49 protein-coding genes, 2 tRNA genes and 4 pseudogenes are annotated in these 53,139 nt (G+C 74.0%); 32 read left to right on the plus strand and 23 right to left on the minus strand.

Annotated elements, in window-relative coordinates; genetic code table 11:
• Positions 1-570, minus strand: a pseudogene (locus ABQ292_RS10435) (PucR family transcriptional regulator); the annotation flags it as partial.
• Positions 571-700: 130 nt separating this feature from the next.
• Between ABQ292_RS10435 and ABQ292_RS10440 the strand changes: the two are divergent.
• From ABQ292_RS10440 to ABQ292_RS10450, 3 genes are all read left to right on the plus strand, one after another.
• Positions 701-1,633: a proline dehydrogenase family protein gene (locus tag ABQ292_RS10440; RefSeq protein ID WP_369205970.1), complete on the plus strand. Its 933-nt coding sequence runs from the start codon at positions 701-703 to the stop codon at positions 1,631-1,633.
• A gap of 31 nt (positions 1,634-1,664) precedes the next feature.
• Entirely contained in the window at positions 1,665-3,290 is a 1,626-nt protein-coding gene (gene pruA / locus ABQ292_RS10445) for an L-glutamate gamma-semialdehyde dehydrogenase (RefSeq protein WP_369205972.1), read from the plus strand.
• 396 nt (positions 3,291-3,686) lie between these two features.
• Positions 3,687-5,999: an FHA domain-containing protein gene (locus ABQ292_RS10450; protein WP_369205974.1), complete on the plus strand. Its 2,313-nt coding sequence runs from the start codon at positions 3,687-3,689 to the stop codon at positions 5,997-5,999.
• A 60-nt stretch (positions 6,000-6,059) separates the two neighbouring features.
• On the opposite strand, the pseudogene ABQ292_RS10455 reads toward ABQ292_RS10450, so the two are convergent.
• A pseudogene (locus ABQ292_RS10455) lies at positions 6,060-6,236 on the minus strand (DUF488 family protein); the annotation flags it as partial.
• 106 nt (positions 6,237-6,342) lie between these two features.
• Positions 6,343-6,558: pseudogene (locus tag ABQ292_RS10460) on the minus strand (DUF488 family protein); the annotation flags it as partial.
• An 88-nt stretch (positions 6,559-6,646) separates the two neighbouring features.
• Here ABQ292_RS10460 and ABQ292_RS10465 point away from each other — a divergent pair.
• Positions 6,647-7,816: an MFS transporter gene (locus ABQ292_RS10465; protein WP_369205976.1), complete on the plus strand. Its 1,170-nt coding sequence runs from the start codon at positions 6,647-6,649 to the stop codon at positions 7,814-7,816.
• 129 nt (positions 7,817-7,945) lie between these two features.
• Here ABQ292_RS10465 and ABQ292_RS10470 read toward each other — a convergent pair whose 3' ends face one another.
• Entirely contained in the window at positions 7,946-8,377 is a 432-nt protein-coding gene (locus ABQ292_RS10470; protein WP_369205978.1) for an Lrp/AsnC family transcriptional regulator, read from the minus strand.
• 124 nt (positions 8,378-8,501) lie between these two features.
• Here ABQ292_RS10470 and ocd point away from each other — a divergent pair, with 124 nt between their 5' ends.
• Positions 8,502-9,539: an ornithine cyclodeaminase gene (gene ocd / locus ABQ292_RS10475; RefSeq protein ID WP_369205980.1), complete on the plus strand. Its 1,038-nt coding sequence runs from the start codon at positions 8,502-8,504 to the stop codon at positions 9,537-9,539.
• 70 nt (positions 9,540-9,609) lie between these two features.
• On the opposite strand, the gene ABQ292_RS10480 is transcribed toward ocd, so the two are convergent.
• The 6 genes from ABQ292_RS10480 to ABQ292_RS10505 all read right to left on the minus strand — a co-directional run bounded on the left by ABQ292_RS10480 (position 9,610) and on the right by ABQ292_RS10505 (position 13,664).
• Positions 9,610-9,957 (minus strand): hypothetical protein, encoded by a 348-nt coding sequence (locus ABQ292_RS10480; RefSeq protein ID WP_369205982.1) that lies wholly within the window; start codon positions 9,955-9,957, stop codon positions 9,610-9,612.
• Positions 9,958-10,088: 131 nt separating this feature from the next.
• Positions 10,089-10,907: an ABC-2 transporter permease gene (locus ABQ292_RS10485; RefSeq protein WP_369205984.1), complete on the minus strand. Its 819-nt coding sequence runs from the start codon at positions 10,905-10,907 to the stop codon at positions 10,089-10,091.
• The gene (locus ABQ292_RS10490; RefSeq protein WP_369205986.1) at positions 10,904-11,824 is read right to left on the minus strand and encodes an ABC transporter ATP-binding protein; all 921 of its coding nucleotides are present in this window, start codon (positions 11,822-11,824) and stop codon (positions 10,904-10,906) included. Before ABQ292_RS10490 ends, ABQ292_RS10485 begins: the two co-directional genes overlap by 4 nt.
• A gap of 140 nt (positions 11,825-11,964) precedes the next feature.
• Positions 11,965-13,047: an FAD-dependent oxidoreductase gene (locus tag ABQ292_RS10495; protein ID WP_369205988.1), complete on the minus strand. Its 1,083-nt coding sequence runs from the start codon at positions 13,045-13,047 to the stop codon at positions 11,965-11,967.
• A 40-nt stretch (positions 13,048-13,087) separates the two neighbouring features.
• Entirely contained in the window at positions 13,088-13,438 is a 351-nt protein-coding gene (locus tag ABQ292_RS10500; protein ID WP_369205990.1) for a hypothetical protein, read from the minus strand.
• 40 nt (positions 13,439-13,478) lie between these two features.
• Positions 13,479-13,664, minus strand: coding sequence for a hypothetical protein (locus tag ABQ292_RS10505; protein WP_204693421.1), 186 nt, complete (start codon positions 13,662-13,664; stop codon positions 13,479-13,481).
• 200 nt (positions 13,665-13,864) lie between these two features.
• Between ABQ292_RS10505 and ABQ292_RS10510 the strand changes: the two genes are divergently transcribed.
• Both ABQ292_RS10510 and ABQ292_RS10515 read left to right on the plus strand, forming a co-directional pair.
• Positions 13,865-15,013, plus strand: coding sequence for a zinc-dependent alcohol dehydrogenase (locus ABQ292_RS10510; protein WP_369205993.1), 1,149 nt, complete (start codon positions 13,865-13,867; stop codon positions 15,011-15,013).
• 13 nt (positions 15,014-15,026) lie between these two features.
• Complete coding sequence (locus ABQ292_RS10515) at positions 15,027-15,617, plus strand: hypothetical protein (protein WP_369205995.1); 591 nt, start codon at positions 15,027-15,029, stop codon at positions 15,615-15,617.
• Between the two features lie 78 nt (positions 15,618-15,695).
• Here ABQ292_RS10515 and ABQ292_RS10520 read toward each other — a convergent pair whose 3' ends face one another.
• Both ABQ292_RS10520 and ABQ292_RS10525 read right to left on the minus strand, forming a co-directional pair.
• The gene (locus tag ABQ292_RS10520) at positions 15,696-16,358 is read right to left on the minus strand and encodes an ATP-binding protein (RefSeq protein WP_369205997.1); all 663 of its coding nucleotides are present in this window, start codon (positions 16,356-16,358) and stop codon (positions 15,696-15,698) included.
• Between the two features lie 382 nt (positions 16,359-16,740).
• Positions 16,741-17,325 carry a hypothetical protein gene (locus tag ABQ292_RS10525; protein WP_369205999.1) on the minus strand — a complete coding sequence of 195 codons (585 nt, stop codon included), beginning with the start codon at positions 17,323-17,325 and terminating at the stop codon, positions 16,741-16,743.
• 289 nt (positions 17,326-17,614) lie between these two features.
• Here ABQ292_RS10525 and ABQ292_RS10530 point away from each other — a divergent pair, with 289 nt between their 5' ends.
• From ABQ292_RS10530 to ABQ292_RS10550, 5 genes are all read left to right on the plus strand, one after another.
• Positions 17,615-18,193 (plus strand): dihydrofolate reductase family protein, encoded by a 579-nt coding sequence (locus tag ABQ292_RS10530; RefSeq protein ID WP_369206000.1) that lies wholly within the window; start codon positions 17,615-17,617, stop codon positions 18,191-18,193.
• A 247-nt stretch (positions 18,194-18,440) separates the two neighbouring features.
• The gene (locus ABQ292_RS10535; RefSeq protein WP_369206002.1) at positions 18,441-19,943 is read left to right on the plus strand and encodes an MFS transporter; all 1,503 of its coding nucleotides are present in this window, start codon (positions 18,441-18,443) and stop codon (positions 19,941-19,943) included.
• Between the two features lie 46 nt (positions 19,944-19,989).
• On the plus strand, positions 19,990-21,264 hold the full coding sequence (locus tag ABQ292_RS10540; RefSeq protein WP_369206004.1) for an aromatic ring-hydroxylating oxygenase subunit alpha: 1,275 nt from the start codon (positions 19,990-19,992) through the stop codon (positions 21,262-21,264).
• A 14-nt stretch (positions 21,265-21,278) separates the two neighbouring features.
• A complete protein-coding gene (locus tag ABQ292_RS10545; protein WP_369206006.1) occupies positions 21,279-22,289 on the plus strand; it encodes a PDR/VanB family oxidoreductase in 1,011 nt (336 codons plus the stop codon).
• A complete protein-coding gene (locus ABQ292_RS10550) occupies positions 22,286-23,059 on the plus strand; it encodes an IclR family transcriptional regulator (RefSeq protein WP_369206008.1) in 774 nt (257 codons plus the stop codon). The genes ABQ292_RS10545 and ABQ292_RS10550 overlap by 4 nt, the downstream gene beginning before the upstream one ends.
• A 713-nt stretch (positions 23,060-23,772) precedes the next feature.
• On the opposite strand, the gene ABQ292_RS10555 is transcribed toward ABQ292_RS10550, so the two are convergent.
• Positions 23,773-24,645: an amidohydrolase family protein gene (locus tag ABQ292_RS10555; protein WP_369206010.1), complete on the minus strand. Its 873-nt coding sequence runs from the start codon at positions 24,643-24,645 to the stop codon at positions 23,773-23,775.
• A 352-nt stretch (positions 24,646-24,997) separates the two neighbouring features.
• Between ABQ292_RS10555 and ABQ292_RS10560 the strand changes: the two genes are divergently transcribed.
• The 10 genes from ABQ292_RS10560 (at position 24,998) to ABQ292_RS10605 (ending at position 36,317) form a co-directional block, all read left to right on the plus strand.
• A complete protein-coding gene (locus ABQ292_RS10560) occupies positions 24,998-25,783 on the plus strand; it encodes an IclR family transcriptional regulator (RefSeq protein ID WP_369206012.1) in 786 nt (261 codons plus the stop codon).
• A gap of 208 nt (positions 25,784-25,991) precedes the next feature.
• The gene (locus tag ABQ292_RS10565; RefSeq protein ID WP_369206014.1) at positions 25,992-27,812 is read left to right on the plus strand and encodes a PEP-utilizing enzyme; all 1,821 of its coding nucleotides are present in this window, start codon (positions 25,992-25,994) and stop codon (positions 27,810-27,812) included.
• 11 nt (positions 27,813-27,823) lie between these two features.
• Positions 27,824-28,903, plus strand: coding sequence for a PEP/pyruvate-binding domain-containing protein (locus ABQ292_RS10570; RefSeq protein WP_369206016.1), 1,080 nt, complete (start codon positions 27,824-27,826; stop codon positions 28,901-28,903).
• A gap of 1 nt (position 28,904) precedes the next feature.
• Positions 28,905-29,405 (plus strand): biotin/lipoyl-containing protein, encoded by a 501-nt coding sequence (locus tag ABQ292_RS10575; protein ID WP_369206018.1) that lies wholly within the window; start codon positions 28,905-28,907, stop codon positions 29,403-29,405.
• A complete protein-coding gene (locus ABQ292_RS10580) occupies positions 29,402-30,769 on the plus strand; it encodes an acetyl-CoA carboxylase biotin carboxylase subunit (RefSeq protein WP_369206020.1) in 1,368 nt (455 codons plus the stop codon). Before ABQ292_RS10575 ends, ABQ292_RS10580 begins: the two co-directional genes overlap by 4 nt.
• Complete coding sequence (locus ABQ292_RS10585; RefSeq protein WP_369206022.1) at positions 30,769-32,250, plus strand: biotin carboxyl carrier protein; 1,482 nt, start codon at positions 30,769-30,771, stop codon at positions 32,248-32,250. The genes ABQ292_RS10580 and ABQ292_RS10585 overlap by 1 nt, the downstream gene beginning before the upstream one ends.
• The gene (locus tag ABQ292_RS10590) at positions 32,243-33,094 is read left to right on the plus strand and encodes an HAD-IIA family hydrolase (protein WP_369206024.1); all 852 of its coding nucleotides are present in this window, start codon (positions 32,243-32,245) and stop codon (positions 33,092-33,094) included. The genes ABQ292_RS10585 and ABQ292_RS10590 overlap by 8 nt, the downstream gene beginning before the upstream one ends.
• Positions 33,095-33,207: 113 nt before the next feature.
• Positions 33,208-35,178 carry an acetoacetate--CoA ligase gene (locus tag ABQ292_RS10595; RefSeq protein WP_369206026.1) on the plus strand — a complete coding sequence of 657 codons (1,971 nt, stop codon included), beginning with the start codon at positions 33,208-33,210 and terminating at the stop codon, positions 35,176-35,178.
• 435 nt (positions 35,179-35,613) lie between these two features.
• Positions 35,614-35,913 (plus strand): hypothetical protein, encoded by a 300-nt coding sequence (locus tag ABQ292_RS10600; RefSeq protein ID WP_369206028.1) that lies wholly within the window; start codon positions 35,614-35,616, stop codon positions 35,911-35,913.
• Positions 35,910-36,317, plus strand: a complete 408-nt coding sequence (locus ABQ292_RS10605) for a type II toxin-antitoxin system VapC family toxin (protein WP_369206030.1) — start codon at positions 35,910-35,912, stop codon at positions 36,315-36,317. Before ABQ292_RS10600 ends, ABQ292_RS10605 begins: the two co-directional genes overlap by 4 nt.
• A 515-nt stretch (positions 36,318-36,832) precedes the next feature.
• On the opposite strand, the gene ABQ292_RS10610 is transcribed toward ABQ292_RS10605, so the two are convergent.
• Positions 36,833-36,905: transfer RNA gene (locus ABQ292_RS10610), tRNA-Lys, on the minus strand.
• A 173-nt stretch (positions 36,906-37,078) separates the two neighbouring features.
• Here ABQ292_RS10610 and ABQ292_RS10615 point away from each other — a divergent pair.
• The 4 genes from ABQ292_RS10615 (at position 37,079) to ABQ292_RS10630 (ending at position 40,237) form a co-directional block, all read left to right on the plus strand.
• On the plus strand, positions 37,079-38,248 hold the full coding sequence (locus tag ABQ292_RS10615; RefSeq protein ID WP_369206031.1) for a L,D-transpeptidase: 1,170 nt from the start codon (positions 37,079-37,081) through the stop codon (positions 38,246-38,248).
• A gap of 65 nt (positions 38,249-38,313) precedes the next feature.
• Complete coding sequence (locus ABQ292_RS10620) at positions 38,314-38,745, plus strand: hypothetical protein (RefSeq protein WP_369206032.1); 432 nt, start codon at positions 38,314-38,316, stop codon at positions 38,743-38,745.
• A 125-nt stretch (positions 38,746-38,870) separates the two neighbouring features.
• Positions 38,871-39,953 carry a WD40/YVTN/BNR-like repeat-containing protein gene (locus ABQ292_RS10625; protein WP_369206034.1) on the plus strand — a complete coding sequence of 361 codons (1,083 nt, stop codon included), beginning with the start codon at positions 38,871-38,873 and terminating at the stop codon, positions 39,951-39,953.
• Positions 39,950-40,237 carry a MoaD/ThiS family protein gene (locus ABQ292_RS10630; RefSeq protein WP_369206036.1) on the plus strand — a complete coding sequence of 96 codons (288 nt, stop codon included), beginning with the start codon at positions 39,950-39,952 and terminating at the stop codon, positions 40,235-40,237. The genes ABQ292_RS10625 and ABQ292_RS10630 overlap by 4 nt, the downstream gene beginning before the upstream one ends.
• A gap of 13 nt (positions 40,238-40,250) precedes the next feature.
• On the opposite strand, the gene ABQ292_RS10635 is transcribed toward ABQ292_RS10630, so the two are convergent.
• From ABQ292_RS10635 to ABQ292_RS10645, 3 genes are all read right to left on the minus strand, one after another.
• Positions 40,251-40,496, minus strand: coding sequence for a hypothetical protein (locus ABQ292_RS10635; RefSeq protein ID WP_369206038.1), 246 nt, complete (start codon positions 40,494-40,496; stop codon positions 40,251-40,253).
• 251 nt (positions 40,497-40,747) lie between these two features.
• Positions 40,748-41,422: a response regulator transcription factor gene (locus ABQ292_RS10640; protein WP_369206040.1), complete on the minus strand. Its 675-nt coding sequence runs from the start codon at positions 41,420-41,422 to the stop codon at positions 40,748-40,750.
• On the minus strand, positions 41,419-42,561 hold the full coding sequence (locus ABQ292_RS10645; RefSeq protein WP_369206042.1) for a sensor histidine kinase: 1,143 nt from the start codon (positions 42,559-42,561) through the stop codon (positions 41,419-41,421). The genes ABQ292_RS10640 and ABQ292_RS10645 overlap by 4 nt, the downstream gene beginning before the upstream one ends.
• Positions 42,562-42,669: 108 nt before the next feature.
• On the opposite strand from ABQ292_RS10645, the gene ABQ292_RS10650 reads away from it, so the two are divergent.
• From ABQ292_RS10650 to ABQ292_RS10665, 4 genes are all read left to right on the plus strand, one after another.
• Positions 42,670-43,584, plus strand: a complete 915-nt coding sequence (locus ABQ292_RS10650) for an ABC transporter ATP-binding protein (RefSeq protein WP_369206044.1) — start codon at positions 42,670-42,672, stop codon at positions 43,582-43,584.
• Entirely contained in the window at positions 43,581-44,333 is a 753-nt protein-coding gene (locus tag ABQ292_RS10655; RefSeq protein ID WP_369206046.1) for an ABC transporter permease, read from the plus strand. The genes ABQ292_RS10650 and ABQ292_RS10655 overlap by 4 nt, the downstream gene beginning before the upstream one ends.
• A gap of 103 nt (positions 44,334-44,436) precedes the next feature.
• Complete coding sequence (locus tag ABQ292_RS10660) at positions 44,437-44,637, plus strand: DUF1918 domain-containing protein (protein ID WP_369206048.1); 201 nt, start codon at positions 44,437-44,439, stop codon at positions 44,635-44,637.
• 76 nt (positions 44,638-44,713) lie between these two features.
• Positions 44,714-45,292 (plus strand): GNAT family N-acetyltransferase, encoded by a 579-nt coding sequence (locus ABQ292_RS10665; RefSeq protein ID WP_369206050.1) that lies wholly within the window; start codon positions 44,714-44,716, stop codon positions 45,290-45,292.
• Between the two features lie 24 nt (positions 45,293-45,316).
• On the opposite strand, the gene ABQ292_RS10670 is transcribed toward ABQ292_RS10665, so the two are convergent.
• The 6 genes from ABQ292_RS10670 to orn all read right to left on the minus strand — a co-directional run bounded on the left by ABQ292_RS10670 (position 45,317) and on the right by orn (position 50,891).
• Positions 45,317-46,540, minus strand: a complete 1,224-nt coding sequence (locus tag ABQ292_RS10670; RefSeq protein WP_369206052.1) for a CaiB/BaiF CoA transferase family protein — start codon at positions 46,538-46,540, stop codon at positions 45,317-45,319.
• A 52-nt stretch (positions 46,541-46,592) separates the two neighbouring features.
• Positions 46,593-47,330, minus strand: coding sequence for an acetoacetate decarboxylase (locus ABQ292_RS10675; RefSeq protein WP_369206053.1), 738 nt, complete (start codon positions 47,328-47,330; stop codon positions 46,593-46,595).
• On the minus strand, positions 47,330-48,271 hold the full coding sequence (locus ABQ292_RS10680; protein ID WP_369206056.1) for a 3-hydroxyacyl-CoA dehydrogenase NAD-binding domain-containing protein: 942 nt from the start codon (positions 48,269-48,271) through the stop codon (positions 47,330-47,332). Before ABQ292_RS10680 ends, ABQ292_RS10675 begins: the two co-directional genes overlap by 1 nt.
• 97 nt (positions 48,272-48,368) lie before the next feature.
• A complete protein-coding gene (locus ABQ292_RS10685; RefSeq protein ID WP_369206058.1) occupies positions 48,369-49,994 on the minus strand; it encodes a peptide chain release factor 3 in 1,626 nt (541 codons plus the stop codon).
• Positions 49,995-50,066: 72 nt separating this feature from the next.
• A tRNA-His gene (locus ABQ292_RS10690) sits at positions 50,067-50,142 on the minus strand.
• Positions 50,143-50,201: 59 nt separating this feature from the next.
• On the minus strand, positions 50,202-50,891 hold the full coding sequence (gene orn / locus ABQ292_RS10695) for an oligoribonuclease (RefSeq protein ID WP_369206060.1): 690 nt from the start codon (positions 50,889-50,891) through the stop codon (positions 50,202-50,204).
• 166 nt (positions 50,892-51,057) lie between these two features.
• Here orn and ABQ292_RS10700 point away from each other — a divergent pair, with 166 nt between their 5' ends.
• On the plus strand, positions 51,058-52,284 hold the full coding sequence (locus ABQ292_RS10700) for a hypothetical protein (protein WP_369206061.1): 1,227 nt from the start codon (positions 51,058-51,060) through the stop codon (positions 52,282-52,284).
• 130 nt (positions 52,285-52,414) lie between these two features.
• Positions 52,415-53,139, plus strand: a pseudogene (locus ABQ292_RS10705) (hypothetical protein); the annotation flags it as partial.

Below are 53,139 nucleotides of genomic sequence, written 5' to 3' on the forward strand. Positions count from 1 at the left end.
GGGCGCGCCGCCGGGCGGGTGCAGGGCGACCAGCGCCAGCGGCGCGCCGTCCCCGAGCCGGTCGGACAGCGCGCGCACGGCCCGGTCGCGGGCCGGACCGGGCGAGGTCAGGACGGCGGCCAGGGCCGCACCGAGGTCGCGGTCGTCGTGCCGGTCGGCCAGCAGCCGCCCCGCCCGTCCCGCGAGGGCGACCGCCGCGGCCAGCGCCGGGTCCGACGCGTCGCCCGGGTCGGTGCGGCCGCCGTCGAGCAGCCACAGGTAGCCGCGGGTGCGGCCGTCGGCGCGCACGGGCAGCAGCAGCCGGGTGAGGACGCCGGCCGCCGGGTCCGCCGGGGTGCGCAGCGGTCCCTCGGCGCGGGCGATGCCGAGGCCCTCGAACCAGCGGCGGGTGGCCGGCGTCGAGCCGCGGCCGAGGATCGAGCGGGCGCGGACGGCGTCCATGGCGGTGGTGTCGTCGTCGGTGGGGTGGGCACAGAAGGCCAGCAGGGTGAAGTCGACGTCCTCCAGCGTCGCCGGGGCCCCCAGCAGCCGGGAGACCTCGTCGACCACGTCCTGCAGGTCGTCGCGCACTCGTACGACTGTATGAGACCGGACGGGTGGAGTCCGTACGTCTGTCCCTGGTGGCCGGGGTGCGGCGGACCTAGCGTTCCTCGTGACCGTGCACCTCCGCGGAGGGGCACGACGACACACGGAGGTGCCCGTGCTCTCGCAGAAGGCCCTGCTCCTCGGCGCGTCCCGGCGGCCGGCGCTGCGCCGCGTGCTGGTCGGGACGCCGATCACCCGGCAGGTCGTCGACCGGTTCGTCGCCGGCGAGACGCTGCCCGAGGCGCTCGACGTCGTCCGCCGGCTGACCGGGGAGGGCCTCGCGGTCACCCTCGACCACCTCGGCGAGGACGTCACCGACCGCGCCGAGGCCTGCCGCTCCCGCGACGCCTACCTGGCCGCCCTCGACGGGCTGGCCCCGCTCGGCCTCGGCCGGGCCGCCGAGGTGTCGGTCAAGCTCTCGGCCTTCGGGCAGGCGCTGCCCGGCGGCGAGGACCTGGCGCCGGAGCTGGTCCGGCCGGTGGTCGAGGCGGCCGCGGCGATCGGCACGACGGTCACCCTCGACATGGAGGACTCCTCGACCGTCGACGCCACCCTCGGCACCCTCGCCGAGCTGCGCCGCACCCACCCCGAGACCGGCGCCGTGCTGCAGGCCGCGCTGCACCGCACCGAGGACGACGCCCGGGCGCTGGCGGTGGCCGGCTCGCGGGTGCGGCTGGTCAAGGGCGCCTACGACGAGCCGCCGTCGGTCGCCCACCAGGGCCGCGACGACGTCGACGCCGCCTACGCCCGCTGCCTCGGCGTGCTCATGCGCGGGCCGGGGTACCCCATGGTCGGCAGTCACGACCCGCGGCTGGTCTCGCTGGCCCAGCGGCTGGCGGCCGAGTACGACCGCGCGGCGGACTCGTGGGAGGTGCAGATGCTCTACGGCATCCGCCCGGCCGAGCAGCACCGGCTGGCCGCCGAGGGCGTGACCGTGCGCGCCTACGTCCCCTACGGCGTCGACTGGTACGGCTACTTCGTCCGCCGGCTGGCCGAGCGCCCCGCGAACCTGCGCTTCTTCCTGCGCTCCCTCGTCACCACCGGCTGAGCCGGCCACCCACCCCACACAGGAGAGCCCCATGGACGCCGTCACCAACGTCCCCCCGCCGACCAACGAGCCGGTGTTCACCTACGCCCCCGGCTCGCCGGAGCGCGCGGCGCTGCAGCAGCGGCTGACCGAGCTCGCCGCCGAGCCGCTCGAGCTGACGATGACCCTCGGGGACAAGCAGCGGATGGGCGGCGGCGAGCGCTTCGACGTCGTCCAGCCGCACCGGCACGCCGCCGTCCTCGGCACGGCCGCGCACGCCACGCACACCGACGCCGAGGACGCCGTCCGCTGGGCGAAGGACGCCGCGCCGGGCTGGCAGGAGCTGTCCTTCGACGACCGCGCCGCGGTGTTCCTCAAGGCCGCCGACCTGCTGGCCGGGCCGTGGCGGCAGACGCTCAACGCCGCGACGATGCTCGGGCAGTCCAAGACCGCCCACCAGGCCGAGATCGACAGCGCCTGCGAGCTCGTCGACTTCTGGCGCTGGAACGTGCACTTCGCCCGCGAGATCGTGTCCGCGCAGCCGGTGTCCTCGCCGGGCGTGTGGAACCGCAGCGACCACCGGCCGCTCGAGGGGTTCGTCTACGCCGTCACGCCGTTCAACTTCACCGCGATCGCCGGCAACCTGCCCACGGCCCCGGCGCTCATGGGCAACACCGTCGTCTGGAAGCCCGCGCCCACCCAGCAGTTCGCCGCGCACTTCCTCATGCGGCTGCTGGAGGAGGCCGGGCTGCCGCCGGGTGTGATCACGATGGTCACCGGCGACGGGGTCGCGGTCTCCGACGTCGTGCTGGCCGACCGGGACCTCGCCGGCATCCACTTCACCGGGTCGACGCCGGTGTTCCAGCACCTGTGGCGGACGGTGGGGGAGAACATCGCCTCCTACCGCGGCTACCCGCGCATCGTCGGCGAGACCGGCGGCAAGGACTTCGTCGTCGCCCACCCCTCGGCCGACGTCGACGTGCTGCGGACCGCACTGGTGCGCGGCGCGTTCGAGTTCCAGGGGCAGAAGTGCTCGGCGGCCAGCCGCGCCTACGTGCCGCGGTCGGTGTGGGGGCGGCTGCGCGACGACCTGGTCGGTGTCACCGAGTCGCTGGAGATGGGCGACGTCACCGACTTCGCCAACTTCATGGGCGCGGTCATCGACCGGAAGTCCTTCTCCAAGCTGTCCGGCGTCATCGACCGGGTCGACGACGACCCCGCGCTGTCGATCGTGGCCGGCGGTCAGGCCGACGACAGCGAGGGCTTCTTCGTCCGCCCGACGATCATCGAGGGCACCGACCCGGGGCACGAGGTCTTCACCACGGAGTACTTCGGTCCGATCCTCGCGGTGCACGTCTACGACGACGCCGACTACGACACGGTGCTCACCCAGATGGAGGCGGCGGCGCCGTACGCGCTGACCGGGGCGGTCATCGCGCAGGACCGGGCGGCCATCGCGCACGCGCAGCGCGTCCTGCGGTTCGCCGCCGGCAACTTCTACGCCAACGACAAGCCCACCGGCGCCGTCGTCGGCCAGCAGCCCTTCGGCGGCGGGCGGGCCTCGGGCACCAACGACAAGGCCGGCGCCGCGCAGAACCTGCAGCGCTGGACGTCGACCCGGTCGATCAAGGAGACCTTCGTCCCGCCGACCGACCACCGCTACCCGCACATGGGCTGAGGACCCCCTGCTCCCCACCCTCGCAGGCTCGGGGCGGGGCCCGGCAGGGGGCCGGGGGCCGTCCAGCTCTCGGACGCCCTGGAGGGGGCCGTGGGCGCAGCGTGACGACGTGCACGGCGAGGACCCGGTCGGCCGGGTCCGGGGTCCCCGGCGATCGGAAGGCGGTTGACGGGAGCGGGGCCGGCCGAGACGGTGCCGGGCGGTCCCGTCCGCACGGACGGCCCCGGGCTGCACGAGGCAGGAAGGCTCCGTCATGGCCTGTCGACGTCATGACCCCCCGCCACCGTTCCGGCGTCGCACCCCGGGGCGGGACTCCCCACGGCCTCGGCGCTGCCTCCGCGCCCGGGTCGCCCGGTCGTGGACGGCACCGGTCGACGACGGCGAGGAGCGCCGGTCGTGACGGCCGGACCGCGGGACGGCACGCTCCTCCGGCTGACGACCGATGGTCGCGTGTGGACCTTCGACGGTTCCCGGCCGGTCGTGGTGGGCCGGGATCCGCGGTGTGACGTGCAGCTGCCGGACCAGCAGGTGAGCCGCGTGCACCTGTCCCTGCAGCACGAGGAGCGGGGGTGGGTGCTGCGGGACCTCGGCAGTCGCAACGGCACCGCCGTCGACGGAACGGTGCTGCCGGCCGGCACGGTGGAGGGCCCGCCCGGTGCGGGCAGGCTGCTCGAGCCCGGCTCCGAGCACCGGGTGCAGCTGGGCGGGCGCGACGGCCCGGAACTGGTGATCCGGTCCGGAACGCACCCCCCGGAGGGGCGCGCCGGTCCGGCCGCGCAGCGTGTCGTCGTCATCGGCCGCGACCCCGCCTGCGACGTCGTCGTGGCCGACGACCCGCTGGTGTCGCGCCGCCACGCCGCGATCGACGTCGTCGGGCCGGACACCGCCGTGGTCCGGGACCTGGGCAGCTCCAACGGGACACACCTCAACGGCACCCGGCTGGTCGGACCGGCCGCCCTCACCGCCGGGGACACCATCGGGATCGGCGGCACGACGATCACCTGGGACGGCCGGGCGGCCGTCCTGCCCCACCGCCACCCGGCGACCCTCAGCGCCCGGCACCTCGGTGTGGCCACCCGCAGCGGCAAGCGCCTGCTGGACGACGTCTCGCTCACGGTCCGGGCGGGTCAGCTCGTGGCGGTCATCGGTCCCTCCGGCGCCGGCAAGTCGACCCTGCTCGGCGCGCTCACCGGCCTGCGCCCGGCCGGCATGGGACGGGTGACGTGGGACGGGAGGGACCTGTACGAGCAGTACGACCACCTGCGCCACCTGATCGGACTCGTGCCCCAGGACGACGTGCTGCACCGCCAGCTCACCGTCCGGCGGGCGCTCGGCTTCGCCGCCCGCCTGCGGCTGCCCCGGGACACCACCGCCGCGGAACGGGACGAGCGGGTGCGCCGGGTCCTCGCGGAGGTGGGGCTGTCCGAGCAGATCGACCAGCGGATCGACTCCCTCTCCGGCGGCCAGCGCAAGCGCACGTCCATCGCCCTGGAACTGCTCACCGCGCCGCAGCTGCTCTTCCTCGACGAGCCCACCTCCGGCCTGGACCCGGGACTCGACCGGCAGGTCATGGAGGGCCTGCGCGTGCTCGCCGACGCCGGCCGGGTGGTCCTCGTCGTCACGCACAGCGTGCTCGCCCTGGACCGGTGCGACCGCGTGCTGCTGCTCGCGACCGGTGGCCGGGTCGCCTTCTTCGGCCCACCCGAGCAGCTGCTGTCGTTCTTCGGGGTGCCCGACCACCCGGCGGTCTTCCGGGCGCTCGACGACCCCGTGTGGGTCAGCCGGTTCGCCGAGTCGCCGGTCCGCCGGGCCTACGTCGGATCGACGTCCGTGGTGGTGCCGGCCCCGCCGCCGGCCGGCGAGGCCCCCGCGCCCGCGCGGCCGGCGCCGGTCCGCCAGCTGGTCACACTCGTCCGGCGCAACCTCGCCGTCGTGGCCGCCGACCGGCTGTTCCTGGGGCTGCTGGTCGGGATGCCGGTGGTGCTCGCGGTCATGGCCCACGCCTTCCCGGGTGAGGCAGGTCTGTCGGTGCGTGCGGCCGGCGGGGATCCTGCCGAGGCCCAGCAGCGGATCATCGTGCTGGTGGTGGGTGCGGCGCTGATGGGGGCGGCGCTCGCGGTCCGGGAGTTCGTCGCCGAACGCCCGATCTACCGCCGCGAGCACGCCGTGGGTCTCTCGCCGACCGCCTATCTGGCCAGCAAGGTCGTCGTCGTGGGCGGGGCCGTCGCGGCCCAGTCGGTGGCCTTCACCCTCCTGGCGCTCATCGGCTTGCCGGGCCCGGACGATCCGCGGGTGCTGCCCTGGGGTGAGTGGGAGATCGCGGCCGCGGCGGCGGCGGTCGGCGTGACGATGAGCATCGCCGCGTTGGCCGTCTCGGCGCTGGCGCGGTCCACCGACCAGACCATGCCGGCTCTGGTCGCGCTGGTGATGGGGCAGCTGGTGCTGTGCGGCGGCCTGTTCCCGCTGGCCGACCGGGCCGGCCTGGAGCAGTTCTCCTGGCTGCTGCCGGCCCGTGCCGGCTACGCGGCGATGGCCTCCACGGCCGAGCTGCAGCCGCTGTCCGGTCCCCAGCTGGACCCCCTGTTCACGCCCACCGCATCGCGCTGGGCGCTGGACATGGGGGTGCTGGCCGCTCAGGCGGCGGTCTTCCTGGTCCTGACCGCGTGGGCGCTGGCGCGATCGGTGGCGCGCTCGGGCACACCGCGCTGACCCGGCCACCTGCCGGTGGTCACGGCGGTCCCGGCCAGTGGACCCGGCCGTCGGCGCCGATCACGGCGCCCTCCGAGGGGTGGTGCTCGGACAGCCGGCCGTCGGGCATGACGTGCTGCACCGGCACGCCCCGGCCAGGACGGCGACGTCGGCGACCAGCCGCCGGTGGCAGCGCCACCACACGCTCTCGCTGCACATCACCGCCACGGCCGCCGTCGCCGCCTCGGTGAGCACCCCGTCGAGCGCCGCGGCGAACTCCGCCGTCCGGGTGTGCGCGGCGTAGGCGGCGAACTGGGCGACCGTCCACCAGCCGTCGGCGACGGGCCCGGCTCGGCGGCAGCCGGCGGCGGCCGCCGAGCCGGGCCTCCCAGCGGTAGCCGACCCCGGCGGCCGGCAGCCACTGCTCCAGCGCCTCCCGCCGGACGTCGGGGTTGCTGCGGCTGCCCGGGAAGCGCCGGACGTCGACGACCAGCCCGATCCCCGCCCCGGTGAGCCGGGCGCCCAGGCGGGCGCGGTCGTCGGGCCCGTGGCCGACGGTCAGCAGCGCCACGAGGACCACCCTCCCCCCACGCCTCGCACGCCCGGCGCGGGACCCTGGACGGTGGCCGGTCCGGACACGCGACCAGGAGGCCCACTAGCGTCGGGGAGTGAGCGCGGAGGCCGGGGTCGGGGTCGGGGCGTCGCTGTGGCGGCTGCCGGCGATGCGCGCCCTGGTCGGGGCGACGACGCTCGGCTTCGTCAGCTACTGCCTGACGCTGGCCTCGCTGCCGGCCTACGCGGTCGCCGGCGGCGCGTCGCCCGACACCGCCGGGGTCGTCACCGCGGTGTTCCTGCTGGTCACGGTGGCCGTGCAGTCGTCCGTGCCGGCGCTCACCGCGCGGTTCGGCCTCGGCCCGGTGCTCGCGGCCGGCCTGCTCGCCCTGGGCGCGCCCGCCCCGCTCTACGTGCTCGGCGACGGGGTGCTCTGGCTCTCGGCCGTCTCGGCGGTCCGCGGGGCCGGGTTCGCCGTGCTCACCGTGCTCGGGGCGACGCTGGCCGCGCAGGTCGCCCCGCTCGAGCGCCGCGGCGAGTCGATCGGCCTCTACGGGCTGGCCATCGCGGTGCCCAACCTGGTCGCCGTCCCCACCGGCGTGGCGCTGGTGCTCGACGGGCACGCAGCAGTGCTGTCCTGGCTGGCCGCCGTCCCGGTGCTCGCCCTGCCGCTGCTGCCCGTGCTGACCCGGACGGTGCGCTGGGAGCCGGGTGCGCGGACGTCGTCGCGCGCCGCGGTGCGGGCCGCGCTGGCGCCGTCGGCGGTGCTGTTCGTCGTCACCCTGGCCGGCGGCGGGCTGGTGACGTTCCTGCCGATCGAGCGGCCCGACGGCCTGCTGGCGACGGCGGCGCTGCTCGTCTTCGGCGTCACCGGCGCGCTCACCCGCTGGCGGGCGGGGCTGCTGGCCGACCGGCTCGGCACCGGCCGGCTGCTGCCGGTCACGCTGCTCGTCGGCGCGGCGGGGCTGGCCGTCGTCGCGCTGGGACTGTCCACCGGGGACGCCGTCGTGCTGCTCGGGGCGGCGCTGTTCGGCGCCGGCTACGGCGCGGTGCAGAACCTGACGCTCGTCACCGCCTTCGCCCGGGCCGGCGAGGGCGGGGCGACCACGGCCAGCGCCCTGTGGAACGCCTCCTTCGACGCGGGCACCGCGATCGGCGCCCTGGCCCTGGGCCTGGTCGCGGCCGGGGTGGGCCTGTCGTGGACCTACCTGCTCGTGGCCGCCGTGCTGGTGGCGGCCCTGCCGGTGGCACGGGCGGCGACCAGCACGGCGACCCGGCCGGCCTGAAGAAGGACCCCGTCCTCCCCACCCTTCGCAGGCTCAGGGCGGGACCCGGGACGGGGCCGCCCTGCCCCCCACCGCTCGCAGGCTCGCAGCGGGCCCCTGCGAGGGGGCCGGCCACCGGGCCAGGTCACCTCAGCGCAGCACGGAGGTCAGCAGCAGGCTGGTCTGGCTGTTGATCACACCGGGCACGGCCCGGATCCGGTTGAGCAGCCGGTCGAACTCGGCGAGGTCGGCGGTGCGGGTCTCGGCGACGAGGTCCCAGGCGCCGTTCGTCGAGTGCATCGACTCGATCTCGGGGAACCCGCGCAGCCGCCGGATGACGTCGTCGGTGGAGCGTCCCTCGACCTCGATGAGCGAGACCGCGCGCACGCCGCCGGCCAGGGTCTCGTCCCGCACCCGGACGGTGAACCCGACGATCACGTCCTCGGCGACCAGCCGGTCGAGGTGGCTGGTGACGGTCGCCCGCGTGACCCCCAGCCGGCGGGCCAGCTCCGCCACCGGCGCCCGGCCGTCCTCGCGCAGGGCCGCCAGCAGCCGCCGGTCGAGGTCGCTGAGTTCCGCCATGCGCAGACCGTACAGACCAGCGCAGCGATGTGGCCGGCCTCTGCGCACGATGCGTGCGCTCTGTTCATTGACCGTGCAGATCGTCCATCCCTAGCGTTTCCCCCATCGAGAGGAGGCGGCCGTCATGACGCTGTTCGTCGACGTGCGCAACATGGTCCGCTGGGTGGCCGAGACCGGGCCGGAGCGGATCATCGCGGGGATGTCCCGCTACGTGGAGGACGACTTCCGCCGGTGGGAGTCCTTCGACAAGGTCGCCCGCGTCGGCAGCCACACGCCCTGGGGTGTCATCGAGCTGATGCCCACGAGCGACGGGGAGACCTACGCCTTCAAGTACGTCAACGGGCACCCGAGCAACCCCGCGCGCGGCTTCCAGACGGTGTCCGCCTTCGGCGCGCTGGCCGACGTCTCCAACGGCTACCCCGTCTTCCTCGCCGAGATGACCCTCCTGACCGCGCTGCGGACGGCGGCGACGTCGGCCATGGTCGCCCGTCACCTGGCCCGGCCCGACTCCCGCCGGCTGGCGCTCATCGGCGCCGGCAGCCAGTCGGAGTTCCAGGCGCTCGGGATGCGCGGGGCCCTCGGGATCAGCGAGCTCGCGGTGTGGGACACCGACCCGGCCGCCATGGCCAAGCTGGCCCGCAACCTCGAGCCGCTCGGCTTCGACGTCACCATGGCGTCGTCCGGCCGGGAGGCGGTGCGCGGTGCCGACGTCGTCACCACGTGCACGGCGGACAAGGCCCGCGCGGTCGTGCTGCCCCCGGAGTGGATCGAGCCCGGTGTGCACGTCAACGCGATCGGCGGCGACTGCCCCGGCAAGACCGAGCTCGACCCGGCCATCCTGCTGCGCGACGACGTGGAGGTCTTCGTCGAGTTCCCGCCGCAGACGCGGATCGAGGGCGAGATCCAGGCGATGCCGGCTGACTTCCCGGTGACCGAGCTCTGGCAGGTCGTCACCGGGCGGGTCCCGGGCCGCACCTCGGCCGCCCAGGTGACCGTCTTCGACTCGGTCGGCTTCGCCGTCGAGGACCTCTCGGCGCTGCGCTACGTGCGCGACGAGGTCCGCGGCACGCCGTGGGTCGACGACATCGACCTGGTCGCCGAGCCCGAGGACCCCAAGGACCTCTTCGGGATGGTCAGCGCGCTCACGCCCATCGGCTCCTGAGCGCCCGGCCGGGACCGGTGCCACCTCCCGGTCCCGGCCGGCCCGGGTGCGCCGGCACCAGCCGGCGGGCTCAGCCGGCGATGGCGTCGGCGGCGGCCCGCTGCGAGCGGAGCAGCAGCAGCTCCTCGGCCGACCGGCGCAGCCACAGCCGCAGGCCGGCGGGGTCGGTGCGGGCGGCGTCGCGGGCGGCGCCGAGGTTGCGCTGACGGGTGTTGGCCTGGGCGCGCTGGGCCGGCGGCAGTGCACGGGCCTCGGTGCGGGCCAGCGCGGTGAGCGCGGCGCCCACGTAGACGAGGTCGCGCACCTCGTCGGCGTCGGCGAGCACGGCGTCGGCGCCGTCGGGGTCGCCGGCCTCGAGCCGGCGCAGCAGCTCGCCGGCGCGCTCGCGGCCGAGGGCGGTGGGGTCGGGGGAGGTCACCCCTCCACTGTGCCTGCCCGCCGCCGCTCCCCGCCGAGGTGTCCCTCCCCCCTCGCACGGTCGTGCTCTGCCCGCGTGGACGGGGCAGAGCACGACCGCGCGGGGGGTGGCCCCTCGTCGGGGGTCCTTCCTCAGGCGTCGCGGCGGGAGAAGACGACCGCCGCGACGGCGAGCAGCACCGCGACCTCGGCGGCGAAGACGGCGAAGCCGGTCCACGGCTCGAGCAGCAGCGGGTTGAACGACTCCGGCGTGGCGATCCGGGACCCGGCGTTGCCCGGCATCAGCTTGGTCAGCCACTCGCCCAGCGCGCCGGGCAGCAGCACCACCAGGTTGCCGACGAGGAACACCAGCGCGAGCACGACCGACACCACCGCGGCGGTCGAGCGCAGCAGCAGTCCGGCGGCCATCGCGAACAGTCCGAGCCCGGCCATGTAGAGGCCGCTGCCGAACAGCGAGCGCAGCATCCCGTCGTCGCCGAGCGAGATGCCGATGCCCTCCGCGGACAGGAAGGCGTTGCCGCCCAGCCAGCCGAGCGTCGCCGTCACGACGCCGGCGACGAACAGCGTGCCGGTGAGCACCAGCGCCTTGGCCACCAGCACGGTGCCGCGGCGGGGGTTGGCCGCCAGGGTCGCGCGGATCATCCCGGTGCCGTACTCGCCGGTCACCGTCAGCGCGCCGAGCACGACCGCGGTGACCTGCGCGAACAGCAGACCCCAGGTGATGAACGCGCCGACCGGCTCGCCCTCCTGGCCGGCAGCGAGGTCCGGGGCGACCAGCGCGCACACCAGCGTGGTCAGGCCCGCGCCGAGCGCGACCATGGCGGCGACCGACCAGCCGGTCGAGCGCACCGACCACAACTTGATCCACTCGGCGTGCACGGCGCGGGGCAGCGTGGCGCCGCCCGCCGGGAGCGGTGCGGTGCCGGAGGCGGTCAGGGCGGGAGCGGTCACCGGGTCACCTCGGCAGGGCGGGCGGCGGCGAACTCGACGCTGCCGGCGGTCAGGGTCATGAACGCCTCCTCGAGCGAGGAGGTGACGAGGCCGAGCTCGTGCAGCACCAGGCCGGCGCCGGCGGCGAGCTCGCCGGTGGCGGCGGCGTCCACGCCGTGCACGTGCAGCTCGTCGCCGTCGCGCGTGACGTCGGCGCCGGAGCGGCGCAGCAGGTCGGCCAGCTGCCCGGGCTGCGGGGTGCGCACCTTGACGAAGGAGGCGGCGTGCTCGGCGATGAACTCGGCGGTCGAGCAGTCGGCCAGGATCCGGCCGCGGCCGATGACGACCAGGTGGTCGGCGGTCAGCGCCATCTCGGCCATGAGGTGGCTGGACACCAGCACGGTGCGGCCCTCGGTGGCGAGGTCACGGGCCAGGGTGCGCACCCAGCGGATGCCCTCGGGGTCCAGGCCGTTGACCGGCTCGTCGAGGACGACCACCGGTGGGTCGCCGAGCAGTGCGGCCGCGATGCCCAGCCGCTGGCCCATGCCGAGGGAGAACCGGCCGACCCGCTGGCCGGCCACCGCCTCCAGCCCGACCAGGTCCAGCACCTCCTCGACCCGGGCGGCCGGGATCCCGTTGCTGGCCGCCATCCAGCGCAGGTGTGCCCGGGCGGTGCGGCCGGGGTGCAGCGCCCGAGCCTCCAGCAGGGCGCCGACCGCGCGCAGCGGGGCGGGGGAGTCGGCATAGCGGGCGCCGTCGACGGTGACCGTGCCGGAGGTGGGCCGGTCCAGGCCGATGACCATCCGCATCGTCGTCGACTTGCCGGCGCCGTTGGGGCCGAGGAAGCCGGTCACGCGGCCGGGGCGGACGGTGAAGGAGACGCCGTCGACGGCGACCCGGTCGCCGAAGCGCTTGGTGAGACCGGACGCGACGATCACGGGGTCACCGCCGGGTGGGGGGAAGGCGAGGAGGACATGCGCGAGAGGCTGCCAGTGCGGCGGCGCCTGGCACATCCGGGCGATCCCCCTCCCGCACCCTGATCCGCCCGGACGACCGGGTCGGGGGCGACCCCGGGAGGTCAGGCCGTGCGGGCCAGCTCGGTGTCCTGGTCGAGCAGCCGGCGCAGCGTGCGGGCGGCCGCGCGGCCGGCCCGGTTCGCACCGATCGTGCTGGCGCTCGGCCCGTAGCCGACCAGCTGCAGGCGCGGCTCGTCGACGGCGGAGGTGCCGTCGAGCCGGATGACGCCGTCCCGGGTGCGCAGCCGCAGCGGCGCGAGGTGGCCGACGGCGGCGCGGAAGCCGGTGGCCCACAGGATCACGTCGGCCCGCACGGTCCGGCCGTCGTCCCAGGCGACGCCGTCGGGGGTGATGCGGTCGAACACCGGCAGGCGGGTGAGGACGCCGTCGTCCAGGGCGCGACGCACCCACGGCGTGACGACCAGCCCGGTGGCGCCGACGACGCTGCCGGGTGCGCGACCGGCCCGTACGGCCTCGGCGACCCGGGCCACCGCCTCGCGGCCCTGCTCCTCGCCGAAGGGACCTTCGCGCCAGACCGGCGGCCGGCGGGTGACCCACGTCGTCCGGGCGACGGCGGCCAGCTCGCCCAGCAGCTGCACCGCCGAGGCGCCCCCGCCGACGACGACCACCGACTGCCCGGTGAACTCCGCCGCTCCGCGGTACCCGACCGTGTGCAGCTGCCGGCCGCGGAAGGTCTCCCGCCCCGGGTAGTGCGGCACGAACGGGCGCGTCCAGGTGCCGGTGGCGTTGACCACGCCGCGGGCCCGCCACCCGCCCTCGGGCGCCGAGACGAGGAAGCGGCCGTCGCCGGTGCGGCGCACGGCGGTCACCTGCACCGGCCGCTGCACCGGCAGGCCGAAGCGCCGCTCGTACTCGGCGAAGTAGGCCGGCACCGCCTCGGCGGCGGGCAGGTCCTCCGACGCCGGGGTGAACGGCAGGCCGGGCAGCTCGTGCACCCGGTGCGTCGTGGCGATCGTCAGCGAGGGCCAGCGGTGCTGCCAGGCCCCGCCCGGCGCGGCGTCGCCGTCGAGGACGACGAAGCCGCGGCCGGGCGGGAAGCCCAGGCGCGCCAGGTGGTAGGCGGTGGAGAGGCCGGCCTGGCCCGCGCCGATGACCACGACGTCGACGTCCCGCGGGGTGCTCACGACCCCGGGAACGCCGCCGGGCCCACCGGGCTTCCGCCGACTACACCGGCCGGGCCGGGACCAGCCGGTGCAGCTCGTCGCCGCTCAGGGGCACCGACGTGGTGTCGTACCCGAACCGGACGACGACGGCGCCCGGGCGGGCCTCCACCAGCCAGGCCGTGCGCGGCTCGCCGCCGTCGGCGGGGCGGTACTCCCAGCGCTCGGCGAGCAGGGCCAGCCCGCGGGTGCGGAGGAAGGACACCGCCTCCTCGCGGGTGGGGAAGGCGCGCAGCGGGGTGCCGGGGACGGCGTGTGCCACCCACCCGGCGTCGCGGTCGGCGACGGCCAGGTGTCCGACGAGTTCGCCGTCCTCCGGACGGTGCACCGGCTCGAGCACGGGGGACGCGGTCATGCGCCCGACGCTATGCCGCCGGGCAACCCGTTTCCGCAGGTCAGCCGATGGCGATGACGAAGGTCAGGTAGATCAGCAGGAGCAGCGCCAGCAGGACCGAGCCGAGCCCCAGGGTCACCCAGCGGTGGATGGACGTGAGCAGCTCGGTCTGCCGGTCGAGGTGGCTCAGCTGCGCCTGGCGGAAGGCCTCGATGCGGTCCTGCTCGGTCAGCGGGCGCGGGTCCATCTCGGCGGCTCCCCAGGTCGGTGCGACGGCCTGCCGACGGTAGGGCCCCCGGCGCTGGATGGAGGGGAACGTCGCCGGTGCGGTCCCGAGTGGCCCCGTCGCGCCGGGCGGGGAAGGGTCGGGCCGTCGGTGAGCGGCGTCGACGGACCTGGCGGACGTCCCGGCGTCACGGTTGGAGTCCCCGAGGAGGGCGAGATCGCATGCGCGCGATGGTGTACCGCGGCCCCTACAAGCTCCGGGTGGAGGAGAAGGACGTCCCGGCCATCGAGCACCCGAACGACGCGATCGTGCGGGTGACGCTGGCCGCCATCTGCGGGTCGGACCTGCACCTCTACCACGGGCTCATGCCGGACACCCGGATCGGGCACACGTTCGGCCACGAGTTCATCGGCGTCGTGGAGCAGGTCGGCCCCTCGGTGCAGAACCTGCGGGTCGGCGACCGGGTGATGGTGCCGTTCAACATCTTCTGCGGCAGCTGCTGGTTCTGCGCCCGGGGCCTGTACTCCAACTGCCACAACGTCAACCCCAACGCCACGGCGGTCGGCGGCATCTACGGCTACTCGCACACCACCGGCGGCTACGACGGCGGCCAGTCGCAGTACGTGCGCGTCCCGTTCGCCGACGTCGGCCCGGCCCTGGTCCCCGACTGGATGCACGACGAGGACGCCGTCCTGCTGACCGACGCGGCCGCGACCGGCTACTTCGGCGCGCAGCTCGGCGAGATCGCCGAGGGTGACACGGTCGTCGTCCTCGGTGCCGGGCCGGTCGGCCTGATCGCCGCCCAGTCGTCGTGGTTGATGGGCGCGGGCCGGGTGATCGTCGTCGACCACCTCCAGGAGCGGCTGGAGAAGGCGCGGACCCTGGCCCACGCCGAGACGCTGGACTACGACGAGTACGACGACGTCGTCGTCGAGCTGAAGAAGCAGACCGACTTCCTCGGTGCCGACGTCGTCATCGAGGCGGTCGGCGCGGAGGCCGACGGCAACCTCCTGCAGCACGTCGCCGGGGCCAAGCTCAAGCTGCAGGGCGGCTCACCGGTGGCGCTGAACTGGGCGATCGACGGGGTGCGCAAGGGCGGCACCGTCTCCGTCGTCGGCGCCTACGGGCCGATCCCCAACGCGGTGAAGTTCGGCGACGCGCTCAACAAGGGGCTCACCCTGCGCATGAACCAGACGCCGGTGAAGCGGCAGTGGCCGCGGATGTTCGAGCACGTGCGCAACGGCCACCTGACGCCGCGGGCGATGGTCACCCACCGGTTCCCGCTGGAGCACATCGCCGAGGCCTACCACGTGTTCTCCGCCAAGCTCGACGGCTGCATCAAGCCGCTGATCCTGCCCGACGCGGCCTGAGGGAGGAGCCCCCGTGACCGACCCCGACATCCCGAGTGCCTACGTCCGGGACAAGCGCACGCCGACGGAGACCCGCGAGCAGCTGCGGGCCCGCATCCCCGGCTGGGGAGCCGACCTCGACCCCGCCGACCGGCCGTCGCACCCCAAGCTGCAGTACGCCCCGGACAGCACCGGCGCGCACTGGGACTTCCCGGAGCGGCAGCCGGAGAGGCGGCCGCGCGAGCGATCGATCGAGCACGCCTTCGTCACCCCGGTGTTCGGCACCGCCCAGCCGCTGAAGGGGGTGTCGGGCGCGGTCCGCCGGTTGGCCTACGAGCGGTTCAGCGAGGGCCGCCTGGCGCACTGGCTGCTGCTGGTCGTCGGTGACCGGATCGACGCGTGGGGGAGCCACCTGCGCTCGTTCGCCACGCTGCACCCCGACAACCCGGTCACCCAGACCGGCGTCCGGGGCGAGTTGACCCACCACGGGCTGCGCTCGCGGCGCGGACGCAGCGACGCCCGGCACCACCTCGTCGACCCGCTCGTCGTCGCCGGGCCGTGGGTGGCCGGCGCCGGCGGGGTCGTCCTCGGCGTCCGGAAGGTGCTGCGCGCCGTCCGCGGCTGACCCGTCCGGGCTCGGCACACCGGCCGCGGGGAACGGCTCCCACCACCGGCGCAGGCCGGCAGCCCTGGAGTGACCGGTCTACGAGGCGCGGCCGTGCTGGGCCGGAGCCGGGGGACCAGCACGGCGGCGCCGGATGGTCACCGTCGTCCCGTGTGGACCCGTTGTGACGGTGGTGTCGGCCAGGGCCCTCATCATCGCCAACCCGCGTCCCCGGACCGACGGGGACGTCGGCTGCCGCCACGCTCCGCGGTCCCGGACGACGATGGTCACCGCGTCGTCGTCGACCGCGGCGCACACGTCGAAGAACGGCTCCGTCGGCGGCTGGGCGTGCTCGACCGCGTTGTTGGCCGCCTCGCTGGCGGCCAGGACCAGGTCCTCGACCACGTCGGCAGGCCACGCGGTGTCGTCGAGGAAGCCGCGCAGTTCCTGACGCATCCCTCGGACGGAGCTCGGGACCGTGGGCAGCCGCCACTCGCGGCGCCGCCTGGCCGGCGTCCGTCTCGGGCGTGCCGACGTGCCGGCGCTCGTGACGATCTCCGGTGGCTGCTCCCTCACGATGCGCCCGTGGCCGGAGTCGCGCAGCAGCCGGCGAGAGAGGCGTGACGCATGGGCCCACTTCCTGGGACGAGGTCGCCGGGTCCGGGGCCACCATGGTGGATCGCCTGACCACGCACAGCTACCCCGGCCGCCGCGGGGAAAACCGGCCTGCCGGACCACTGGTGTCCTTGACGTCGCCCTCATGGCCGCCGGGACCCGATCGCCTGCGATGCGTCCGGTCGATGAACCAGACCTTCCCGGCCATCTGGATGGCGAGTGGAGGGCCGCTCAGCGCACGAGGACGTCCGGCCGGGGAGCCCCAGCTCGCCGGGCGTCGTGGGCCACACGCCGTCGGCGGTGAGCACGGCCGGCCCGTCGGGGCCCAGCAGGACCGTGTCCTCCGCCTTCACCCCCGGTGCGGACGGGTTCCAGGCGAAGGCCTGCCACTGCACGACCGGCCCCTCGCTGTCCGGTGTCGCCACCGGGTCGCGCGGCGTAGCCGGTCGGCCCGCCCTGGTGGTGCCGCGTCCACTCGTCGGGCGCGAAACCGTGCTCACCGTAGGCGCGGACGCCGTCGGCGAAGACCTCACCGAGCGTCCGTCCGGGCCGCGTGGCCGACAGGAAGGCCGTCTCGACCGCGCGGATCCGCGCCACGGCCTCGAGCCCGGCCGGGTCCAGCGGAGCGAAGGACACCCACCGGGTCGCGTTGGTGATCAGCCCGTGCCGCCGGGCGCCCACGACGAGCATTGCCCGCCGGCCCAGGGGACCGGTGGTGGGCAGCGCGTGCCGGAAGGCCAGCCGCTCCTCCCCCGGCGACGAGGACGACGACCGGGTCGACCCCGCGGGCCATCAGCTCGGCGCCCACGGGGGCCCCGGCCTGCCGCTCGGTCGTCCCCGGCTGCAGGGTGAGCGCCGTCGCGGTCAGGGCCTCGGCGGTGTCCCGGCCCAGGCGGCGGTAGCGCTCCCGTTCCCCCGGCAACAGCGACGCACGAGCGGCCCGCAGGCCCTCCGCGGCCACCGCCTCGTCCTCGTGCAGCACGCCCGGGGTCCCGGGGGCCAGGTCCGGGCCGAGCAGCGGCGCCCACCAGTCGGTGACCCGGACGGCGACGTCGCCGGGCAGCTCCTCGGCCCGCAGCCGGTCCACCTCGTTGGCCGGCACGACGACGCACACCCTCGGCACACGGACCGTCCGGCTGACCGCTCGGAGGACGGCGGCAGGCCGGCTGCCACGGCGTCCGAGTCGGGGGAGCGCCCACGTCCGACGGCTCCAGCGCTCGATGCGACCACGTCGCGCCCACGGAGGCGCGAGAGGCCCTCGGGACGCTGCCGATCCGGTTCCGGCCGCCCTCCGGCAGGCGCGTCCCCGACCGGCCGTGCGGAGCGAGGACCGGCGGGACCGATGAGATCGTCCGCGTCCGCCGGTCCGAGCTCCCGGACCGAGTCGTGGATCAGGAGGACGCATGCGGAAGATCGTCGTGCACATGATGCTGTCGCTGGACGGCTACTTCGAGGGACCGGACCACGACCTGAGCTGGCACCACGTCGACGAGGAGCTGCACGCGCACTTCAACGAGCAGCTCGCGACCAACGGCGCCTTCCTGGAGGGCCGGGTCAGCTACGAGCTCATGGAGGCGTTCTGGCCGACCGCCGACCAGGACCCGGACTCCCCGCCGGTCATGCGCGAGTTCGCCGGCATCTGGCGGGCGGTGCCGAAGATCGTGTTCTCCCGCACCCTGCAGGAGGTCGGCCCCAACGCCTCGCTGCGGGCAGAGGTGGACCCCGACGAGATCCGCGCACTGAAGCAGCAGCCCGGCGGGGACATGACGCTCGGCGGGGTCGACCTGGTCGAGACCTTCCGCCGACTGGACCTGGTCGACGAGTACCGGCTCTACGTCAACCCGGTCGTCATCGGCCGCGGTCGACGGCTGTTCGAGACCGCCGACGACCCGACCGACCTGGAGCTGGTGGAGAACCGGCGGTTCGGCAACGGTGTCGTCCTGCTGCGCTACGCCGTCCGACGGCCCCCGGTGTCGACGTGAGCGGTCCGCGCAGGACACGAGGGGCGGCTGGGAGCACGTGGCCGTGCTGCACCGGAGCGGGTGAGGCCCTCCGGGCATCCGCAGTGGTCCGTGGGGGTCGTGCTCGGCGGAGAGGTGTCGTCGGGAGATCCAGCCGGATCTGTCTTCCGTCAGGTGGAAGGGGTGTTCACCCCGGGCGGTGACCGCCGTCACCCTTCCCTCGGATGTCGCCGATCGTCGGCGACGCCCCCGCACGGAGGAGCGAGGCATGGCGTCAGGGAGTTCCGAGAGCGACACCGCCCGGGAAGAACAGCTGCTCGACGCCGGTCGCGACGACCGGCCGGTCGTCCCCTACCGGGCCCTGTGGGCGGTGCTGTTGCTCGGCTGGGTGGTCAGCTACGCGGACCGGACGGTCACCGGCCCGGTCATCGCCTGGATGATCCAGAACGAGTCGGGCTTCATCGGGGACGCGTCCAACCCGGCGACGGTGGGCGGCCTGGTCGGCTCGATGTTCTTCCTGGGCTACATGCTCACCCAGTACCCGGGCGGGCGGCTCGGCGACCGGTTCGGTCACCGCGAGATGATCATCGTCTCGCTGTTGGCGGCCGGCGTCCTGACCATCGTCTCCGGCCTGGTGGCCGGGCTCGTGGCGTTCGTCGCGGCCCGCGTGCTGACCGGCCTGGGCGAGGGCGTGTTCTACTCCAACGACCGCACGCTGATCATCACGCACACCCCGGCGGCCCAGCGGACGCTCGGTCTGGGCATCGTGATCACCGGCCTGTCCATCGGCCTGACGGTCGGGATCATCGCCACGCCGCTGCTGATCTCCTGGGGCGAGTCGCTGGGAATGGGCGACGGTGCCTGGCGACTGCCGTTCTTCGTGTTCGCCGCGTTCACGTTCGTGGTCGCGACGGTGGCGTTCGTCTTCTTCCGGTCGAAGCTCGGTGGGGCGCTGCGGCTGGGGCCGCCGTTCCTCCGGCTGCTGCTGTTCTCCACGCCGACCTTCCTGGTCATCGTCGGCCTCTTCCTGATGGCCGAGACGTTCCAGTGGCCGGAGTGGCTGACCGCGACCATCGCGTCGGTCATCGCGCTCGTGTACATCGCCATCATCGTGCGCAGCGTCAAGCAGTCCGGTCGCGGCGCGGCACTGCTCAACCGGAACATGTGGCTGATCTACATCGCCTACATCGCGATCCTGTGGAACCTGTGGTTCTTCAGCTTCTGGTCGGTGCAGATCGTCCGGGAGGCAGCGGAGAGCAGTCTGCTGGCCGCCGCGCTGACCGCCGCCTTCAACGCCGGGGCCGGGATCCTCGGCTTCCCCGTCGGCGGCTGGCTCGCCGACCGCGCCGTCCGCAGCGGCCGCGGCCGCAAGCCACTCGCACTGGTCTGCACCGCCGTCTACTCGGTGCTCGTGCTCCTCTTCGGCTGGAGCATCTCCGGCGGGGAGGGTGACCAGCTGCCCTCGCTGGCCCTCCTCGGGCTGCTGCTGTTCAGCTCCGGGGTGTTCTTCAACGCGTTGCAGCCGATCGTGCAGGGCATGACCGGCGACCTGGTGCCCGCCAGCGAGCGCGGCTCGGCCTTCGGCATGCTCAACCTCGTCTCCGAGATCGGCGCCGTGCTCAGCCCGGTGGTCAGCGGCATCCTCCGCGACGCGACCGGGAGCTGGGCTGCCGGGGTCTACCTGGCCGCCGGGATCATGATCGTCTCCTTCTTCCTCTACGCGATGGTCCGGGAGGCACCGGCCCACCACGAGGACCCCATCCCCGCCTGAACGGCTCCCCGACCCGTCCGAGACCTCCGAAGGGACCCCGACGAACATGACCGGTTCGACCTCGCCCGCCTCCGTCGGCCGCCCGACCGGGCACGCCGCGTTCCGCTCGTTCCCGCTCAACGCCTGGTACGCGGCGGCGTGGGACCACGAGGTGGGGCGCAACCTGCTACCCAGGACGATCGCCAACCGGCCGGTCGTCCTCTACCGGACCACCGGCGGTCGTCCGGTGGCGCTGGCCGACGCCTGCTGGCACCGGCTGGCGCCCCTGTCGATGGGCAAGCTGCGCGGCGACGACGAGATCATGTGCGGCTACCACGGCATCTGCTACGACCCCGACGGCCGGGCCACGTTCATGCCGGCGCAGGAGACGATCAACCCCAGCGCCACGGTGCACTCCTTCCCGGTGGTGGAGCGGCACCGCTACGTGTGGATCTGGCCGGGCGACCCGGCGTTGGCCGACCCGGCCCTGGTGCCCGACCTGTACTGGAACGAGCACCCCGACTGGGCCGGCGACGGCAAGACCATCCGCGTCAACTGCAGCTACCAGCTGATCGTCGACAACCTCATGGACCTCACCCACGAGCAGTTCGTGCACGGGTCGAGCATCGGCCACGACGCACTGTCGGAGTCGGAGTTCACCGTGACCCACACCGAGCGGACGGTGACGGTGACCAAGTGGATGCTGGGCATCGACCCGCCGCCGTTCTGGAAGCGCAACCTGCAGGACCGCTTCCCCGACCACGAGGGGCCGGTCGACCGCTGGCAGATCATCAACTACACCGCGCCGTCGACGATCGCGATCGACGTCGGCGTGGCCAAGGCCGGTACCGGTGCACCCGAGGGCGACCGCAGCCAGGGGGTCACCGGCACGGTGATCAACACGATGACGCCGGAGACCGACAGCACCTGCCACTACCTGTGGGCCTTCGCGCGCGACTGGTGTCTGGACAAGCAGGTGATCACCACCCGGCTGCGCGAGGGCGTGTCCAACGTCTTCTTCGAGGACGAGCTGATGCTCGAGGCCCAGCAGCGGGGGATCGAGGCCAACCTCGACTACGACTTCTACAACCTCAACATCGACGCGGGCAGCATGTGGACCCGCCGCATCGTGCAACGCATGATCGATGCCGAGCTCGGTTCGGACGTCGGTGCGGTGAGCGACGAGGCCGGCCACGCCGCCGCCGCGATGGCCGAGGTCACCGGCGCGGCCAACGCCGAGCCGCCGGGCGACGGCGGAACCGGTCAGGCAGCGGAGGTGGCCGGTGGGGTCGCCCGGCACCGGGAGCAGCCGACGGCCGGCCTGATGGGCCGCGGGCTGTAGCGGGAGCGGTCGACATGGCAGCCACGAGCGCCAAGCGGTGGCGGAGGGCGCGGGTGATCGACGTCCGCGAGGTCGCCCAGCACGTCCGGCGGATCGTCCTCGAGCCCGAGCGGCTCGAGGCGCCCGCGCCCCCCGGCAGCCACATCGACATCGGGGTCTACGTCAACGGTCGCGCCGACGTCCGTTCGTACTCCGTCGTGGGCATGAGCGGCTACGGCACCGAGCTGGTCCTCGGTGTGCAACTGGCCCGGCAGAGCCGGGGTGGCTCGGCCTACATGCACAACCTGCGGCGGGGACAGGAGGTGTCGATCACCCAGCCGCTGCAGAACTTCCCGCTCAACTACGGCAGGCCCGGGTACGTCCTGGCCGCCGGAGGCATCGGCATCACCGCCATGGTCGCCATGGGCAAGGCGCTCAGGGCCCGCGGCGCGGACTACCGTTTCGTCTACGGCGCCCGGTCGCGGGACCTCATGGCGTTCCTCGACGAGCTGGTCCCCGAGCACGGCGACCGCCTCGACCTGCGGATCGACGAGGAGGGGAGCTCCCTGGACGTCGCCGACCTCGTCGCCGGCGTCCCGGACGGCGGGGAGCTGTACGTCTGCGGCCCCACGCCCATGCTCGACGCGATCAAGACAGCCTGGGCCCAGGCCGGACGACGCCCGGCCGACCTGCGCTTCGAGACGTTCGGCAGCAGCGGCCGCTTCGCCCCCGAGGCGTTCACCGTGCGCATCCCGCGGCTGGGCCTGGAGACCCTCGTGCCGCACGACGTGTCGATGCTCGAGGCGTTGGAGGCGTGCGGAGCGGACATGATGTTCGACTGCCGCCGCGGCGAGTGCGGCCTCTGCGAGGTCAAGGTCCTCGACGTCGAGGGCGTCATCGACCACCGCGACGTCTTCCTCAGCGACGAGCAGCACCGGGCGGGCGACCGCCTGCAGTGCTGCGTCTCCCGCGTGGTCAGCGCCCGTACCGGCGGGCTGTCCGGCGCCGACGGGGCACCGGGGGTCGTCACCATCGACGTCCCGTGACCAGCGATCCCCGTGCCGGACCGCCGGCGGCCCGGCGGACGGCGGGCGGCAAGCTGCTCGCCGTCCTCGACGCGTTCACCCGCGAGCGGCCGGCTCTCACGCTGTCGGACATCGCCCGGGACGTCGGCGTGCCGCTGTCGACCGCGCATCGTCTCGTGGCCGAGCTGTGCGCGTGGGGCGGAGTCGAACGCGACGAGGACGGCCGCTACCGGGTCGGCCTGCGGGTGTGGGAGCTCGGCGCGTTGGCCCCCCGCGGGCTCGGGCTCCGCGAGGCGGCGCTGCCCTTCATGGAGGACCTCTACGAGGTCACCCACGAGAACGTGCAGCTGGCTGTGCGCGACGGCACCGACCTCGTCTTCGTCGAGCGGATCGCCGGGCGGTCGGCCGTCGGCGTGCTCACCCGGGTCGGCGGTCGCTTCGCCCTGCCGCCGACCGGGGTGGGCCTGGTGCTGCTGGCCCATGCCCCGCTCGAGGTGCAGGAGGAGGTGCTCGCCCGACCTTTGGTGGGGTACACGCGGCACACGATCACCGACCCGGGGCAGCTGCGGCGCATCCTCGCCGAGGTCCGCCGCAGCGGGGTGGCGGTGAGCGATCGGCAGGTGACCGGCGACGCGGTGTCGGTCGCCGCGCCGGTCGAGGTCCGCGGCAGCGTCGTTGCCGCGTTGTCCATCGTGGTCCGTGGCAGTTCGCCGGCTGCCGTCCGCCCGTACATCCCCGGAGTCCGGGCTGCCGCCCGGGGCATCGGACGCATGGTGGCCCTGACTCCCTGACCGGCGCCCTCAGCGAGCGGGGCGACCGTCCGTTCCCCACTCCACCGGCTGCCACCCGCGGTAGGGCAGGAGCGGGGCGCCTTGAGTCGGAGGAGCGACGCCGAGTTCCACCCAGCGCTCCGTCGAGCAGCCGAGCTCGGCCTGCGGGTCGAGGGGCCGACCGCGCACCTCCCCCCGGCTCTGGGCGTCAGCTCCTCGCTGAGCACGCTGCGTCGCGCTCCGGTGCGGACGGCGGCCAGTACACCGCCGAGTACGGAGGCATGCATCTCGTCGGTCAGGCGAAGCCCACCAACATGGACGCACTGCCGTGCTCGAGGATCCCGGCGCGGTGGGTGGTCCGGATGGTCTCGTGCTCGTGGTTGTCCACCACGACGCTGTCGATGCCGGCCTCGGCGAGCAGGTAGGGACGTCGGCGCCGGACTCCGCAAGAGCGTCGGCGAACGCTCTGCCGAGTCCTCCTCCGGCACCGGTGACGAGGGTGACCTTGCCGGTCAGATCGAACGGTTCGGGCAGGGACACAAGATCTCCTGGGGGGACGCGGTGAGTCGTGCTGACCGAGGTCGATGGGGCCGGTGAGCCGGTCGTCGACTGGTCGGAGGGGAGCGGGCCGTCCTCGGGGACGACAGGGCCCACCATGACGGCCCGGCCGCGGACCTCGCCCCGGTCGAGCTTCTGGTGGGCCTCTGCGACCTCAGCAAGCGCCCGCGACCCGGTCAGGTCAGGCCGAGAGCGCGGATGGCGTTCTCCTTCATGATCAGCGGCTTGACCTCGTCGCGGATCTCCAGCTGCTCGAAGTCCTTCAGCCACCGCTCCGGCCGGAGCAGCGGGTAGTCGGAGCCGAACAGCACCTTGGTCTTCAACAAGGAGTTGGCGGCGCGGACCAGCTGGGGTGGGAAGTACTTGGGCGACCAGCCGGACAGGTCGATGTAGACGTTGGCCTTGTGCTGGGCGACGGTGATCGCGGCGTCCTGCCAGGGCACGGAGGGGTGGGCCATGATGATGGTCAGGTCGGGGAAGTCGGCGGCGACGTCGTCGAGCAGCATCGGGTCGGAGTAGCGCAGCTTGATGCCGCGCCCACCCGGCAAGCCGGAGCCGATGCCGGTCTGCCCGGTGTGGAAGAGCGCCGGGACGCCCAGGGTCTGCAGTTCTTCGTACAGCGGATAGTGCTTCCGGTCGTTGGGCTCGAAGGCCTGCAGGCTCGGGTGGAACTTGAAGCCGCGCACCCCGTGCTGTTCGACGAGCCGCCGGGCAGCTCGGACGCCGGCCGCCCTGCGCGCCGGGTCGATCGAGCCGAAGGGGATGAGGATGTCGGGGTGCTCGGCGGCAGCCTCGGCGATCTCCTCGTTGGAGAGGAGCTGCTGGCCGGTGGCGGCCTCGGCGTCCACGGTGAAGATCACCGCGGCCATGCTCAGCTTCCGGTAGTCGGCGGCGATCTGCGGCACCGTCGGGTGGTACGGGTCGCCCTTGAAGTACTTCGAGGCGGCGGCACGCAGCTCGTCATCCAGCGCGTAGTGCCCGTGGCCGTCGGCCTCCACGTGCACGTGCACGTCGATGGCCACCAACCGGTCCAGATCAGGACCGCTCATCTCGGCGTTCCCTGTCGGCCCCGGGCTGATCCGTGGACGGCACGATCAAGCGGGGCAGGCCGAACCCCAGCGTCTCGGTGGGGGACGCAGAGACGCGCGTAGCGGCTGTCGGGCTTCACGTGGCTCCCTGGTTCGGATGCAGTCGGGAGGGCACAGTGCTGGACGCGCGCCCCCGGTGACGAGGCATCCTTTCCGCACACCGAAAACCTTCTTCGCCATGTCGGAGAGAGGCAGCCTCGGTGCAGCTCCCCGAGCTGACCAGCGACGCGAAAGGGTGGCCATGTCCGACGCGGAACCCGGTGTGCCCGGAACGGACCGGCCCCGGCCGGCGGATGCACCGGCGAGTCGATCGGTGACCCTGCGGGCGACCGCTGTCCTGGGTGCCTTCGACCGTGAACACCGTTGTCTGAATCTCTCCCAGTTGTCTCGACGGAGCGGACTGCCACTGGCCACGGTCCATCGGCTCGCCGCCGACCTCGTCGAAGGCCGGCTGCTCGTCCGCCGCGGGGACGGGCGCTACGAGATCGGTGCGCGCATGTGGAGACTCGGGCTACTCGCGCCGGCCACCGATCTCCGGGAGCTGGCCCTGCCGCACCTGCAGGACCTCGTGGCGGCCACCGGCCACACGGTCCACCTGGCCGTCCTGGACGGAGCGACTGCGCTGGTCATCGAGCGCCTCGCCGGCACGAAGACCATCCCCACCCGCCACAGCCCTGGTGGCCGCCTTCCCCTGCACTGCACCGCGGTGGGCAAGGCGCTGCTGGCCTACGCGCCAGCGCTCCTGCTCGACGAGGTGATGGTCGATCTCCGCCGGCACACCGCCTACACGGTGACCGACCCCCGCGTCCTGCACCGGCAGCTCGACGAGATCCGCAGGACCGGCCTCGCCCGGAGCGCGCAGGAGCACCGGCTCGGCGTCTCCTCCGTTGCGGTCCCTGTCAACGGCCACGAAGGGGTGGTCGCGGCCATCGGCCTGCTGGCACCGCTCACCAGCCCCCGGCTACCGGGCGCTCTGCCACATCTTCGAGCGGCCGCTGCCTCGGTGAGCGCGGACTTCCTTCGCAGTGGGCTGCAGACACTTCCACCCGAGGAGTCGGGCGGCGATCGCCGCCATCAGAAGCGAAACCCTTCCGCATAGTGAAAACAGTGCGTTGCACCACACGGCAAGCGCGGCCAGCGTCTGCGCATGCCCAACACGGCGGAGCGCCGGTGGATCGGCCAACGGTCACCCCGAGCCGGCTGGATGTCACCTCCGCGCTGTGTCGACGTCCTGTCCGACGACACCTACGCCGCACGCGCACACCAGGCCTACTCGCTCGCCTGATCCACCGAGAAGAGGAGACACCATGTCCCGGTCCACCGGCGAGCGGTCGTTCCCGCTGCCCTCTCAGATCGAGCCCGTCCCCGGTGCCGAGGGCTGGGAGGAGATGTACCCGTACTTCTCGCGCTTCCAGCCGGAGGACGACCAGCGGTTCTGGTTCTACAACTCGATGCACTTCCCCGAGGTCGTGCCCGCCTTCGACGGTCTGACGTCCGAGATCCCCTACACCGCGATCGGCGCGAACACCGCCCGACTGTTCTCCTTCCCGACGACGCTCGGGATCGAGTACCGGATGCTCAACGGCCGCGTCTACATCACCGCCAACCCGGTGACCGACCCGGCGCAGATCGAGCGCCGGCTGGCCGACTTCCAGGAGCGGGCCGGCCACTACTACGGGAACTGGGACCGGCTGTACGGCGAGTGGCAGCAGCGGATCGAGAAGCTGATCGCCGAGATCGAGGCGGTCGAGGTGCCGGCGCTGGGCGAGCTGGACGACCTGGCGGTGGTCACCGGAGCCCGTGGGTTCGCCAGCAACCACCTGCTGCGGGAGAACTTCCACCGCTGCATCGACCTCTACTCGAAGATGTGGCACCACCACACCGAGTTCCTGATGCTCGGCTACGGCGCCTACGTCGTCTTCTTCGGGTTCTGCAAGCAGGCGTTCCCGGAGATCGGCGACCAGATGGTGGCCCGCATGGTCGCGGGCATGGACGTCACCATGTACCGGCCGGACGACGAGCTGAAGAAGCTCGCCGGCCTGGCCGTGCGCCTGGAGCTCGCCGACGTCTTCGTCGAGGGCAGCGATCCGGAGAAGGTCCTCGCGGCGCTCGGCGAGCGCGGCGACGCGGGAGCGCAGTGGCTGGCCGCGTTGGAGGAGGCGAAAGACCCGTGGTTCAACGTCTCGGTGGGTGACGGCTTCTACCACCACCACTTGTCCTGGGCCGACGACCTCACCGTGCCCTTCGCCGCATTCCCCCGCTACGTCGAGCAGATCGCCGCCGGGGAGGACCTCACCCGCCCCACTGAGCGGCTGGCCCAGGAGCGGGAGCGGATCGCCCAGGAGTACCGCGCGTTGTTGGGGACCGACGACGAGAAGGCGGCCTTCGACCAGATGCTCGGCCTGTGCCGGCTGGTCTTCCCCTACATCGAGTCGCACAAGTTCTACTGCGAGCACTGGTTCACCACCCGGTTCTTCCAGAAGATCCGCGCGTTCGGGCAGTTGCTCGCCGAGCGCGGAGTGCTGGTCGAAGCCGACGACGTCTTCCACCTGCGGCACCTGGAGGTCGAGGACGCGCTCGCCGACATCCAGCTGGCCTGGGCCTCCGGCGGTACCGAGCTCGGGGCCCGGCACTGGCAGCCGATCGTGGCCGAGCGCAAGCGGATCGTCGAGGCGTTGGCCGGCTGGTCGGCGCCGCCCGCGCTGGGTCCGGTGCCGGAGACTCTGAACGACCCCGCCGTGCAGATGCTGTGGGGTGTCACCGACGAGACCGTCCAGACGTGGCTCGGCGGCGATGAGCTGGACGAGCACACCGTGCGCGGCTACGCCGCGTCCCCGGGTGTCGTCGAAGGCACGGCCCGGGTGCTCAAGAACGTCAACGAGATCGGGCAGATCCGCGAGGGCGAGGTCCTCGTCTGCCCGGTGACCGCCCCCAGTTGGGGCCCGGTGTTCGGCAAGATCGCCGCGGCCGTCTCCGACATCGGCGGCACCATGTCGCACGCGGCGATCGTGGCTCGTGAGTACGGCATGCCGGCCGTGGTCGGCACCGGCCAGGCCACCGCGAAGATCAAGACCGGCGACCGCGTCCGTGTCGACGGCGACCGCGGCATCGTCACTCTCCTCGGCTGATGGGAATCTTCATGACCACTCTCCAACCGGTGCTGCGTTTCGCCGACATCGGTCGCGGCGACGTTGCCCACGCCGGCGGCAAGGGAGCCAGTCTCGGTGAGCTCCTCCGCGCCGGCATCCGCGTTCCCGACGGCCTCGTGGTGACCACCGCGGCCTTCCGCGCAGCGATGGGGGCCCTGGCCGACGAGGTCGGCAGCCGGGTGGCGGCACTGGACCCGGCCGATGCCGACCGGCTCGCCACCGTGACCGCCGAGATCCGCGCGCTGGTGGAGTCCGCGCCGCCGCCTCCCGCCGTGGCTGACGCGATCACGGCCGCCTACGCGCAGCTGTGTGCCCAGGCGGGGCAGCCCGACCTGCCGGTGGCCGTCCGCTCCAGCGCCACCAGCGAGGACAGCGCCGAGGCCAGCTTCGCCGGCCTGCAGGACACCTATCTCTGGATCCACGGCGGTCAGTCGGTGCTCGACCACGTCCGGCGCTGCTGGGCCAGCCTCTACAGCGTCGAGTCGGTGACTTACCGGCTGCGCCGTGGCATCCCCGAGGACGACCTGGCGATGGCCGTCGTCGTCCAACAGATGGTCGGCTCCCGCAGCTCCGGGGTCATGTTCACCCGCAGCCCGCTGACCGGCGACCGGTCGGTCGTCGCCATCGACGCCAGCTGGGGCCTCGGCTCCGCAGTCGTCAGCGGTGACGTCACCCCTGACTCCTTCCTCGTCAACAAGGTCACCGGGGAGATCATCCGGCGCACGGTGTCGACCAAGACCCGCTGGCACCAGCCCGATCCCAGCGGCCACGGCGTGGTGGAGACCGACGTGCCGACGCAGTTGCAGGACGTCCCGTCGATCAACGACGCCGAGATCGCCGAGCTGTACGCGATCGCCCGGAAGGTCGAGGCCCACTACGGCTGCCCACAGGACATCGAGTGGGCGGTGTCCCGGACGGGGGCGCCTGGGGAGAACGTCTTCCTGCTGCAGAGCCGGCCGGAGACCGTGTGGGCGGAGAAGGACCGCGCGGCGAAGGCCTCCGCGCCCACCGCACGGGCGTTCGACCACGTCTTCAACGCGCTGGGCGGCAAGCGCCCGACGGAGCACTGACATGGAGCTCAGTCCCGACGACGTCCGCGACATCGTGCGCGTCCTCGACTCCAGCGGCCTCGACGAGCTGCACCTGGAGCTCGCCGACCTGACACTCACCGTGCGCCGGGAGGGTGCGGCCGGCTGGACGTCCGAGCAGCAGGTGCTGCGCCGACCGGTGGTGGAGGGGGGCACCGAGCCCACCGCGGACACCGAGCCGGAACGACCGCGCGCCGCCGTGGCCGAGGGGCTGGTGGCGGTGCACCCGCCGCTGCTGGGAACCTTCTACCGGGCGCCGAAGCCAGGCGCGCCAGCATTCGTCGACGTCGGTGACGTGGTCGACGTGGACACCGTGGTCGGCATCGTCGAGACGATGAAGATGATGACCCCGGTGCACGCCGGCGTCCGCGGAACCGTGCTCGAGTTCCGCACCGACGACGGCGAGTTCGCCGACAAGGACGCGGTGCTGCTCGTGGTGGACCCGGCGTCGGAATCGGCCGGGCTCGGCGAGGGAGCGCAGTGAGGATCCAACGGCTGCTGATCGCCAACCGTGGCGAGATCGCCGCCCGGGTGATCCGCACGTGTGCCCGGCTGGGCATCGAGTCGGTACTGGCTGCCTCCGACGCCGACCTGCAGTCGCTGCCGGCCCGGCTGGCCGACCGGGTCGTGCGGCTGGGCCCGGCGCAGGCGTCGGCGTCCTACCTCGACCCGGCGGCGGTGGTGCGCGCGGCGCAGGCCGTCGACGCCGACGCCGTGCACCCCGGCTACGGCTTCCTCTCGGAGAACCCCGCGCTGGCCCGCGCCTGTGAGCAGGTCGGGATCGTCTTCGTCGGCCCATCGATCGAGTCGCTGCACGCGGTCGGCGACAAGCTGACCGCCCGCTCGCACGCTGTGGCGGCGGGGCTGCCGGTCGTCCCCGGTGGCGAGGCGGCGGACCTGGCCGCGGCGCGGGCTGTCGCGGCCGAGGTCGGCTTCCCCCTGCTGGTCAAGGCGGTCGGCGGGGGCGGCGGGCGCGGCATGAAGCTGGTCCGCTCGGCCGCCGACCTGGCGCACACCCTGGATCTCGCGATCTCCGAGGCGGCCGCGGCGTTCGGCGACCCGCGGGTCTACGTCGAGCGCTACGTGGAGTCGGGTCGACACGTCGAGGTCCAGGTGCTCGGCGACGGGGTGCGGGCGATCGCGCTCGGCGACCGCGACTGCTCCGTGCAGCGCCGGTACCAGAAGCTGTTCGAAGAGGCGCCGGCGCCGCTGATCCCCGACCGGGTACGCGCCGAGATGGCCGAGGCCGCCCTGGCGCTGGCCGTCCACCTCGGCTACCGGGGCCTGGGCACGGTCGAACTCCTCTACGACCGCGAACGGCAGACCTTCTACTTCCTGGAGATGAACGCCCGCATCCAGGTCGAGCACCCGGTCACCGAGATGGTCACCGGCCTGGACCTGGTCGCCGAGCAGCTCGCCGTCGCCGAGGGGCTGCCGCTGCGGCTAGGGCAGGAGGACATCGCCGTGACCGGGCACGCGGTGGAATGCCGGATCAACGCCGAGGACTGGGCGCATGCCTTCCGCCCCTCACCGGGCCGGATCGACCGCGTGGTGCTGCCTACCGGCGACGGCATCCGGGTCGACACCCATGTGCAGGGGGGCTCCGTCGTCCCGCCGTACTACGACTCGCTGCTGGCCAAGTTGATCGTGCACGGGACCGACCGCGCCGACGCCATCGCCCGCGCTCGCGCGGCGCTGGAGCTGCTGCGCATCGAAGGTGTGGTCACGACCGTGCCGGTGCACCAGGCGCTGCTCGACGATGCGGAGTTCGCCGCCGGGGGCGTGGACACCGCCTTCTTCGAACGCTTCCTGCAGACACACCAGCCCGATCTCGTAGGGGTGACCTGATGGCCGATGTCGGACTGGTCGATGTCTCGCTGCGCGACGGCAACCAGAGCCTGTGGGGTGCCGCAGGGCTGCGAACCGCGCATGTGCTGCAGGTGGCGCCGTTGCTGGAGCGGGTCGGCTTCCGGGCGCTGGACTACACCTCGAGCACGGCGATGGGCATGTTGGTCCGCACTCACCGGGAGAACCCCTGGGAGCTGTTCCGGCGCACACGCGAGCTGATGCCGAGGACGAAGCTGCAGTTCATCGGGACCGGCTTCCGGTTCATCTCCTGGCAGAACTCGCACCCGGAGACCATGCAGCTGGTCTACGACCGGCTCGTCGCCAACGGCATCGACCGGGTCGTCGTGCTCGATCCCATGCACGACATGGACGCCGCCCGCGCCACCGCCCACCGGCTGAAGCAGGCGGGGGTCGACGAGGTCGTCGGGGCACTCACCTTCACGATCAGCGCGGTGCACGACGACGCCTTCTACGTCGACCTCGCCCGCCAGATGCGCGAGTGCCCCGACATGGACCGCGTCTACGTGAAGGACCCCGCCGGGATCCTGTCCGCCGAGCGAGCCCGGAGCCTCTTGCCGGCGATCAGGGCACAGCTCGGGAGCATGCCGCTGGAGCTGCACTCGCACGCCACCATCGGGCTCTCCCCGGTGACCTACTCGATCGCGCCCGAGCTCGGCGTCGAGGTGGTGCAGACCGGCTGCGGCGTGCTCGGCAACGGCTCGTCGCTGCCCGAGGTCCGGCGCACCGTGGCCAACCTGCGCGAGATGGGCCACCGGGTCGACATCGACGACCGCGCGCTCGAGCTGGCCTGCGACTTCTTCGACCGTCTCACCGCCGCCGAGGAGCTGCCCACCGGGCATCCGCAGGACTTCGACGCGGCCTTCCTGCACCACCAGATCGCCGGCGGCGTGATGACCACGACCCGCCGACAGCTGCGTGAGATCGGCATGGAGGACCGCTTCGAGAGCCTCATCGAGGAGGTCGGCCGGGTCCGCGCCGAGCTCGGCTACCCGATCATGGTCACGCCGTTCCCGCAGATGGTCGTCTCCCAGGCGCTGTTCAACGTGATCGGCGAGCGGTACGTGACCGTGCCTGATCAGGTCATCCGCTACGCGCTCGGCAGCTTCGGCCGGCCGACCGCGCCGCTCGACCCGGACGTGCTCGACCGGATCCTCGACCGGCCGCGTGCCCGGGAGCTCGCCTCGGAACCGGAACCGCCGACTCCGGCCGAGCTGCGTCGCCAGTTCGGCACCGCCATCAGCGACGAGGAGCTCTTGTTGCGGGCCCACATGCCCGCCGAGCAGGTGGACGCGATGCTCGCCGCTGGACCCGCGCCACAGCACTTCAACCCCGCACTGGCGCCGGTGCTGACCCTGCTGCGCGAACTCGGGGAACGAAGGACCGTGCACGACCTGGCGGTGGCCAAGCCCGATCTGCGTCTGTTCGTGCACCGTCGCGCCGAAGGAGCTATCCGTGCCTGATCCCGGTCCTGCTGTCCTCGACCGGCTGCGGCGAGTGCGCGGCTTCGTCCTGGACATGGACGGCACCCTGGTCCTCGGTGACCGCAACAACCGGGGGATCCGTCCCCTCGCCGGCGCCGTCGACTTCGTTCGCCTGCTCGTCGAACGGGAGCTGCGGTTCTGCGTGTTCACCAACGGCACCGTGAAGACGCCTCGGCAGTGCGCGGACGCCCTGCAACAGGCGGGCTTCCCCATTCCCGATGACGCCGTGCTCACCCCCGCCACGACTGCGGCGCAGATCTTCCGGCGGCGAAGTCACCGGCGGGTCATGGTGCTCGGCGGCAAGGGCATCACCGAGCCGCTGGAGGCCGCCGGCATCGAGACGCTTCCGCCACTGCGCGGCACGACCGCCGACGCCGTCTTCGCGGGCTGGTACCGGCAGGAGCTCACGTTCGAGGCGCTGGAGGCCGCGTGCTTCGCGGTCTTCGAGGGGGCGCGGTTCTACAGCGCCTCGCAGTCGCTGTTCTTCGCCACTGCGGAGGGCCGCACGCTCGGTACCTCGCGGGCGATCAGCGCCGTCGTCCGCGACGTCACGCGGGCCCGGGTGACCGTCGTGGGGAAACCGGCACTGCCGTCGCTGCAAGCGGCCGCTCGGCACCTGGGCGTGCCGGCCGCGGACCTGGCGGTCGTCGGGGACGACCCCGAACTGGAGGTACCGATGGCGCACAAGGGCGGTGCGATGGCCGTGGCGGTCCACACCGGCATCGGCCACGCACAGTCGTTCACCGACCTGCCAGAGAAGGTCCGGCCTCATCTGGACCTGGCCGACGTGGGCGTCCTCGCGAACCTCCTCGCGAACGGCTGACGCCCGATGACGTTGCTGGTGACCGCCCTCGTGTCGAGCAGTGAGCAGGCCCCTGAGCGGATGCGCGCGTCCCTGCCGGGCAGGATCGCGCAGGTGGATCGGTGGGAGGGTCCGTGACCGCCGCCGGACCGCCGGAGCTGCTACGGCCGGTCGCCGCGGACGTCCGGGAGACCACCGAGATCGGGCGGTTCCTGGGCTGGCTCGAGCGGGAGCGCGGCCTCGCTTTCGACGGGTATGACGCGCTGCACCGCTGGTCGGTCGAGGACCTGGAGGGGTTCTGGTCGGCCGTGGCGGAGTTCTTCGGGGTTCGGTTCGCGGAGCCACCGGAGCGCGTGCTGGGCCGGCGGGAGATGCCCGGCGCGGAGTGGTTCCCGGACGCGATGCTGAACTACGCCGAGCACGCGGTCGGGCTGCCCGAGGACGCCGACCGGGTCGCCGTGCTGGCCTACTCGCAGACCCGGGACCGGCAGGAGCTGACCTGGGGTCAGCTGCGCGAGCAGGTGGCCCGCGCCCGTGCCGGGCTGCGGCGGCTCGGCGTCGGCCGGGGCGACCGGGTCGTGGCGTACCTGCCTAACATCCCCGAGACGCTGGTGGCGTTCCTGGCCACGGCCAGCCTCGGCGCGGTGTGGGCCAGTTGCGCGCCGGAGTTCGGCGCCCGCAGCGTCGTCGACCGGTTCGGGCAGATCGAGCCGACCGTGCTGCTGGCCGTGGCCGGATACGGCTACGGCGCCAAGGACGTCGACCGCCGCGAGCAGGTGGCCGAGATCCGGGCGGGACTGCCCACCGTCCGGCACGTCGTGCACGTCCCCTACGGGGCGAACGCCCTGCCCGACGCGCTCGGCTGGAACGACCTGCTCGCCGAACCCGGCGAGCTCGCCTTCGACCCGGTGCCGTTCGCCCACCCGCTGTGCGTGCTGTTCTCCTCCGGCACCACCGGCAAGCCCAAGGCGATCGTGCACGGCCACGGCGGGATCCTGCTGGAGCACCTGAAGAACCACGGCCTGAGCTGGGACCTGCGCCCCGGCGACCGGATCCTCTGGTTCTCCACCACCGCGTGGATGATGTGGAACGCGCTGGTATCAGCGTTGCTGGTGCGGGCGTCGATCGTCATGGTCGACGGCAACCCACTGCACCCAGACCTGCGCTGGCAGTGGCAGCTCGCCGCCGAGACCGGGGCCACGCTGATGGGCGCCAGCCCCGGCTTCCTCATGGCCTCCCGCAAGGAGGGCGTGCAGCCGGCGGCGGAGTTCGACCTGTCCCGGATCCGGCAGCTCGGGGCCGCGGGCAGCCCGCTGCCCGCCGAGGGCTACCGGTGGGTGGCCGAGCAGTTCGGCCCCGGCGTGCTGCTCAACGTGGGCAGCGGCGGCACCGACGTCTGCTCCGGGATCGTGCAGGGCAGCCCCCTGCAGCCGGTGTGGACCGGGGAGATTTCCGGCCCGTGCCTGGGCGTCGACGCCCAGGCGTTCGACGAGAAGGGGAGCCCGGTCGTCGGCGAGCTCGGCGAGCTGGTGATCACCAGGCCGATGCCGTCGATGCCGGTCGAGTTGTGGGGCGATCCCGACGGAGCGCGCTACCGGGAGACCTACTTCGACGTCTATCCGAGCGTGTGGCGGCACGGCGACTGGGTGCGCTTCTCTCCGGTCGGCAGCGCGGTAATCGCCGGGCGCTCGGACGCCACGCTGAACCGCGGCGGGGTGCGGCTGGGCACCGCGGAGTTCTACCGGGTGGTCGAGGAGCTCCCGGAGGTCGTCGACAGCCTGGTCGTGCACCTGGAGGACCCGGCCGGCGGCAACGGCGAACTGCTGCTGTACGTCCAGCTGCGGCTCGGCGCCGCGCTGGACGACGAGCTGCGCCGCCGCATCGCCACGGCGCTGCGCACCGAGCTCTCGCCCCGGCACGTCCCGGACGGCATCGCCGAGCTGCCGGTGATCCCGCGCAACCGGACGGGCAAGAAACTGGAGCTGCCGGCCAAGCGGATCCTGCTCGGCGCGGCGCTCGACGACGTGGCCAGCCGCGACGTCCTCGCCGATCCCACCGCGCTCGATCCATTCGTCGCCCTCTCCTCCACGCGGGGTGAGTCGTGAACGCAGTGCGGGAGGGTGGCCCTACGCGAGCGGGGCCTGCGGGCCTCAGCGTTCTACCGCCACGGAGTGAGGCCGCGGTTCGGTGGCGTGGCGGGTGATCGTGCCCTCGGTCAGGCGCGCGAGGCGCGCACCTCTGCCGGCTCGGCCTGGGTGTTGCCGGCGGCCCAGCTGGAAGGGAACGTCAGTGCCTGCTCGGTCTCGGTGCCTGGCTCGGCGGTGTAGAGCAGCAACGCTCGCCGGTGTCGGCGCCTTGCAGTGGAGCGGCGACTTGGCCGAACAACAGGGCACCGGGTCTAGTGAGGCCACGGCGACGCCGGGAAGAGCGTCCGCTCGCTCACCCCACAACCTGCCGAAGATCTCCAGTCCTCCTCCAGTGCCTTGAAACAGCCGCATCGGTGACGATTGCATGAGGGCTTGCAGCGCTAGCCTGTGATCATGTCGTCGGCCGAACAGCATCTCGAGGCGCTGGACCTCGTCGTCGGCGCTGACGGCTCGGGTGTCATCGACGCAGCGCAGCTGGCCCGCTGGGGAGTCGAGCCGGGGGCGCACCTGCGCGTCGTGCCCGTGACGTCCGCGGCGTCGACGGCGCGCCGGCGCTCCCTCCGCGGCGCTCTCTCGAACGCTTCGGGATCAGCGCCGAGCTGGGAGGATTTCGAGGCGGCAAGCTCCGCCGCCGCCCAGGAGTCGGCTGCGCGCTACGGCGACGGCGGCGCCTGGGACCTGCCGCCCCGGTGAGGGTCGTCGCCGACACTCACGCGCTGATCCGGTACCTGCTCGACGACCCGGACCGACGACTCTCGTCCGCGGCGCTCGACGTCCTCGAGGAGTCAGCGGCAACCGACGGCCTTGTCGTGTCCGTCGCCTCGGTGGTCGACCTCTGGTACGTCATCCGTACGCGCCAGACGTTCACCGACGACCAGCTGGGCGAGCTCGTCGGACTCCTTTACGACCCCAGCTCTCCACTGGAGGCCGCGCCGGTGACCCTTGAGGTCGCTGCTGCGTTCCACCGGATCCCTCGCGACGCGCTCAGCGATCCGTGGGACCGCTCCATCAGCGCAACCGCGATGGCGCTGGAACTGCCTCTGGTCACCCGCGACCGGAGGATCACCGAACTCGACCTGGTAGGAACCATCTGGTAGCTCCGCCGGGTCAGCCTGAGGTGACCCCCTCGGGGCACGCCTGCGGTAGCACCGACGAGGGCATCCGGGCCGATGGACGTCCCCGATTGCTTGGCGAACGCGCCCTCGTCGGGTGGGCGTCACGCCGACGAGGCGTCTAGCTCTCAATGGTCGTGTGCCCGCCCCAGACCCCCCGGCCGCTCTCCACAACCGCTGCCACGCCGGCTGCAGCAGGTCGGGGGAAGGGTGGGCCGAAGGCCCATCCCGCAGGGACGCGAAGCGCCCTCCCGGCGACCTAGGCGGCCGGCATCCTGACGCGGGCGGAGAGCGGCAGAGGATGGCCACCGTCCAGCTCCCGCAGCGGTTGCAGGACCGCCGGTGCTCACGGGTCGCCGTCCGCAGTGTCTCGAGAGCGCGCTGCTGAGGAGACAGAGTTTTCGATGGGTTTTCCATGGCCTGGCGCGACGGCCGTTGCCAGACGGCGTGCCCTCCGAGCCTGTACTCGCAGGTCAGAAGGGGAATCGAAGTGAAGAGGGTGCGCCATCAGGGACTCGAACCCCGAACCCGCTGATTAAGAGTCAGCTGCTCTGCCAATTGAGCTAATGGCGCGTGTCTCCCGGCTGCCCGGGCCACGAGGAGGAACGATACCAGCGCCCGGCGGAGAGCCGACCGAGAGTCCCGTCACGGGACCGGACCGCCCGCCCCGCAGCAGTGGGGACACTGGACCGGGCACGTCCGCGCCGCCTCCCGGTGCGGCTCACGACGACGAGGAGACGGCACGGGTGCGACGGACAGCGGCACTGGTCACGGCAGGGGCGCTGGTCCTGCTCGGCGGGTGCGACGACGGGGACGACGCGGCGCCGGCGGCGGCCCCGTCCTCGGTGCCGAGCGCCCCGGCGCAGGTGCAGCTCACCCCCGCCGACGGCTCGGTGGACGTCGCTCCGGCCACGCCGGTGGAGGTCTCCGTCACCGACGGCGAGCTGGCCGACGTCACCGTCGTCGACGGGGCCGGTGCCGAGGTGCCGGGCGAGGTGGCCGACGGTGACGACGAGGACACCGACGTCTGGACGCCGGAGGCCCCGCTGGCCTACGGGACCACCTACACGCTGACCGCCACCGCCGAGGGGGCCGCCGCCCCGGTCGAGGCGACCAGCACCTTCACCACCGCGACCCCCGAGACGCTGACCACCCCCTCGATCGGCCCGCTCGACGGCACGACGGTCGGCGTCGGCATGCCCATCCGCGTCTGGTTCGACGAGCCGGTCGCCGACAGGGCCACCGCCGAGAGCCACCTGCTGGTCACCAGCTCCACCCCCACCGACGGCGTGTGGAGCTGGTTCAGCGACACCGAGGTGCACTTCCGGCCCTCCGAGTACTGGCCGGCCGACACCGAGGTCACCCTCGAGGCCGACCTCGAGGGCGTCGCCCTGGGCGACGGCGTCTTCGGCGAGAAGGACCGCACGGTCTCCTTCTCCGTCGGTGACCGGCACGTCTCGATCGCCGACGCCGCCACGCACACCCTCGAGGTCCACGACGGCGACCGGCTCGTGCGGACCTTCCCGATGAGCGCCGGCAGCCCCGACACCCCGAGCTACAACGGCCCGCACGTGGTCACCGAGATGAACGCCGAGCGGGTCATGGACTCCAGCACCTACGGCGTGCCGGTCGACAGCCCCGACGGCTACCGCACGCCGGTCGACTGGGCCGTCCGGCTCTCCGACAGCGGCGAGTTCGTGCACGCGGCGCCGTGGTCGGTGGCCCAGCAGGGCCGGGAGAACGTCTCGCACGGCTGCATCAACCTCTCCACCGAGAACGCCCGCTGGTTCTTCGACTTCTCACAGCCCGGCGACGTCGTGGAGATCCGCAACTCCGACGCCGGGACGCTCACCTCGGACATCTCCGACTGGACGATCCCGTGGGACGAGTGGCAGGCCGGTAGCGCGCTGAGGTGATCTCCGTTTCCCGAGGTGGGGCGGGGGGCACCCTCCCGGCGTTCTCTTCGGGAAGGGGAGCAGTCGTGGACACCTGGGTGATCGTCCTCATCGTCGTCGTCGCGCTCGTCCTGCTGGCGCTGGTCGGCCTCGCGCTCGCCAAGCGCAGCCGCGTGGCCGGCGCCCGCCGCCGCGAGCAGCAGCGGGCCCAGGCGCGCGAGCACCTCGAGGAGGCACGGCTGCGCGGGGCGCAGGCCGAGAAGGAGCAGGCGCTGGCCGAGGAACAGGCCGCCCGCGCCCGCCGCGAGCGGGCCGAGGTCGAGGAGCGCGCCCGCCTGGCCGAGCAGGAGGCCCGCCAGCGCGCAGCCTCCGCGCAGGAGCACGCCTCGGCCGCCGAGCGGCTGCGCGCCGAGGCCGAGAAGCTGGCCCCCGGCCTGGCCGACGGGCACGGCACCCGGAACGCCGACGGGCGCGCGCCGGTGACCGACGACGGCCCCGGGGGTGCCACCCGCCGCTGACGGCGGTGCCCTCCCGCTGACGGTGCCCTCCCGCTGACGGTGCCCTCCGCTCAGTTCCGCCGTCCCGCCCGGTCTGTCCTCGCAGGAGGGGGCCGCGCCGGCCCCGGGGACGACCGGGAGGGACCGTGGCCGACCTGCTCGCCATCGGTACGCGCAAGGGGCTGTGGCTGGCCCACAGCGACGACGACCGCCGCACCTGGACGATCGACGGACCGCACCTGCTCTCCCAGGAGGTGGCCGCGGTCGGCGTCGACGTCCGCGGGCCGGTGCCGCGCGTGCTGGCCGGCGTCCAGTACGGCCACTGGGGACCGACCGTCACCTGGTCCGACGACCTCGGCCGCACCTGGTCGGAGACCGACGAGGGCGCCATCCGGTTCCCCGCCGACACCGGTGCCGCGCTGGCCCGCGTCTGGCAGCTGCGGCCCGACACCGCGGAGCGGCCCGGCGTCGTCTGGGCCGGGTGCGAGCCGCACTCGCTGTGGCGCAGCGACGACGGCGGCCGCACGTTCACGCTGGTCCGCGGGCTGTGGGACCACCCGCACCGGCCCACCTGGGCGCCCGGGTCCGGCGGCGGGGCCGTGCACACCGTGCTGCCGCACCCCACCGGCGACCGCGTCCTCGTGGCGATGAGCACCGGCGGCGTCTACGTCAGCGACGACGGCGGGGAGGAGTGGGAGCCGCGCAACTCCGGCATCAGCGCCGTCTTCCTGCCGGAGCCCGCGCCCGAGTACGGCCAGTGCGTGCACAAGGTGGCCGCCGACGCGGGGGACCCGGACCGCTTCTACGCGCAGAACCACTTCGGCGTCTTCCGCACCGACGACGCCGGCGGCTCGTGGACGTCGATCGCCGGCGGACTGCCGGCCGACTTCGGCTTCCCGGTCGTCACCTCGCCGCGGACGCCGGGCACGGCCTGGGTGGTGCCCCTGGTCGCCGACGCCGAGCGGGTGCCACCCGGCGGCCGGCTGCGCGTGCACCGCACCCGCGACGCCGGCGCGACGTGGACCGAGCTCGGCACCGGCCTGCCCGACGGCTCGTGGACCGCCGTCCTGCGCGACGCCGTCTGCGTGGACGAGGCCGACCCGACCGGTGTCCACGTGGGCACGAGGGACGGGTGCGTGTACGCCAGCGCCGACGAGGGCGACACGTTCGCGCTCGTGGTCGGCCACCTGCCCGACGTCCTCTGCGTGCGCGCGGCGCGGCTGCCGTGACCGGCGCGGTGGAGGTGCTGCTGCCCGGCGTCCTCGCCGACCTGGCCGGCGGCGCCCGGCGGCTGGAGGTGCGCCCGGCGGAGGCGACGCTGGCCGGACTGCTCGACGCCCTGGCGGCCGACCACCCGGTCCTCGAGCGGCGGATCCGGGACGAGGCCGGGGCGCTGCGCCGGTTCGTCAACGTCTACGTCGACGGCGACGACGTCCGCTTCACCGGGGGCCTGGCGGCGGCGGTGCCCGGCGGTGCGGTGGTGCAGGTGCTGCCCTCGGTCGCCGGCGGCTGACCGGCGAGCGGCGTCAGAGGAGCGCGAGCGTGGCGCACTCGGCGCAGAGCTGGTCCTCCGCGTAGTCCTCCGGCGGCCACAGGGTCTGCTCGTCGACGGCCACGTAGGCGCCGCACAGCGACTTGCGGCTGCGGCCGTTGACGCGGCCGATCGTGGCGTGCGCCGGGCCGATCTGGCGGGGCTGGAGGCCGTCGGGGCTGCCGACCGAGCCGACCATCACGACCGCGTGCGCGGTCCCGTAGGAGTAGGCAGTGGTCATGGCGCCAGGGTCCGAGCCCGGGCGGGGCCGGGCCAGCACCTGCCGGCGCGTGTCCGGCGCACCCGACCCAGCCGTCCCACCCGGCACGGGGACACGGCTGCGCCCGGTTCCCATGCGGGCAGCGGCCCCCGCGCTGATCGGTGCCGCGGCGGCGGTCTCGTGCCGCCGGTGCCGGCCGTCGTCGTGCTGCTGGCCGCCCGGCTGCCGGCCGACGAGCGCGCGCACCCGCTGGACCGGCCGGCCGTGCCCGCTCAGGTCAGCGGCACCAGCCCCGACTCGTAGGCGGTGATGACCGCCTGCGTGCGGTCCCGGGCGCCGAGCTTGCGCAGCAGGCTGCTCACGTGGGTCTTCACCGTCTGCAGGCCCAGGTACAGCTCGCCGGCGATCTCGCCGTTGGACAGCCCCCGCGCCATGAGGGTCAGGATCTCCCGCTCCCGTGCGGTCAGGGAGCGGACCTCCCTACCCCCCACCGCTCGCGAGCTCGCGGCGGGGCCCTGCAGGGGGGCCACGTGCCGGGCGGCGAGGGCCCGGATGGCGGCGGGGAAGAGCAGGCTGTCGCCGCGGGCCACGACGCGGACGGCGTCGACGATCTCGGCCGGGCGCGCCCGCTTGGGCAGGAAGCCGTCCGCGCCGGCGTGCAGCGCGGCGTAGACGTTCTCGTCGTCGCCGAAGGTCGTGACCACGAGCACCCGCGGTGGCTCGTCCAGCCGGCGCCGCAGGTCGCGGGTGGCCTGGATGCCGTCCACGAGCGGCATGCGGATGTCCATGACGACGACGTCCGGGCGCAGCGACGCGGTCAGCGGGACGACGACGGCCCCGTCGGCCGCCTCGCCGACGACCTCGATGTCGTGGCGGGCCTCGAGGATGGCCCGCAGCCCGCCGCGGACCAGCTCCTCGTCGTCGACGAGCAGCACCCGGATCGTCACGCCGGCCCGGCCAGGGGCAGCCGGACGGCGACCCGCCAGTCGCCGTCCACGGGGCCGGCCGAGGCGGTCCCGCCGAGGACGGCGGCCCGCTCGCGCAGGCCGGCCAGCCCGCTGCCGCTGCCGACCGAGGCCGGCGCGGGCACGGGGACGGGGTTGCGGACGTCGAGCTCCAGCGCGTCGGCGTGCACGTCGACCCGCAGCGCCACGGGCACCGGGCCGGCGTGCCGCAGCGCGTTGGTGAGGGCCTCCTGGGCGATGCGGTAGGCCTCCCGGGAGACCAGCGGCGGGAGGCCGGCCACCGGTCCCTCGACCCGGAGGTCGACGTCGGCGCCGGCGGCCCGGGCGGCGCGCGCCAGCCGGCCGACGTCGGCCAGCGTCGGCGCGTCCGCGAGCGGGGCGCCGTCCCGGAGCAGCGCGAGGACGCGGTCGAGGTCGGCGGCGGCCTGCCGGGCGCTGTCCTCCACGGCGGCGAGGGCGGCGTCGACGAACGCCGGGTCGCGCCCGGCCACCTCCCGGGCGGCGCCGGCCTGCAGCAGCGTGACGGTGAGCGCGTGACCGATCGAGTCGTGCAGCTCGGCGGCCAGGCGGGTGCGCTCCAGCAGCCGCTCGGTCCTGACCTGCTGCGCGCGCAGCCGCTCGGCCAGCGACGGGTGCAGCAGCCGCCGGGCGGCCGCCGCCGCCAGCGCGCCCAGGCCGGCGAGGACGAGGACCAGGCACGGCACGACGGCGGCGGCCACGGGCACCCACACCCAGGACGGCAGCGGACCTGCCAGCAGGGACACCGCCCCGGCGACGGCGAGAGCGGCGAGCACGCCCAGCTCCACGCGCACGCACAGCCACAGCAGCAGCCGGCCGCGGTCGGACCACGTGCGGGACGGCTCGACCGTCACCTCGTCGTCGCCCGGCAGCAGCAGCGCCCGCGCCTGCACGCCCTCGCTGCGGCGCACCACCGGCACGCAGGCCAGCACCGCGAGCGCCGGCAGGGGCGCGAGGAACAGGCCGGCCAGCGTCCGGGGGGACGCGTCGGGCAGCCCCGGCCAGACCATCGCGCAGGCCACGGCGAACCACGCCCCGAGGGCCAGGTGCAGCACCCGCGCCCAGATCGTCCTGCCGGTTCCCCGCCGGAGCACGCTGCGCACGGTCCGATCCTCTCGCGCCCCGGTCGCCGGGGACCTCCCGCTGGAGAGGGAGACGGCCGGACCTCGCGGGGGAGGCGCGCGGGCGGCTCCGGGCGCGAGCGTGGTGGCATGAGATCCCGGAACGAGTCAGTGGTCCAGGTCCGCGGCCTGGGCAAGCGGTACGGCGACGCGGTGGCCGTGGACGGCCTGACCTTCGACGTGCCCCCGGGCGTGGTCACCGCCTTCCTCGGCCGCAACGGCGCGGGGAAGTCGACCACGCTGCGGCTGGTGCTCGGCCTGGACCGGCCCACCAGCGGCAGCGCGCACGTCGGCGGGCGCGCCTACGCCGACCTGCCCACGCCGCTGCGCACGGTGGGCTCCCTGCTCGACAGCGCCGCGGCGCACCCCGGCCGGACCGCCCGCGACCACCTGCGCTGGCTGGCCGCCAGCAACTGCATCCCCGCCCGCCGGGTCGCCGACGTGCTCGACCTGGTCGACCTGGCCGCGGTCGCCGGCCGCCGGGTCCGGGGCCTCTCCCTCGGCATGCGCCAGCGGCTGGGCATCGCCGGCGCCCTGCTCGGCGACCCGCCGGTGCTGCTGCTCGACGAGCCGACGAACGGCCTGGACGCCGAGGGCATCCGCTGGCTGCGGACGTTCCTGCGCGACCTGGCCCGGGAGGGACGCACCGTCCTCGTCTCCAGCCACCTGATGGGCGAGGTGGAGCTCACCGCCGACCACCTGCTCGTCATCGACCGCGGCCGGCTGCTCGCCGACACGCCGCTGCGCGACCTCCTCGCCGGCTCCGCCGGCCACCTCCTGCGCGTCCGCAGTCCCCGGGCGGGGCAGTTGCGCGACCTGCTGGTCGCCGACGGCGCGACCGTCACCACCGCGGAGGATGGGGCGCTGCTCGTCTCCGGCCTCCCCGCGGAGCGCGTCAGCGCGGTCGCCGCCGGCTCCGGCGTGCCGCTGCTGGAGCTCGCCGCCGTCGAGCGGTCCCTCGAGGACGCCTTCCTCGCCCTGACCGCCGCCGGGGGTGCCGCGTGACCACCGTCGTCCCGGCGCTGCGCGCCGAGTGGCTCAAGGCGGTCACCGTCCGGTCCACGTGGGCCTGCCTGCTGGCCTACGCCGTCACCGTCTTCGGCGTGAGCGTCGGCGCCGTGGCCGCGATCGGCCGGTCGCAGGCGGCCCAGGCCGACTACGACCCCGCCGTGCTCGCCTACTACGGCCTGAACTTCGGGCACGTCGCGGTGATCGTGCTCGCCGTGCTGCTCACCGCGGGCGAGTACGGGCAGCACACCGTCCACACCTCGCTCACCGCCGTCCCGCGCCGCGGCGTCTTCCTCGCCGCCCGGTTCGGGGTCGGCGCCGGGCTGGTGCTGGTCACCGCGGCGGGAACCGCGCTCGCCACCTTCCTCACCACGCAGGCGCTGCTGGGGCCGGCGGGGACCACCCTGGCCACGCCCGGCTCGGTCCGCTCGCTGGTCGCCGCCGTCGTCCAGCCGACGGTCCTGGCGGTCTTCTGCATGGCCGTCGGCGTGCTGATGCGCGACCAGTCCGGGGCGCTGAGCCTGCTCGTGCCCTTCTTCTTCCTCGTCTCCCCGGTCCTCGAGCTGGTGCCGGTGCTGCAGGACGCCGTCCAGTTCCTGCCCGACCGCGCCGGCGCCGTCGCCATCCGGACGTACGGCCGCCCCGTCGACCTCTTCGGCCCGCTGACGGGACTGGCGATCTGCCTCCTCTGGGCGGGAGCCGCCGTGCTCGTCGCCCGCTGGGCCCTGCAGCGCCGGGACGCCTGAGCGTCCGCCGGCGCCTGCACGGACGAACTCCTTGCCCGCTCCGGGCTCCGCGAGCAGGCTGTGGTGCACGACACAGGCCGGGGGAGCTCGACGGGAGGCCGCCGTGGAAGCGCACGTCGGGGACAGGATCGTCATCCGCTCCACGCACCAGGGGGAGCCGGAACGCACCGGGGTGGTCCTCGAGTGCCACGAGCCCGACGGGGGACCGCCGTACCGGGTGCGGTGGGAGCCCGACGGCCACACCGGGCTCTTCTACCCGGCCGGGACGGCGGTCACCGTGGAGACGGACCCGTCCCGGAGCTGAGGGACCACGCCTCCCGGACGGGGTGGCGTTGCCCACGGGGCGGATCGGTCGGCTCCGGAGGGGCGTTGCACCGGACATGAGCACTCCGGGGACCGTCGCGCACGTCCGCACCGCGCCCGGTCCCCTCACCGAGGTGACGCTGCGGGACGGGACGGCAGCGCTCATCTGGCCCCTGCTCGACAACGACCACGACCTGCTGCGCGCGGGGTACGCGGAGCTCTCCGCGGCCTCGCGGCAGCGGCGCTTCCTCGCGCCCGTGCCCGAGCTGTCCGACGCCGTGCTGCGGCTGCTGGTCGACGGCGTGGACGGCGTGGACCACCTGGCGCTGCTGCTGACGGTGCTGCCCGAGGAGGAGCCGGCGCGGCCGGTGGGGGTGGGCAGGCTGGTGCGCTACCCCGACGAGCGCTCGGTGGCCGACGTCGCGGTGACGGTGACCGACGCCTGGCACGGCCGCGGGGTCGGCGGCGCCCTCATGACCGCCCTGCTGGCCCGTCGGCCGGCGGACGTGACCCGGCTCCGGACGACGGTGGCCGCGGACAACCGGGCCTCGCTGGCGATGCTCTCCCGGCACGGCACGACGAGGACGTACCGCGACGGCCCCGGCGTGCTCGGCGTGGAGGTCGGCGACCTGGTCGCGCCGGCTCCGCGGCAGTAGCCCTGCCGGGGTCGCCCCGGGGGCTCACCCCCCGGACCCCCCGATGACGCCGTCGCGGGCCAGTGCGGCCAGGTCGTCCCCGGCGACGCCCAGCTCGGTGAGGACGGCGGTGGTGTGCTCGCCCACCCCGGGTGCGGGCCCGCGCGGGCCGACGTCGCCGCCCTGCAGGCGCAGCGGTGCGCGGACGGTGCGGAACCGCCGTCCGGACGCGTCGCCGATCTCCGGGAACAGCCCGTCCGCGGCGGCCTGCTCGTCGGCGGCGAACTCCGCGACGGTGGACGCCGGTCCCCAGATGAGGCCCCGCTCGTCGAACAGCGCGCACCACTCCGACAACGGCCGGGTGGCGAAGGCCTCGTCCATGAGCCGGGTGAGCTCCGGCATGTTGACCGCCCGGGCGGCCCAGGTGGCGAAGCGCTCGTCCTCGATCCACCCGGGACGGCCGACGGCCTCGCAGAACCGGGGCCACCAGTGCGGCTCGGGCATGAACAGCAGGATCCAGCGGCGGTCGGCGCAGCGGAAGCCGCCGTGCAGGGCGTGCGGCCGGGCGATGCGGCCCTGGGGTGTGGGGGTGACCCCGTCGACGAGCGTGGCCGAGAGGTCGCTGGACATGGTCCACGCGGCGGCGGCGAGCAGGCTGACGTCCACGACCTGCCCCTCGCCGGTGGCCTCGACCAGGCGCAGCGCGGCGAGGACGCCGCCGAACAGGGCCAGTGCGGCGGCGTGGTCGCCCTGCGCCGGGCGCAGCCGCGGCGGCGCCGGGTTGTCCGGCTCGCTCATCGCGTCGAGGACCGCACCCCGGCCGAAGAAGGCGGTGAGGTCGTAGCCGGGGCGGGTCGCGTCGGGGCCGGAGGGGCCGTAGCCGGTGAGGGTGGCGTGGACGAGGCGCGGGTTGAGCCCCAGGAGCGTGGTCGCGTCCAGCCCGAACCTGGCCTGGCGGGAGGGCAGCAGGTTGCACAGGAAGACGTCGGAGCGGGCGGCGAGCCGGCGGACCAGGTCGGCGCCCCGCTGCTCGTTGATGGCGACGGCGATGCTGCGCTTGCCGCGGTTGTCCATCTGGAAGGCCGCGTCGATCGGGCTCTCCCCCTCGGGGACCCGCGGCTGCCGGGTGGCTCCGCGCATGGGGTCCCCGCGGAGGGGCTCGACCTTGACGACGTCGGCCCCCATGTCGGCCATCAGCGCGGCGGCACCCGGGGCGGCCATCCAGCCGGCCACCTCGACCACGCGCACGCCCTCCAACGGTGCGGCCATCGCCTGTTCCTCCCGTCCGCTGCGTCCCGTGGCGCCGACGGCCGGCGTCCGGTCAGTCCTGCAGGTAGTCGAAGACGAGGCTCGCCCGGCCCAGCGTGAGGTCGGTCAGGACGTGGCTGGCCGAGACGACCTCCCGCACCGGCAGGTCTGCCAGCGGCGCGAGCGCGTGCTCGAACAGCTGCAGCCGCGCCGGCCCGGTCCAGGCGCCGCGGACGGTGATGTCGGTGATCTGGCTGCGCACCAGTTCCAGGATCCGCGGTCGCCGGTCGTAGCCGGGCAGCACCTTCAGCCCGAAGGTGGGCCGGCCGATCTCGGCGATCGCGTCCTCGTCGCTCATCGGCGCGTGCTTGTAGCCCATGGTCGCGGTGGCCACCCGCAGCGTCCCGTAGTCCAGGGTGCCGACGAGGGTGTCGGAGTCGACGTAGAGGCTCGGCGTGCCCGCCTTCTTCGGGAAGGCGCTGATCTCCCGGCCGCTGGCGATCGAGGCCAGGCTGTCGACGTACATGGCGTGCAGGTAGTCGGCGCTCTCGCCCTCGTACTCGACCTGCAGCACCTGCCCGGACTCGGTGAACGACCCCAGGCCGGTGACGTCGGGCATCCGCATGACCTCGAACTTGACCAGCGGGTCGGCGACCGTCAGCGGCTCGGGCACCACGCGCCGCACCGCCTCGGCGTCGGTCCGGTACAGGATGTTGAGGTACTCGCGGCCGGTGAAGCGGTACCGCCCCGCTGGGTAGGCGGGCGCGCCGAGTGGCGTCGTCGACTGCCGGCGGACCTCCTCGACGTCCATCAGCCCTCCCCGCCCCGGGCGGTGTCGCGCGCCTCGATGACCGCGAGCTGGGCTCGGTCGCGGTCGTCGGTCAGCTGCTCGTAGCCGCGCCCGGTGAACCGCTCCTCCACCTGGCTGCTGATCAGCTCGACGGTCGCCTCGTCGAGCTCGGGCTGCTCGACGACCTTCCAGCGCCGCGCCATCCCCGGGCCGAGGTGCTCGAGGAAGTGCCGCATGCCGCCGGGCCCGCCGCCGAGGTGGAAGCTCTCGAACGGACCGGCCGTCGCCCAGCGGATGCCGATCGACTCGGTGACGATCTCGTCGAGCTCCGCGGCGCTGACGACGCCCTGGGACACCAGCCACACGCACTCGCGGAACAGCGTCGACTGCAGCCGGTTGGCGACGAACCCGCCGATCTCCCTGTGCAGGACGACGGGCTTCTTGCCGACGGAGCGGTAGAAGGCGACCGCCCTCTCGACCGCCCACGGCGCGGTCCGCTCGCCGGGCACCACCTCGACCAGCGGCAGCACCTCGGGCGGGTTGAACGGGTGGCCGACCACCAGCCGCTCCGCGGTGCGCATCTCCCGTGCCAGGTCGCTGGGCATGAGCGCCGACGTCGACGAGGCGATCAGCGCCCGCTCGGGGGCGGCGGCCTCGATCCGGGCGAACAGCTCCCGCTTGAGCGGCAGCCGCTCGGGGGCGTTCTCCTGGACGACGTCGGCGCCGGCGACGGCGGCCTCGACGTCCCCGACCACCTCGATGCGCGCCAGCAGGTCCGCCGGGTCCCCGGCCTGCGGCTGCAGCCGGGTGTGGTGGCGGACCGCCGCCTCGACCTCGGGGCCGGTGCCGGGCCGCGGGTCCTGCACGCGCACGTTGTGGCCGTGCGCGGCGAACAGCGCCGCCCACGACAGCCCGATGGTCCCGGCTCCGATGACCGCGACGGTGCCCTGACTCCGGTCCACGTGCGCCCCCGGTGCGCTCGTCCGATCCCCGGCTGCATCGGAACACATCCGGTCGCCGGACGCGACCCAGGTCACACCGGGGTTCGGTGGGGCGGCGTCAGCCGAGCTGCGCGGCGACCAGGGGCTCGAGGGTCAGCCCGGGCTTGCCGTTGCGCACCACGCCCATGACCCACTTGGTGGTGAAGAGCGCGAGGAGCTCGCCGTCGCTGCGCTGCACCACCTCGGTGCCGGTGGTGGCGGTGATGCCCGCGACCGAGGCCTCGTCGGTGCGCATCGCGAGGGTGTAGGGGAGCGGCTCGAGCCGCACCGGGGCGTGGAACTCGTGCTCCATGCGGTGGGTGGCCACCTCGAACTGCATCGGCCCCACGACGGCGAAGACCGGTGCCTGCTCGCCGCGCCGGTCCGAGCGCAGCACCTGCACGACGCCCTCGGACTCCAGCTGCTCGATCCCGCGGCGGAACTGCTTGTGCTTGGCCGTCTCGAGGCTCCGGACGACGGCGAAGTGCTCGGGCGCGAAGGTGGTCAGCGGCGGGAAGGCGACCGGGCGCCCGGCGTACAGCGTGTCGCCGACGTGCAGCGCCGAGGCGTTGACCAGCCCGACGACGTCACCGGGGTAGGCGACGTCGATGCTCTCGCGCTCGCGCCCGAAGACGTGCTGGGCGTACTTCGTCGCGAACGGACGGCCGGTGGGCCCGTGGGTGACCACCATGCCGCGCTCGAACACCCCGGAGCAGATCCGGATGTAGGCCAGCCGGTCGCGGTGGGCGGCGTCCATGCCCGACTGCACCTTGAAGACGAACGCGCTGAACGGCGCGTCGACCGGACGGGGAGTCCCGTCGGTGTCGGGCCGGCCGGCCGGTGCGGGGGCCAGGTCGACGAGGACGTCGAGCAGCGCGCCGACGCCGAAGTTGGAGATCGCCGAGGCGAACAGTACCGGCGTGGTCACACCGGAGAGGAACAGGTCCTGGTCGTGCTCCCCCGAGGTCGCGGCCAGCAGGTCGGCCTCCTCGCACGCCCGGGCCCAGGCGTCGGGCTCGCGGGCGGCGGCCTCGGCGGGGGAGAGCAGCTCCTCGGGAGCGACCGTGGCACCTCCCGCCGTCCGGGTGTACCGCCGGTAGCCGCCGTCGCGCCGGTCGAGCACGCCGCGGAAGTCGCCCGCGATCCCCACCGGCCAGGTGAGCGGTGTCGGCGTGAGCCCGGTCCGCTCGGCGACCTCGTCCATCAGCGCCAGGGCGTCCCTGCCGGGGCGGTCCCACTTGTTGACCACGGTGACCACCGGGATGCCGCGGTGCCGGCAGACGGCGAACAGCTTCATCGTCTGCGTCTCGAGCCCCTTCGCGGCGTCGACGAGCATGACCGCGGCGTCGACGGCGGTGAGCACCCGGTAGGTGTCCTCGGAGAAGTCGGCGTGCCCGGGGGTGTCGAGGAGGTTCACCACGGTGTCGCGGTAGGAGAACTGCAGCGCGGCCGAGGTGATCGAGATCCCGCGGGCCTTCTCCATGTCCATCCAGTCCGACACCGTGCCGCGCCGCCCGGCCTTGCCGTGCACCGCGCCGGCCTGGCCGATCACCCGGGCGTGCAGGGCCAGCGCCTCGGTGAGCGTCGACTTGCCGGCGTCGGGGTGGCTGATGACGGCGAACGTCCGCCGGCGCGCGGCCTCGGCGACCACGTCGGCCGGCGTCGGGCCCGTGCCGTCCGGGCGGGTCGGGGCGGTCGTGGTCATCGGTCCATCTCCCTGGGTGGTGCGTGGAACGCAGAGGCCCCGGTCGGGCGAACCGACCGGGGCCTCTCTCCGTGGGGTGAGTGACGGGGCTCGAACCCGCGACACCCAGGATCACAACCTGGTGCTCTACCAGCTGAGCTACACCCACCGCGTGCACTTCCCGGGGCCTGCGGCGCCGGGGAGCAGCGAGAACGATACCCGAGCCGGTCAGCTCCCCGACGCCGCCGGGGGTGTGCCGTCCGCCGCCTCGTCCGGGGCGCTGGCGTCGGCGGCGGCGAGGACGTCGGCGAAGGACGTCGAGACCTCTCCGGCGGCGCGCTGCGCCTGCGACGTCGAGGGCCCGGGCGCGTCGACGAACAGCGTCCGCCGGTAGTAGGCCAGCTCGCGGATGCTCTCGACGATGTCGGCCAGCGCCCGGTGCGCCAGGCCCTTCGGCGGCTGGGCGAAGTAGACCCGCGGGAACCAGCGGCGGGCCAGCTCCTTCACCGAGCTGACGTCGACCATCCGGTAGTGCAGGTGGTCGTCGAGCTCGGGCATGTCCCGGGCGAGGAAGCCGCGGTCGGTGGCGATCGAGTTGCCGCACAGCGGAGCGGTGCGCCGCTCGGGCACCCACCGCTTGACGTAGGCGAGCACCTGCTGCTCGGCCTCGGCGACGGTGAGCGTCGAGGCGCGCACCGCATCGGTCAGCCCGGACTTCGCGTGCATCTCGACGACGACGTCGGCCATGCCCTCGAGGTCGGCGTCCTCGGCCGAGATCACCAGGTCCAGGCCCGGGTCGAGCACCCGCAGCTCGGAGTCGGTCACGACCACGGCGACCTCGATCAGCTTGTCCCTCACGAGGTCCAGCCCGGTCATCTCGCAGTCGATCCAGACCAGGTGCCCGCCGGTGTCCGCCACGACGCCCGACCCTACGTCGCGCCCGTCGCGGAGTCCCGTTCGTCCCGGCCGCCACGCGTGTCCGCCTCGTACCGCAGCAGCCACACCGGCGCCACTCAAGGGTCGGAATCGGCTCCTCCCGCCGTTAGGCTCGGCCTCTCCCGTCCCGCACCCCTGGAGTCCCCCCGTGCCCCACCCCGCCGCCTCCGCCGCGCCTGCCCGAGCGGTGCCCCCGGCGCCGGGCTCGCTGGCCGCCGGGCTCCGGCACCCCGTCGCGCTGCTCCGCTGGCTCTGGCTGGCCTACATGACGCCGGGTCACCCCGGCCGGCCGACCGGCCAGGCCGAGCTGCGCTGGATCTACACCGCCTGGCTCGGGGCCTTCCTGCTCAAGATGCTGGGCTCGTCGTGGGACGTCTCCTGGCACTTCCGGTGGCTGCGCGACGACCTGGCGCCCCCGCACCTGCTCAACTCGGCGGGGACGGCCGTCGTCGTCGCGCTGGTGGTGTTCCACAGCTACAGCGGCCACGGCGTCGACCGGCGGGCGCTGCACCTCATGCAGTGGGGGATCGGCACCTTCCTGATCGCCATCCCGATCGACATCCTCAACCACCGGATCAACGGGCTGGACATCACCAGCTGGAGCCCCAGCCACGCGCTGCTCTACATCGGGACGGCGATCATGCTCGCCGGGGCGATCCGCGGCTGGTGGCTCTACGCCGCCCCGGGCCGCACCCGCGACCTGGTCGCGCTGGGGCTGTGGCTGTTCTTCGTCGAGAACGTGGTCTTCCCCGACCAGCACCAGGAGTACGGCGTGCTGTCGCTGCGCGCCTACGAGGCCGGAGCGACGACGGCCGAGCCGCAGCTGCTCGACTTCGCCGCCGCGCAGGGGCAGACCCCCACGATGTTCATGCTCCCGGTGCCCTCCTGGGTGCACCCGGCGTGGCTCGTCTGCGCCGGCCTGCTGTCCCTGGTCGTCGCGCGGAAGGTCGTCGGCCTGCGGTGGGCGGCGTCGGTCGTCGTCGGCACCTACCTCGCCTACCGGGCCGTGGTGTGGCTCGGCCTGGTCGCGCTGGACTTCCCGCCGTCGGTGCTGCCGTTCGTGCTGCTGGTCGGCGCGGTGTGCGTCGACCTGGCGGTCACCCACCGGCTGCCCGGCTGGACGGCCGCGCCCGCCACCGTGGCCGCGGTCTACGCCGCCGCCGGGGTGCAGGACGCCGCCGGCCTGCTGCCGCCCTGGGACTTCTCCTGGTGGTCCATCGGCCTCGTCCTCGTCGGCTTCACCGCCCTGTGGACGGCGGTGGACCTGGTCGCCCGCAGCTCCTCGTTCGACGCCTGGCGTCGTCCCGTCGAGCCGGGCCGCTCCGCCGACGTCCTCGCCGCCGCGCCCCCCGGTGGCGGCGCGTCGTCGCGTTGAGGAGCCGGACCGCCCCGTCACATGACGTAGCGTCGGGCGCGGCCGCCCCGGCGTGCCCCGCGGGTCCGACGACCGCCCCTGCGCGCCCCCGGCGCCTGCCCACCGCACCCGACCCGTTCCGGAGGACGACGTGCTGGCCCTGACCCCGGTGCCGCTGCAGACGGCAGGGGAGCGCGCGCTCTTCGCCGAGCTGACCCGATGGGACCGCGGCGGCACCGTCCGCGGCGCCGTCGTCGCGTCGATCCCCGTCGTCGACGGGCCGATGGAGCGGCGGGTCTCCGACGCCGTCCTCTTCGTCCCCGAGGGCCTGGCCGTCGTGCGCATCGTCGAGGTGGTGCGCCAGAGCGGCGTGGTCACCGCCGCCCCCGAGGGCTCCTGGACCATCGGCCCCGGCGCCGGCCCCGGCGAGGTGCTCCAGCTGGCCGGGGGCGGGTCCTCACCGCTCGACGGGCTGATGCGCGCCGGCATGGACGCCGCCGTCCGGCTGCGCCGCGCCGGTCTGGAGCCGGGCCGGATCGCCCGGCTCACCGTCCTCGTCGGCGACCTCACCGGACTGGTGCCGGCCGACGGCGACCTCGGCGAGGGTGACCAGGTGGCGCTGCTGGAGCCCCGCTCGCTGCTGCTGGGCATCGCCCGCGCGGCCCGCTACGCCGGCGTGGACAACCCGCGGCTGTGGACCACGGCCGACGTCCGCGCCGCGCTGACCGCACTCGGTCTGCCGGGCCGCGGCCCCTCGGTCGAGGAGCTCAACGGCGAGGGCTTCCCCTACTCGCCCTACGTCCTGCGCAAGCGCGAGCTGCTGGCACCGGCGGCCATGGCCGCGAGCCCCGCGCTGGGTGCTCCCGCCGCCGTCCC

The sequence above is a fragment of the Geodermatophilus maliterrae genome (genome assembly GCF_041018925.1).
Taxonomy (GTDB): domain Bacteria; phylum Actinomycetota; class Actinomycetes; order Mycobacteriales; family Geodermatophilaceae; genus Geodermatophilus; species Geodermatophilus maliterrae.

Coding starts and splice junctions, on each gene's coding strand:
- pruA (WP_369205972.1), top strand. CDS start 1,665: ATGGACGCCGTCACCAACGTCCCCCCGCCGACCAACGAGCCGGTGTTC.
- ABQ292_RS10470 (WP_369205978.1), bottom strand. CDS start 8,377: ATGGCGGAACTCAGCGACCTCGACCGGCGGCTGCTGGCGGCCCTGCGC.
- ocd (WP_369205980.1), top strand. CDS start 8,502: ATGACGCTGTTCGTCGACGTGCGCAACATGGTCCGCTGGGTGGCCGAG.
- ABQ292_RS10500 (WP_369205990.1), bottom strand. CDS start 13,438: ATGACCGCGTCCCCCGTGCTCGAGCCGGTGCACCGTCCGGAGGACGGC.
- ABQ292_RS10505 (WP_204693421.1), bottom strand. CDS start 13,664: ATGGACCCGCGCCCGCTGACCGAGCAGGACCGCATCGAGGCCTTCCGC.
- ABQ292_RS10510 (WP_369205993.1), top strand. CDS start 13,865: ATGCGCGCGATGGTGTACCGCGGCCCCTACAAGCTCCGGGTGGAGGAG.
- ABQ292_RS10520 (WP_369205997.1), bottom strand. CDS start 16,358: ATGAGGGCGACGTCAAGGACACCAGTGGTCCGGCAGGCCGGTTTTCCC.
- ABQ292_RS10530 (WP_369206000.1), top strand. CDS start 17,615: ATGCGGAAGATCGTCGTGCACATGATGCTGTCGCTGGACGGCTACTTC.
- ABQ292_RS10535 (WP_369206002.1), top strand. CDS start 18,441: ATGGCGTCAGGGAGTTCCGAGAGCGACACCGCCCGGGAAGAACAGCTG.
- ABQ292_RS10540 (WP_369206004.1), top strand. CDS start 19,990: ATGACCGGTTCGACCTCGCCCGCCTCCGTCGGCCGCCCGACCGGGCAC.
- ABQ292_RS10545 (WP_369206006.1), top strand. CDS start 21,279: ATGGCAGCCACGAGCGCCAAGCGGTGGCGGAGGGCGCGGGTGATCGAC.
- ABQ292_RS10555 (WP_369206010.1), bottom strand. CDS start 24,645: ATGAGCGGTCCTGATCTGGACCGGTTGGTGGCCATCGACGTGCACGTG.
- ABQ292_RS10565 (WP_369206014.1), top strand. CDS start 25,992: ATGTCCCGGTCCACCGGCGAGCGGTCGTTCCCGCTGCCCTCTCAGATC.
- ABQ292_RS10570 (WP_369206016.1), top strand. CDS start 27,824: ATGACCACTCTCCAACCGGTGCTGCGTTTCGCCGACATCGGTCGCGGC.
- ABQ292_RS10575 (WP_369206018.1), top strand. CDS start 28,905: ATGGAGCTCAGTCCCGACGACGTCCGCGACATCGTGCGCGTCCTCGAC.
- ABQ292_RS10585 (WP_369206022.1), top strand. CDS start 30,769: ATGGCCGATGTCGGACTGGTCGATGTCTCGCTGCGCGACGGCAACCAG.
- ABQ292_RS10600 (WP_369206028.1), top strand. CDS start 35,614: ATGTCGTCGGCCGAACAGCATCTCGAGGCGCTGGACCTCGTCGTCGGC.
- ABQ292_RS10635 (WP_369206038.1), bottom strand. CDS start 40,496: ATGACCACTGCCTACTCCTACGGGACCGCGCACGCGGTCGTGATGGTC.
- ABQ292_RS10650 (WP_369206044.1), top strand. CDS start 42,670: ATGAGATCCCGGAACGAGTCAGTGGTCCAGGTCCGCGGCCTGGGCAAG.
- ABQ292_RS10665 (WP_369206050.1), top strand. CDS start 44,714: ATGAGCACTCCGGGGACCGTCGCGCACGTCCGCACCGCGCCCGGTCCC.
- ABQ292_RS10670 (WP_369206052.1), bottom strand. CDS start 46,540: ATGGCCGCACCGTTGGAGGGCGTGCGCGTGGTCGAGGTGGCCGGCTGG.
- ABQ292_RS10675 (WP_369206053.1), bottom strand. CDS start 47,330: ATGGACGTCGAGGAGGTCCGCCGGCAGTCGACGACGCCACTCGGCGCG.
- ABQ292_RS10685 (WP_369206058.1), bottom strand. CDS start 49,994: ATGACCACGACCGCCCCGACCCGCCCGGACGGCACGGGCCCGACGCCG.